Annotated in this window: 48 protein-coding genes, 1 tRNA gene and 1 other RNA gene (1 of these 50 running past the window's edge); 25 read left to right on the top strand and 25 right to left on the bottom strand. The window is 63.0% G+C overall.

The window, feature by feature from the left end; all coding sequences use genetic code 11:
- From U0004_RS24510 to U0004_RS24500, 3 genes are all read right to left on the bottom strand, one after another.
- Window positions 1-2289, bottom strand: partial view of a TonB-dependent siderophore receptor gene (locus U0004_RS24510; RefSeq protein ID WP_070257980.1) — the 5' portion only. 108 nt of this gene lie to the left of the window's left edge; the window shows 2289 of its 2397 coding nt (coding positions 1-2289); the start codon lies at window positions 2287-2289; the stop codon falls past the left edge of the window.
- Window positions 2290-2380: 91 nt separating this feature from the next.
- A complete protein-coding gene (locus tag U0004_RS24505) occupies window positions 2381-3469 on the bottom strand; it encodes a FecR family protein (RefSeq protein ID WP_070257994.1) in 1089 nt (362 codons plus the stop codon).
- An 8-nt stretch (window positions 3470-3477) separates the two neighbouring features.
- Window positions 3478-3963, bottom strand: a complete 486-nt coding sequence (locus U0004_RS24500) for a sigma-70 family RNA polymerase sigma factor (protein ID WP_174718109.1) — start codon at window positions 3961-3963, stop codon at window positions 3478-3480.
- A 168-nt stretch (window positions 3964-4131) separates the two neighbouring features.
- Between U0004_RS24500 and U0004_RS24495 the strand changes: the two genes are divergently transcribed.
- On the top strand, window positions 4132-5775 hold the full coding sequence (locus U0004_RS24495) for an alpha-D-glucose phosphate-specific phosphoglucomutase (RefSeq protein ID WP_070257978.1): 1644 nt from the start codon (window positions 4132-4134) through the stop codon (window positions 5773-5775).
- 51 nt (window positions 5776-5826) lie between these two features.
- Here U0004_RS24495 and U0004_RS24490 read toward each other — a convergent pair whose 3' ends face one another.
- From U0004_RS24490 to groES, 5 genes are all read right to left on the bottom strand, one after another.
- Window positions 5827-7401, bottom strand: coding sequence for a POT-type proton-dependent oligopeptide transporter (locus U0004_RS24490; RefSeq protein WP_034786545.1), 1575 nt, complete (start codon window positions 7399-7401; stop codon window positions 5827-5829).
- A gap of 81 nt (window positions 7402-7482) precedes the next feature.
- The gene (locus U0004_RS24485) at window positions 7483-8040 is read right to left on the bottom strand and encodes a GNAT family N-acetyltransferase (RefSeq protein WP_070257977.1); all 558 of its coding nucleotides are present in this window, start codon (window positions 8038-8040) and stop codon (window positions 7483-7485) included.
- 85 nt (window positions 8041-8125) lie between these two features.
- Window positions 8126-8602 carry a hypothetical protein gene (locus tag U0004_RS24480; protein ID WP_034786768.1) on the bottom strand — a complete coding sequence of 159 codons (477 nt, stop codon included), beginning with the start codon at window positions 8600-8602 and terminating at the stop codon, window positions 8126-8128.
- Between the two features lie 246 nt (window positions 8603-8848).
- Window positions 8849-10498: a chaperonin GroEL gene (gene groL / locus U0004_RS24475; RefSeq protein WP_034786546.1), complete on the bottom strand. Its 1650-nt coding sequence runs from the start codon at window positions 10496-10498 to the stop codon at window positions 8849-8851.
- A 50-nt stretch (window positions 10499-10548) separates the two neighbouring features.
- Window positions 10549-10839, bottom strand: a complete 291-nt coding sequence (gene groES / locus U0004_RS24470) for a co-chaperone GroES (RefSeq protein ID WP_010400979.1) — start codon at window positions 10837-10839, stop codon at window positions 10549-10551.
- Window positions 10840-11365: 526 nt separating this feature from the next.
- Between groES and U0004_RS24465 the strand changes: the two genes are divergently transcribed.
- The 5 genes from U0004_RS24465 (at window position 11366) to U0004_RS24445 (ending at window position 13754) form a co-directional block, all read left to right on the top strand.
- Complete coding sequence (locus U0004_RS24465; RefSeq protein WP_070257976.1) at window positions 11366-12112, top strand: hypothetical protein; 747 nt, start codon at window positions 11366-11368, stop codon at window positions 12110-12112.
- 156 nt (window positions 12113-12268) lie between these two features.
- Window positions 12269-12532 carry a DUF904 domain-containing protein gene (locus U0004_RS24460; RefSeq protein WP_070257975.1) on the top strand — a complete coding sequence of 88 codons (264 nt, stop codon included), beginning with the start codon at window positions 12269-12271 and terminating at the stop codon, window positions 12530-12532.
- Window positions 12532-12843, top strand: coding sequence for a cell division protein ZapA (locus U0004_RS24455; protein WP_034747344.1), 312 nt, complete (start codon window positions 12532-12534; stop codon window positions 12841-12843). The genes U0004_RS24460 and U0004_RS24455 overlap by 1 nt, the downstream gene beginning before the upstream one ends.
- 189 nt (window positions 12844-13032) lie before the next feature.
- Window positions 13033-13210, top strand: a non-coding RNA gene (gene ssrS / locus U0004_RS24450) — 6S RNA.
- 79 nt (window positions 13211-13289) lie between these two features.
- The gene (locus U0004_RS24445; protein ID WP_070257974.1) at window positions 13290-13754 is read left to right on the top strand and encodes an EVE domain-containing protein; all 465 of its coding nucleotides are present in this window, start codon (window positions 13290-13292) and stop codon (window positions 13752-13754) included.
- On the opposite strand, the gene U0004_RS24440 is transcribed toward U0004_RS24445, so the two are convergent.
- The 3 genes from U0004_RS24440 to U0004_RS24430 form a co-directional block, all read right to left on the bottom strand.
- Window positions 13751-15232, bottom strand: a complete 1482-nt coding sequence (locus tag U0004_RS24440) for a GGDEF domain-containing protein (protein WP_070257973.1) — start codon at window positions 15230-15232, stop codon at window positions 13751-13753. The two genes, U0004_RS24445 and U0004_RS24440, sit on opposite strands and share 4 nt — an antisense overlap.
- 192 nt (window positions 15233-15424) lie before the next feature.
- Window positions 15425-16255 (bottom strand): prolipoprotein diacylglyceryl transferase, encoded by an 831-nt coding sequence (gene lgt / locus U0004_RS24435; protein WP_034786551.1) that lies wholly within the window; start codon window positions 16253-16255, stop codon window positions 15425-15427.
- A gap of 80 nt (window positions 16256-16335) precedes the next feature.
- Window positions 16336-17247 (bottom strand): LysR family transcriptional regulator, encoded by a 912-nt coding sequence (locus U0004_RS24430; RefSeq protein ID WP_070257972.1) that lies wholly within the window; start codon window positions 17245-17247, stop codon window positions 16336-16338.
- 182 nt (window positions 17248-17429) lie between these two features.
- Here U0004_RS24430 and ilvD point away from each other — a divergent pair, with 182 nt between their 5' ends.
- Together ilvD and U0004_RS24420 are read left to right on the top strand one after the other, a co-directional pair.
- Window positions 17430-19295: a dihydroxy-acid dehydratase gene (gene ilvD / locus U0004_RS24425; protein ID WP_070257971.1), complete on the top strand. Its 1866-nt coding sequence runs from the start codon at window positions 17430-17432 to the stop codon at window positions 19293-19295.
- 344 nt (window positions 19296-19639) lie between these two features.
- Complete coding sequence (locus U0004_RS24420) at window positions 19640-19951, top strand: c-type cytochrome (protein WP_034786554.1); 312 nt, start codon at window positions 19640-19642, stop codon at window positions 19949-19951.
- A 21-nt stretch (window positions 19952-19972) separates the two neighbouring features.
- Here U0004_RS24420 and U0004_RS24415 read toward each other — a convergent pair whose 3' ends face one another.
- Window positions 19973-20986, bottom strand: a complete 1014-nt coding sequence (locus U0004_RS24415; RefSeq protein ID WP_070257970.1) for an NAD-dependent epimerase/dehydratase family protein — start codon at window positions 20984-20986, stop codon at window positions 19973-19975.
- Window positions 20987-21077: 91 nt separating this feature from the next.
- Here U0004_RS24415 and U0004_RS24410 point away from each other — a divergent pair, with 91 nt between their 5' ends.
- Complete coding sequence (locus tag U0004_RS24410; RefSeq protein WP_070257969.1) at window positions 21078-21980, top strand: LysR family transcriptional regulator; 903 nt, start codon at window positions 21078-21080, stop codon at window positions 21978-21980.
- 91 nt (window positions 21981-22071) lie between these two features.
- On the opposite strand, the gene U0004_RS24405 is transcribed toward U0004_RS24410, so the two are convergent.
- The 5 genes from U0004_RS24405 to folD all read right to left on the bottom strand — a co-directional run bounded on the left by U0004_RS24405 (window position 22072) and on the right by folD (window position 27251).
- Window positions 22072-23214: a branched-chain amino acid ABC transporter substrate-binding protein gene (locus tag U0004_RS24405; RefSeq protein ID WP_070257968.1), complete on the bottom strand. Its 1143-nt coding sequence runs from the start codon at window positions 23212-23214 to the stop codon at window positions 22072-22074.
- A 269-nt stretch (window positions 23215-23483) separates the two neighbouring features.
- A complete protein-coding gene (locus U0004_RS24400) occupies window positions 23484-23861 on the bottom strand; it encodes a hypothetical protein (RefSeq protein WP_070257967.1) in 378 nt (125 codons plus the stop codon).
- A complete protein-coding gene (locus U0004_RS24395; protein WP_034786773.1) occupies window positions 23858-24283 on the bottom strand; it encodes a DNA polymerase III subunit chi in 426 nt (141 codons plus the stop codon). The genes U0004_RS24400 and U0004_RS24395 overlap by 4 nt, the downstream gene beginning before the upstream one ends.
- A gap of 5 nt (window positions 24284-24288) precedes the next feature.
- Entirely contained in the window at window positions 24289-26358 is a 2070-nt protein-coding gene (locus U0004_RS24390; RefSeq protein WP_070257966.1) for a M3 family metallopeptidase, read from the bottom strand.
- 47 nt (window positions 26359-26405) lie between these two features.
- Window positions 26406-27251, bottom strand: a complete 846-nt coding sequence (gene folD / locus U0004_RS24385) for a bifunctional methylenetetrahydrofolate dehydrogenase/methenyltetrahydrofolate cyclohydrolase FolD (RefSeq protein WP_070257965.1) — start codon at window positions 27249-27251, stop codon at window positions 26406-26408.
- Between the two features lie 540 nt (window positions 27252-27791).
- Here folD and aceE point away from each other — a divergent pair.
- The 4 genes from aceE to U0004_RS24365 all read left to right on the top strand — a co-directional run bounded on the left by aceE (window position 27792) and on the right by U0004_RS24365 (window position 35473).
- Window positions 27792-30488, top strand: coding sequence for a pyruvate dehydrogenase (acetyl-transferring), homodimeric type (gene aceE / locus U0004_RS24380; RefSeq protein ID WP_034786560.1), 2697 nt, complete (start codon window positions 27792-27794; stop codon window positions 30486-30488).
- A 94-nt stretch (window positions 30489-30582) separates the two neighbouring features.
- Window positions 30583-32253 carry a dihydrolipoyllysine-residue acetyltransferase gene (gene aceF, locus U0004_RS24375; protein ID WP_070257964.1) on the top strand — a complete coding sequence of 557 codons (1671 nt, stop codon included), beginning with the start codon at window positions 30583-30585 and terminating at the stop codon, window positions 32251-32253.
- 10 nt (window positions 32254-32263) lie between these two features.
- A complete protein-coding gene (gene lpdA / locus U0004_RS24370) occupies window positions 32264-34048 on the top strand; it encodes a dihydrolipoyl dehydrogenase (protein WP_070281363.1) in 1785 nt (594 codons plus the stop codon).
- Between the two features lie 255 nt (window positions 34049-34303).
- Window positions 34304-35473 (top strand): hypothetical protein, encoded by a 1170-nt coding sequence (locus tag U0004_RS24365; protein ID WP_070256703.1) that lies wholly within the window; start codon window positions 34304-34306, stop codon window positions 35471-35473.
- 23 nt (window positions 35474-35496) lie between these two features.
- On the opposite strand, the gene U0004_RS24360 is transcribed toward U0004_RS24365, so the two are convergent.
- Window positions 35497-36213 carry a TetR/AcrR family transcriptional regulator gene (locus U0004_RS24360; protein WP_034786564.1) on the bottom strand — a complete coding sequence of 239 codons (717 nt, stop codon included), beginning with the start codon at window positions 36211-36213 and terminating at the stop codon, window positions 35497-35499.
- Window positions 36214-36357: 144 nt separating this feature from the next.
- Here U0004_RS24360 and U0004_RS24355 point away from each other — a divergent pair, with 144 nt between their 5' ends.
- The 3 genes from U0004_RS24355 to U0004_RS24345 are packed head-to-tail and all read left to right on the top strand — an operon-like array spanning window position 36358 to window position 40675.
- On the top strand, window positions 36358-37551 hold the full coding sequence (locus tag U0004_RS24355; protein ID WP_034786565.1) for an HlyD family secretion protein: 1194 nt from the start codon (window positions 36358-36360) through the stop codon (window positions 37549-37551).
- A 6-nt stretch (window positions 37552-37557) separates the two neighbouring features.
- Window positions 37558-39156, top strand: a complete 1599-nt coding sequence (locus U0004_RS24350; RefSeq protein WP_034786566.1) for a DHA2 family efflux MFS transporter permease subunit — start codon at window positions 37558-37560, stop codon at window positions 39154-39156.
- Between the two features lie 40 nt (window positions 39157-39196).
- Window positions 39197-40675 (top strand): efflux transporter outer membrane subunit, encoded by a 1479-nt coding sequence (locus U0004_RS24345; protein ID WP_080753676.1) that lies wholly within the window; start codon window positions 39197-39199, stop codon window positions 40673-40675.
- A 9-nt stretch (window positions 40676-40684) separates the two neighbouring features.
- Here the strand turns inward: U0004_RS24345 and U0004_RS24340 are convergent, their stop codons facing one another.
- Window positions 40685-41602, bottom strand: a complete 918-nt coding sequence (locus tag U0004_RS24340; protein WP_034786568.1) for a LysR family transcriptional regulator — start codon at window positions 41600-41602, stop codon at window positions 40685-40687.
- A gap of 111 nt (window positions 41603-41713) precedes the next feature.
- Here U0004_RS24340 and U0004_RS24335 point away from each other — a divergent pair, with 111 nt between their 5' ends.
- From U0004_RS24335 to U0004_RS24315, 5 genes are all read left to right on the top strand, one after another.
- Window positions 41714-42313: a short chain dehydrogenase gene (locus U0004_RS24335; RefSeq protein ID WP_070256701.1), complete on the top strand. Its 600-nt coding sequence runs from the start codon at window positions 41714-41716 to the stop codon at window positions 42311-42313.
- A 111-nt stretch (window positions 42314-42424) separates the two neighbouring features.
- Window positions 42425-44158 carry a dipeptidyl-peptidase 3 family protein gene (locus tag U0004_RS24330; protein WP_070256699.1) on the top strand — a complete coding sequence of 578 codons (1734 nt, stop codon included), beginning with the start codon at window positions 42425-42427 and terminating at the stop codon, window positions 44156-44158.
- Between the two features lie 150 nt (window positions 44159-44308).
- Complete coding sequence (locus U0004_RS24325; protein ID WP_070256696.1) at window positions 44309-45001, top strand: hypothetical protein; 693 nt, start codon at window positions 44309-44311, stop codon at window positions 44999-45001.
- Between the two features lie 104 nt (window positions 45002-45105).
- On the top strand, window positions 45106-45837 hold the full coding sequence (locus U0004_RS24320; RefSeq protein ID WP_070256694.1) for a BON domain-containing protein: 732 nt from the start codon (window positions 45106-45108) through the stop codon (window positions 45835-45837).
- 157 nt (window positions 45838-45994) lie between these two features.
- A complete protein-coding gene (locus tag U0004_RS24315; protein ID WP_070256692.1) occupies window positions 45995-47287 on the top strand; it encodes an MFS transporter in 1293 nt (430 codons plus the stop codon).
- A 157-nt stretch (window positions 47288-47444) separates the two neighbouring features.
- Here the strand turns inward: U0004_RS24315 and U0004_RS24310 are convergent, their stop codons facing one another.
- Complete coding sequence (locus U0004_RS24310) at window positions 47445-49601, bottom strand: S9 family peptidase (RefSeq protein ID WP_070256691.1); 2157 nt, start codon at window positions 49599-49601, stop codon at window positions 47445-47447.
- Between the two features lie 173 nt (window positions 49602-49774).
- On the opposite strand from U0004_RS24310, the gene U0004_RS24305 reads away from it, so the two are divergent.
- Both U0004_RS24305 and U0004_RS24300 read left to right on the top strand, forming a co-directional pair.
- Window positions 49775-50821, top strand: coding sequence for a lysozyme inhibitor LprI family protein (locus U0004_RS24305; protein WP_081345638.1), 1047 nt, complete (start codon window positions 49775-49777; stop codon window positions 50819-50821).
- A gap of 3 nt (window positions 50822-50824) precedes the next feature.
- Entirely contained in the window at window positions 50825-51328 is a 504-nt protein-coding gene (locus tag U0004_RS24300) for a hypothetical protein (protein ID WP_070256687.1), read from the top strand.
- On the opposite strand, the gene U0004_RS24295 is transcribed toward U0004_RS24300, so the two are convergent.
- The gene (locus U0004_RS24295; RefSeq protein ID WP_070256685.1) at window positions 51329-51745 is read right to left on the bottom strand and encodes a hypothetical protein; all 417 of its coding nucleotides are present in this window, start codon (window positions 51743-51745) and stop codon (window positions 51329-51331) included.
- A 235-nt stretch (window positions 51746-51980) separates the two neighbouring features.
- On the opposite strand from U0004_RS24295, the gene U0004_RS24290 reads away from it, so the two are divergent.
- The gene (locus U0004_RS24290) at window positions 51981-52820 is read left to right on the top strand and encodes a lysozyme family protein (protein WP_139144154.1); all 840 of its coding nucleotides are present in this window, start codon (window positions 51981-51983) and stop codon (window positions 52818-52820) included.
- A gap of 42 nt (window positions 52821-52862) precedes the next feature.
- Entirely contained in the window at window positions 52863-54179 is a 1317-nt protein-coding gene (locus U0004_RS24285; RefSeq protein ID WP_070256681.1) for a caspase family protein, read from the top strand.
- Between the two features lie 73 nt (window positions 54180-54252).
- Here the strand turns inward: U0004_RS24285 and U0004_RS24280 are convergent.
- From U0004_RS24280 to U0004_RS24265, 4 genes are all read right to left on the bottom strand, one after another.
- Window positions 54253-54328: transfer RNA gene (locus tag U0004_RS24280), tRNA-Lys, on the bottom strand.
- 68 nt (window positions 54329-54396) lie between these two features.
- Complete coding sequence (locus tag U0004_RS24275) at window positions 54397-56151, bottom strand: GspE/PulE family protein (RefSeq protein WP_070256680.1); 1755 nt, start codon at window positions 56149-56151, stop codon at window positions 54397-54399.
- Between the two features lie 47 nt (window positions 56152-56198).
- On the bottom strand, window positions 56199-56987 hold the full coding sequence (locus tag U0004_RS24270) for a spermine/spermidine synthase domain-containing protein (protein WP_070256679.1): 789 nt from the start codon (window positions 56985-56987) through the stop codon (window positions 56199-56201).
- A 131-nt stretch (window positions 56988-57118) separates the two neighbouring features.
- Window positions 57119-57631 (bottom strand): glycine zipper 2TM domain-containing protein, encoded by a 513-nt coding sequence (locus tag U0004_RS24265; RefSeq protein ID WP_034785134.1) that lies wholly within the window; start codon window positions 57629-57631, stop codon window positions 57119-57121.
- Between the last annotated feature and the right edge of the window lie 40 nt (window positions 57632-57671).

Here is a 57671-nt window from a genome sequence, read left to right as displayed (position 1 = left end):
CACCGTCAGCGACAGCTCCAGTGTGGGACTGAGGCGGTAGCCAGCCTGCAAGCCCACTGTGGTGACGGGTCCCTGCTCGAATTTCACGGGCCCGTTCAGGCGGTACATGCTGCTGACGCTGCGCAAGCCGCCGCCCACGCTGACTTTATCGAGCGCGCCGGCGAGCCGGTAATTAGTCCACAGATTGACATTGTGGCGCGGCGCGATGAAGGAATACAGCTGCGCCTTCTGGTCGTCGCTGCCTTCGAGGGTGCGCGTGCTGGTGTAGGAATAGCCGCCCGTGATGTTCCAGCCGGGCAGGGGACTGCCGCTCAGCTCGGCTTCCATGCCCTGGCTGCGCATCTTGCCGGCGCCGATGGAGAACAGCGGGTTGGCCGGGTCGGGCATGACGCGGTTTTCGTCTTCCATGCGGAACAGGGCCGCATGCGCGTTGACGTTCTTGTCGAACAGCTCCGCCTTCAGCCCCAGCTCGAACTGCTGGCCCGTGCGCGGTTTCAGCGTCTGGCCGGCAGCGTCCGTGGTGCTCTGGGGCGTGAAGATGCGCGTGTAGCTGCCGTAGGCCGACACCTGCTTGTCGAGCTCGTAGACCAGGCCCGCATACGGTGTGAACTTGGCCTTGATGGTGTTGCTGACATCGGTGAACTGGTTGAAATACGCGTTGCGGTTGACGGTATGGTTGTCCCAGTGCGTCACGCGCCCGCCCAAGTTGACGGCCAGGCGCTCGGTCGCTTGCAGGCGGGTGCGCGCGTACAGGCCGAACTGTTTGGTGCGGTTGTCATTGCCGTTGGAAAAGGTATAGCTGGGCCGCGCGATATTGTTATCGGGATGAAAGATGTTGATCGGCGCATTGTCTCCGCCGCCATACTGGAAATTCTTGTGCACCTGGCGGTAGTCGGCGCCCACGATCAGGTCGTGGCTGCGGCCAAACGCCTGGAACGGCGTGGCCAGGTAGGCGTCCAGGCCCTGTGTCTTCCAGTGGCTGCGGTAGTTCCAGCTGACCAGGCAGCTGTCGCCCGTGACGGGATCGGCGGAACAGTCGGACCAGCCGAAATTGCGCGACGGTTCGTCCTGCTCGCGGTACAGGGCGGTCGCCTTGAACTGGCCGCCGTTCGCCAGTTTATGATCGAGTTCGGCAAAGTATTCGGTGACCTTTTCCGTGATGTGGTTCCAGGCCGGGTCGAGGTAGGTGGAGCGGGGCACGTCGAGCAGGCGCCCGTCTTCATACGCGGGCAGGCCGAAGGCGGGACGGCCCTTGTATTGCTGGTGGGTGACGCCGCCCGTCAGTACGGTGCCCGGCGCCACGTCGATGGCAACGGTGCCGTACAGCAGCGGTTTTTCCGCATACACATGGTCGACGAAGGAGCGCCGGTGTTCATACGCGGCCACCAGGCGGCCGCGCACCTTGCCATCCGCGCTCAGGGGGCCCGTGACGTCCGCTTCCGCGTAGTAGCGGTCCCAGGAACCTGCGCTGAGCACGCCGCTGGCGGCAAAGGTGTCGCGCGCGCGCTTGCGCACCAGGTTGATGGTGCCGCCCGGGTCGCCCGCGCCCTGGAACAGGCCGGCGGGGCCGCGCAGCACTTCCACGCGGTCATAGATGGCCAGCCCGAAGCCGGCCGACAGGTCGTTGCCCGTGCTGGCCGGCGTCATCACGCCATCGACCTGCACCGAGTCAAGCGCATAGCCGCGCGAATAAAAGTTGCCGTGGTTGCCGCCCGTGCTGCTGGCCTCGACGGTGATGCCCGTCACGCCGCGCATGGCGTCATCCAGGCTCAGCAAATTCTGGTCATTCAACTGCTGGCGCGTCAGCACGGAGACGGATTGGGGAATTTCGCGCAGGCTTTGCTGGCCCTTGCCGATGCTCACCGCTTGCGCCGCGTATGACTTGGTCAGCTCGCTGTCGATCACTGCCTCCTGGCGGGCGCTGACGGTAATTTCCGCCAGGGTCGCCACCTTGCCCGTGGCGGCGGGCGCGGAGCGGATGATGACGCTGCTGCCATCGATGGCAGCCGTCAGGCCGCTGCCGGCCAGCAGACGCTCCAGGCTGTTGGCCACGCTGAGGGTGCCGCTGACGGCGGGCGCCGTCTTGCCGGCCACGAGTTCGGGCGCGAACAGCAGTTGCAGATTGGCTTGCCGCGCCAGCTCATTCAGTGCCTGGCCCAGCGGCTGGGCGGCGATGGCCAGTGTGACGGCGGGCGCCGTTTGCGCCTGTGCCAGGGAAATGGTGCCCAGGGCCAGCATGGCGGCCAGGGCGAGGGGGGCGGGTGTCAGATTGAGGCGGGGGGACCACATGTTGCATTTCTCCAGGTTAATTTATTGTCGATTAACTTGGTAGACGCGGCAGCGGGCAAAACCCTCACCTGCGAATGCGACTTATTTGCATTTATTTTTCAGGCAGTCGCATCGCAGGGGCCTGCGCCGGCATTTTTGCTGCCATGCGGATCTCGCTGGCGCCGCCGCTGCGCACGATCTGCACGGACAACAGCTGCGGCAGGGCGGCGGCGAAGCGGTCGAGCTGGGTCAGGCTGAAGCTGCCGCCGATGCGCAGCTGCGCCACGGCGGGATCGCGCACGACGAAGCCCGTGTCGCCATAGCGCTCGAATTCGGCCAGTGCCGCGCCCAGCGGCACATTGTCGAAGGTGACCCTGCCGTTGCGCCATGGCGCAACGCTGCCTGGGGCCAGGCTGGCGATGGCGGACAGGCGGCCGCCGGCGTCGGCGCTGACGCCCTGGCCGGCCCGCAGGTCGGCCAGGTCTTGTCCTGCGCCCGCCACGCGCACGTAACCTTGCTGTACGGCCACGCGCAGCTGGCCGTCGTGTTCGAGCGTATTGCGCACGGAAAACTGCGTGCCCACCACCGTCACTGTCAAGGGACCGCTCAGCACGTCGAAGGGCTGGCCCTGTCTGCTTTGCACCTGGAACAGCGCTTCGCCGTGCGCCAGGCGCACTTCACGGCGCTGGCGGTACAGGGTAACGTGCAGCTGCGTGGCCGTATCGAGTTCTACCTTGCTGCCATCGGGCAGCGAGACGGCCAGGCGCTGGCCGCGCATGGTGGCATACGACTGGCTGAACACGGCTTGCTGTTGCCACCACTGGTAGCCGCCCGCGCCCACGCTGAGCAGCAACATGGCGGCGGCCGCATACGGCAGCGCGCGCAGCCAGTGGCGGCGGGGGCGGGAGGATGACGCTGCGTGGGGCACTACCCAGCGCGCGGCGACCTGCGCGGGAATCTTGCGCGCCACGCGGTGCGTGTCCCGCAGCTGCGCGTACGCTTGCGCGTGCAGCGCGTCGGCTGCCAGCCAGGCGGAAAATTCGGCCTGTTGCTGTGCATCGAGGTTGCCGCGCCGGCCAAACCAGCTTGCCGCGGCCAGCGCCACGCCGTCCTGCGTGGCGGCAAAGTCGGCGTACTCGCGCAAGTCCGCCTCGTCCTGCGCGGACGGGCCGAAATCATGGCGGGGCGGGTGGGCGGTCATGGGCGCCATTATGTGGCTTCCCGCAAAGAATGCAACTGCGCCTGGCAACTGAGCATGCCCCGCGCGATATGTTTTTCCACCATGCTCACGGAAATGCCCATGCGCGCGGCGATCTGCGCGTGCGGCAATTCCTCGAAGACGTGCAACACGAAAGCGTCGCGGCAGCGGGGCGGCAAGGCGTCGATGGCGGCCACGCAGGCTTGCCAGTCCTGGCTGCTTTCGAGCGCCTGGTCCGGCTGCAAGTGGCGCGGCGCGGCCGGATGCGCGGCCTCGGGCAGGGCGTCGAGCTCCTCATGCTGGCGCAGGGCGGCGCGGCGGTGATTGTCGATCAGCAGATTGCGCGCCGTGCGGTACAGCAGCGCGCGCGGTTCGCGCACGGCCGCTTCGCCCAGCACGCGCGCATAGCTTTCCTGCACCAGGTCGGCAGCAGCTTCGCGGTTGCGCAAGCTGCGCCAGCAAAAGTTCAACAGTTCTTGGTAATAGCGTGCAACCACGGCGTCCGATGTATGAGTCCGCAGCCAGGAGTGCCGCATATGAGAATGATTCTCATTATATGGCATGCCGGAGTGTAGCGCTAAGCGGCTTGGCGCACCGTGGCAGGCGTACAACGCTTTGCCGCTTGCCTGGCATGCGTTACCATCGGAAGTTAATAAGGAGGCAAGATGGCTATTCAAATCATCAACACGGCGCCGGTAGCCGGCCAGCGGCCCGGCACTTCGGGCCTGCGCAAGAAGGTGGCTGTGTTCAGCCAGCCGCAGTATCTGGAAAACTTCGTGCAGAGCGTTTTTGACACGCTGGGCGACTGCCGCGGCCAGACCCTGGTGCTGGGCGGCGACGGGCGCTTTTACAACCGCGCGGCCATCCAGACGGTGCTGCGCATGGCGGCCGCGCACGGCTACGCGCGCGTGCTGCTGGGACAGGGCGGCATCCTGTCGACGCCGGCCGTCAGCTGCGTCATCCGCAAGCATGGCGCCAGCGGCGGCATCATCCTGTCGGCCAGCCATAATCCGGGCGGCCCCGATGGCGATTTCGGCATCAAGTACAACATCGCCAATGGCGGCCCGGCGCCCGAAAAGGTCACCGAGGCCATCTACGCCTGCACGCAAGGCATCGCCGAATACCGCATCAGCGACGCAGCCGACATCGATCTCGACAAACCGGGTTCGGTGCGCATCGAGCAGATGACGGTCGAAGTGATCGATCCGGTTCAAGATTACGCGGAACTGATGCAGCAGCTGTTCGACTTCGACGCCATCCGCGCCCTGTTCGCGGGCGGCTTGCGCATCTGCTTTGACGGCATGCACGCCGTCTCCGGCCCGTATGCGACGGCCATCCTGGAAGGCATGCTGGGCGCGCCGAAGGGCAGCGTCATCAACGGCGTGCCCCTGGAAGACTTTGGCGGCGGCCATCCGGACCCGAATCCCGTCAACGCGCAGGAATTGATTGCCATCATGGCGGCCGGAGATGGTGACAATGAGGCCCCCGACTTCGGCGCCGCCTCGGATGGCGACGGCGACCGCAACATGATCGTTGGCCGGCGCTTCGACGTGACGCCGTCGGACAGCCTGGCGATTTTGGCCGCGAACGCCACCGTGGCGCCCGGCTACCGCGCGGGCTTGAAGGGCATCGCCCGCTCCATGCCCACATCGGGCGCGGCCGACCGGGTCGCCGCCGCACTGGGCATTCCGTGCCACGAGACGCCGACAGGCTGGAAGTTCTTCGGTACCCTGCTCGACGCGGGCCTGGCCACCCTGTGCGGCGAGGAAAGCTACGGCACCGGCTCGAACCACGTGCGCGAAAAGGATGGCCTGTGGGCCGTGCTGTTCTGGCTCAACCTGCTGGCAGAGAAGAAACAATCGGTGGAAGAGATCGTGCGCGCGCACTGGGCCGTCTATGGCCGCAACTATTACTCGCGCCACGATTACGAAGACATCGACAGCGCCGGCGCGCAGCAGTTGATGCAGGCCGTGCGCGGCCAGCTGGCCGCCTTGCCGGGCCAGGTACTCGATGGCTACACGGTGGCGCTGGCCGACGATTTCAGCTACACGGACCCGGTCGACGGCTCCTTGGCGACGCAACAGGGCATCCGCATCGTCATGACGGACGGCGCGCGCATCGTGCTGCGCTTGTCCGGCACGGGTACCGAAGGCGCCACCCTGCGCCTGTACCTGGAGCGCTATGAAGCCGATGTCGCGCAGCACGGCATTCCGACCCAGGAAGCGCTGGCGGGACTGATCGCCGTGGCCGAGCAACTGGCGCAGATCCGCGCGCACACGGGGCGCGATGGGCCGACCGTGACGACGTAAAAAAAGGGCGCCCAAGGGCGCCCTTCTTCATTGCTGCAGGTCAAACCGGCATCATGCTTTTGCCGGGATGGCCGCCTGGCGGTAGTTATCGACCATCTTGTAGCGCTTCGCATACAGGCCGAAGGCCAGCATGGCGACGGCGGCAAAGGCGGCGAAGAAGAACATCTGGAAGGCCGTCACGCTGATGCCGCTTTCGGCGATCTTGCCGATCACGCCTTCGTTCATGACGCTGCGGTTGACGATCAGCACCCACAGGTTGCCCACCGTGGTCGACAGATTCCAGAAGCTCATGATGGCGCCCTTCATCGAGACGGGTGCCTGGCTGTAGGCAAACTCCAGGCCAGTGGCCGAGACCAGCACTTCGCCGAACGTCAGCAAGGCATACGGCAGGATCTGCCACATGATGGAGACGGCATTGCCGCTGTCGAGGGCCAGCTGCAGCAAGCCGATGACGATCCACGCCAGCGAGGAAAAGCCGATACCGGCCGTCATGCGGCGCAGGGCCGTCGCTTCCAGGCCGAAGCGGTTGAGCATCGGGTACAGCACCAGGTTGTTGAACGGGATCAGCAGCATCACCAGCATCGGGTTCAACGCCTGCATCTGCGCCGGCAGGAACCAGCTTGGTTTTTCCATGGTGTTCGCTTGCACGATCCAGGTCGAAGCCTTCTGGTCGAACAGCGAGAAGAAGGGCGTGACGAGGGCGAAGATGACGAGGATGCGCAGCACGGCGCGCACGCCTTCGACGGCTTCGTCGGGGTGGATGCCGCGCGCGCGTTCCAGCTGCATGGCCGTGCCGATGCTGCCGAAGGCCAGCAGCAATACCAGCGCCGTACACGCGGAAATCACGAAGCCCCATTCGGGAATGCTGTAGAACGCATACAGGGCGCCGATCACGCCGACGTAGGCCACATACAGGCCGGGACGCGAACCGCCGTCGACGCGCGCCAGCAGGGCCGTGCGGGCCACGCGGGTGAACGAATCGGGGTTCGGCGGTGCCGGCGGCACGTGCACGTATTTCTTGGCGCCCATCCAGAAGACGATGGTGGCGGCCAGCATCATCAGGCCGGGGATGCCGAATGCGATCGATGGACCGTAGTCGCGCAGGAACATCGGCATCAGCAGCGAAGCGAAGAAGGAGCCGAAGTTGATGATCCAGTAGAACAGGTCGAACACCAGCTTGGCCTTGTGCTTGTTGGTCTGGTCGAACTGGTCGCCGACAAACGAGGCCACGAGCGGCTTGATGCCGCCGGAACCGAAGGCGATCAGGAACAGGCCGAAATAGAAGCCGTTGACGCTGTTTTCAAACAGGGCCAGACAGGCATGGCCGGCGCAATACACGAGGCTGAGCCAGAAGATGGTGTTGTATTTGCCGAAGAAGCGGTCGGCCAGCCAGCCGCCCAGCAGCGGGAAGAAATACACGCCGATGACGAAGGTGTGGAAGACGTGCTTGGCTTCGCCCGTGCGCTGGTCGATCGGGATCATCAGCAGCAGGGTGCTGATGAGGAATGGCGTCAGGATGTTGCGCATGCCATAAAAGCTGAAGCGTTCGCAGCCTTCGTTGGCGATGATGTACGGTATTTGCCGGGGCATCTTGCCCGTGGCGGTTTGTGTCTCGGCCGATGACATTGGCTCTCCCCAAGTTTTTTTTGTAAGCCGCGATGCTAAGGCCTGCCGCGTTTGCTTGCAACAGAAAAAACGGCCTGTCCGCTATTTCGCAGGGATTTGTAAGGTATTGATTTTCATAAAGACATTACTTTCGGCACTTGCACGCGCCGGGCGGGGCAGCAACAGCTGCATTTGCAGCATGCCATCCGATGCGGGACAGTCCTGCAGGGTAAAACCGCAAGCCAGGTACAGGGTCAGCGCCGCGTGGTTGTCCTGTGCCACGGCCAGGCGCACGCGGCCCAGCTCGGGAATGGCGCAGGCATGGGCGATGGCGGCCTGCACCAGTTGCCGTCCCGCGCCGCGCCCGCGCGCCTGCGGCGCCACGTACAAGCCCCACAGGCTGGCCTTGTCATGCACGACGGCGATCGGTTCGCGGCGCAGGCCGGCCATGGCGATCAATTGTTCCTTGGCGAAAGCGCCAAATATTATTTGGTGGGAGGTGGCGTGCAGGCGCTCGGCTATCTGTGCCAGCGGCAAGCCGCTTTCCGCCGCATGCGTGGTGCAGAAGGCAGCGGGCAGTTCGGCGATGCCGGCCAGGCGCAGCGCGCGGTAGGCGCTGGCGTCGTCTGGCGTGAGGGGGCGGACGGTGATGGCGGGCATGTGGGCGAGTATCGGGCTTCGATGCCAGAAAGTAAAGCTTGCGCTGCAACGCCGGTGTCCCTGGCCATCGCGTTGGCTTGGGGGGTTACTGCGTGGCGATGCGCTGCATGGGCGCATTGTCCTTGCGCCATTGTTCCAGGCTGATCAGGTCGCCGCTGACGATGTCGTCGACGAGGATGCGCTTGCCATCGGGCGTGACGACGAAACTCTCCCACCGGTGCGCCGCATCGGGCGTGCTTTCGAAAAAGCTCAGCTGGTAGCAAGCGACGCCATCGACGAGACGCGTCTCGGGCGACGTTTCCATCACGGCGCCGTGCGCGCGGCCGCCGGACGCCTTTTCGATATGCGCCGACCATGCCTTGATTTCCGGCAAAGCCATCAGCGCATCGACGGCGCGCGCGTTCTGCTCCGGCACCGCCGTCTGGCTGCTCGCGGTCGGGGCATTGTCTGCCTGCGGCGCGGACTGCTGATGCAGGTAGAAAGCACCGAGCCCGGCGGCCAGCAAGCCGGCCAGGATGCCGGCGATGATGGTGGTTTTGGAAGAAGAGGCGCGTGGCGGCATGATGGTGAGCGTGAGAAAGAGGGACGATGGCGGCCATGCTAAAGCAAAACGCACAGCCCGGCAATCGCCGGGCTTGCCAAACGGGCTTGCTAACGGGCTTGCCAAATGAACAGGCGAAAAAAAGCCACCTTCCGTAGAAGGTGGCTTTCGGGGCCGCCGGGAGGCGCTGGCAGCTTTTGGTCTGCCAGCCCCGTCCCTGCGTATGCGGCCAGTCGCGCCGTCGCCTGCGCGACTGGCCGACGGACATTACATCATGCCGTCCATGCCGCCCATGCCGCCCATGCCACCCATGCCGCCGCCCATGCCGCCGCCTGCTTTGTCGTCAGCGATTTCGCAGACCATGCAGTCGGTCGTCAGCATCAGCGAAGCGATCGAAGCGGCGTTTTGCAGCGCCGAACGGGTCACTTTGGCTGGGTCCAGGACACCCATTTCCACCATGTCGCCATACGTGCCGTTGGCAGCGTTGTAGCCGTAGTTGCCCGAGCCAGCCAGTACGGCTGCCACGACGACCGAAGCTTCTTCGCCAGCGTTTTGCACGATCATGCGCAGTGGCTCTTCCATTGCGCGCAGGACGATCTTGATACCAGCGTCTTGATCAGGATTGTCGCCCTTGACCGTGATGTTGGCGCGTGCGCGCAGCAGGGCTACGCCGCCGCCTGGCACGATGCCTTCTTCCACGGCAGCGCGGGTCGCGTGCAGTGCATCTTCAACGCGGGCTTTTTTCTCTTTCATTTCGACTTCGGTGGCTGCGCCAACCTTGATCACGGCAACGCCGCCAGCCAGTTTGGCGACGCGCTCTTGCAGTTTTTCACGGTCGTAGTCCGAGGTCGCTTCTTCGATCTGTACGCGCACTTGTTTCACGCGTGCTTCGATCGAAGCTGCTTCGCCGGCGCCATCGATAACGATGGTGTTTTCCTTGCCCACTTCGATGCGTTTCGCTTGGCCCAGTTCGGCCAGGGTCACTTTTTCCAGGGTCAGGCCGACTTCTTCAGCGATCACTTGGCCGCCGGTCAGGACAGCGATGTCTTCCAGCATGGCTTTACGGCGGTCGCCGAAGCCAGGTGCTTTCACTGCGCAAGTTTTCAGGATGCCGCGGATGTTGTTCACAACCAGGGTGGCCAGCGCTTCGCCTTCGATGTCTTCTGCGATGATCAGCAGTGGACGGCCAGCTTTTGCGACTTGTTCCAGTACCGGCAGCAGGTCGCGGATGTTCGAGATTTTCTTGTCGCACAGCAGGACGAATGGGCTGTCCAGCACGGCAACTTGTTTCTCCGGGTTGTTGATGAAGTATGGCGACAGGTAGCCGCGGTCGAACTGCATGCCTTCAACGATGTCCAGCTCGTCGTTCAGCGACTTGCCGTCTTCAACGGTGATGACGCCTTCCTTGCCGACTTTTTCCATCGCTTCAGCGATACGCTCGCCGATCGAGTAGTCCGAGTTTGCCGAGATCGCGCCAACCTGGGCGATTTCCTTGGTCGTGGTGCAAGGACGGGCGATTTTCGCCAGTTCTTCGACGGTGGCAGCAACTGCCTTGTCGATACCGCGCTTCAGGTCCATCGGGTTCATGCCGGCGGCAACGAACTTCATGCCTTCGCGCACGATGGCTTGTGCCAGCACGGTTGCGGTGGTGGTGCCGTCGCCGGCGTTGTCGCTGGTGCGGGAAGCAACTTCCTTGACCATTTGCGCGCCCATGTTCATGAGCTTGTCTTTGAGTTCAACTTCTTTCGCTACCGAGACACCATCCTTGGTGACGGTAGGGGCGCCGAACGAGCGCTCCAGGACCACGTTGCGGCCTTTCGGGCCCAGCGTTACTTTGACTGCGTTGGCGAGGATGTTGACGCCTTCGACCATCTTGGCGCGCGCTGCGTCGCCGAATACTACTTCTTTAGCTGCCATGTTCAATTCTCCTGAGTTTCGGGATGTATCTGTCTACAACGTGGAAACAATTACTTGACGACGATCGCCATGATGTCTTCTTCGCGCATGACCAGCAGCTCATCGCCGTCAACTTTGACGGTTTGGCCGGCGTACTTGCCGAACAGGACGCGGTCGCCCACTTTGACATCCAGAGGACGCACTTTGCCGTCGTCGAGAATCTTGCCATTGCCTACGGCAAGGACTTCGCCTTGATCCGGTTTTTCAGCAGCTGCATCAGGAATGATGAGGCCGGACGCAGTCTTGGTTTCCTGGTCGAGGCGTTTGACGATGACGCGATCGTTCAATGGGCGCAGATTCATACAAAACTCCTTAAAGTTCAATGGATAGGTGTTGCTAAATGAATACATGCCTGGCGCAGCGCCAGACCTGCTTTCAGTGACCGCCGTTGAAAGCAGCCCGCAACGGTCAAGCAAACCCCATGGCATCGGGTGCGTGCCAGCGCTGGGCAGTGGTGGCATCGCGGCGTCGCCCGCCGCGTAGCGTTCCCTGCTGTTGTCCGGCATACACCATCATGTCCTGAGGATTGCTACGAAAGAGTTTGTTAGCACTCTCTACTAACGAGTGCTAATTATAGGGACGCTAAGGGTCAACTTCAAGGGCTTATTCAAGGGGAACATATAGATAGATGCTGAGCAGAGCCTGCATCTACACAGGGTTTGCGCCAGCACAAGCCTCGTTCCCGGGCGTCAGCAACAGGCGCGACTCTAGCATGCCGTTCGGAGAGGGGGCGTTCCTGTACGCACAGGAAACAGAGTTTGACTATGAAATTTGATAAGATGATTGCAATTGCATATCAATATCACCACTCGCACCAGAAAGCACGCCATGCCATTCCCGATTTCCCATCCCGCCCTGCGCCTGTTGGGAGCTACTCTCGTCGGTCTCGCCTGCCTGGGCAATGCTGCGGCGCAAACGCCCACCATCGTCGACGAGATCACTGTGGCGGCCCTGACGCCGCTGGAAAAGGAAATGTTGCTCAATGACTTGTTCAACGATCTGAACAAGGATGACGACGACCAGGAAGCCCATGTGTGGGACAACGGCGGCGACAGCGGCGTGCTGGTGAAGGTCACATATAACTTCAGCAACTCCAGCATGACGGAACACAGTTTGAAGGCGCACGTGTGCCGCGACCTGAAATTCGTCGTCACCGCGGGCGACAAGTCGCAGGACCTGAGCCGCCGCACCTGTTCGCAGAACAGCGGACGCTGGGATGTGCAGGGCAAGGACCCGGCGCCCGTCGTGTATCCGCCATTCCTGTCCGACGTCACCATCGCCAAGCTGAATGCGAAGGAACAGAAAGCGCTGCTGACGGCCGCCGTGCGCACCTTGAAAGATGAAGAGGATGGCAAGACGCGCCAGTGGAGCAACAAGGGCCTGGGCAATGCGGTGCCGCTGGCAGTGCGCCTGACGCCCTCGGGGACGGACGCCAAGCCTGGCAGCTACCACCGTACTTGCCGCGACTTGACGATGGTGCTTGACGGCAAGGGCGGACAACAGACGCTGACGCGCCGCTCTTGCGAAAACCGCTATGGCGGACTCGATATCGAACCCGATTACGTCGACGAGTAAAACGCTGCCATCGCGGCGCCGGCGGATGCGCGCACTTGGCGAAAAGCGCCGGAAAAAGCGTGTATTGTCCGCCAACTGCCCTGCATTGATGTAAATATGTGTGACAGCGGCGTGATTCGATTGACGCCCATGGAGCGTCCGCCCTATAGTGGCGGGATGATTTCCGAATTCAACGAATTATCCGACAAAATAGGCCTGCTGGCCGAAATGACCCATGCGCTGCGCCGTGAAAACGCGCAACTGCGCAAGGACAATGCCGCGCTGGCCGCCGACAACGCCCTGTATGTGCAGCGCATGCGCGAGGCGCAGGAGCGGGTGGAAGCGTTGCTGGAAAAAATTCCCGAACTGGTGCAAGCCGGCCTGGAGCAAGCCGCTTCGGAAGCGGGCGCCTATAGTGCCGAGAACGAGAAGGAAGCGTAATGCCGCGTGTCGATGTCAATATCATGGGCCAGTCCTACAGCATGGTGTGCCGCGACGGCGAAGAGCGCGCGCTGCGCGAAGCGGCGATCTATCTCGATAGCAAAATGAAAGCCATCCGCGACGCGGGCAAGGTCAAGGGCAACGACCGCATCGCCGTGCTGGCCGCCCTGGGCGTGGCCGCGGAATTCCTCTCCGTGAAGTCGCCGCAAGGTCCGCTGTCGGAATTGACGATACTGGAAGTGAAGCAGAAAATCTCGGCCATGCACACGGTGTTGGATAGTGCATTGACGCCCCAGGAAAACCTTTTTTAAACACTGAACCAAACCTACTGCGTGTCGCGCCTTGCGGCCTGCGATGCTCGCTGTGCTCAAGCACAGCTGCGCTTCTTGGCCACAATTCATCGCCGCTCGCTACGGTTTTGTTCAGTGTTATTAATTGGATTTTAAGCGGACACAGTACGATTTGTCTTTGCGATGCGCGATCAAAGGAGTAAACTTGGGTCTACCCTGCGGTGTTCGCGATTGCCATATATTCCTTGAACCATTTATGCGCATCGGTTGCGAATTTTGTTTGATGGGAGTGAGCGTCGCTCGTTCGACGAACCCGAAATTGAACTAACGTGACCACCTTGAACCGTTTGGTTCGGGATGCCGGCATAGCGGCACAGGCGGGGCCCAATTTGCAGTACCAAGAAAACGGTTGCAGCATCGATGCGCAACCGTTTTTTTACGCCTGTTGCTTTTGATAGGGAGTGAATATGAAACAATATTGGCTGATGAAATCCGAACCCGATGAAGTGAGCATCGACGACCTCATGGCGGCGCCCAAACACACCATGCCGTGGTTTGGCGTGCGCAACTACCAGGCGCGCAACTTCATGCGCGATGGCATGCAACCGGGCGATGGCGTGCTGTTCTATCACTCGAGCTGCCCGCAGCCGGGCGTGGCGGGCGTGGCCGAAGTGGCCAGCACGGCGTATCCGGATCACAGCCAGTTTGAAGAAGGCGGAAAGTATTTCGATGCCAAGGCCACGCCAGAGCAGCCGCGCTGGATCAGCGTCGACGTGCGCGGCCTGAAGAAGACGGCGCTGCTGCCCCTGTCCGAGATGCGCCAGATGCCGGAGCTGGAAGACATGCTGCTGCTCAAGAAAGGCAGCCGGCTGTCGATCACGCCCGTGACGCCGGCGCAATGGAAAGTCATTACCGGCAAGCTGACAGGCTAGCCTTCGACCCGGTTGCGGCCATTCTGCTTGGCCCGGTACAGGGCCTGGTCGGCGGCGGCGAGCAATTGTTCCGGCGTCTGTCCTGCGTCATTGAGCGCGAGGCCGATGCTGGCCGTCACCAGGCCGCCGCGCGACGGCGCGTGGACGATGGCGGCTGAGGCAATCGCTTCCTGCATCTTGTGCGCCACGGCCAGCGCACCCGCACCATCGGTGGCGGGCAGGATGGCGGCAAACTCCTCTCCGCCGAAGCGGGCCGCCAGGTCGCTGGCGCGCGGCAACGCGGAATGCAGGGCCGCCGCGATCTGCACCAGACACGCGTCGCCATACGGGTGGCCGAAGGTATCGTTGAGGCTTTTGAAGAAGTCGATATCGATGATCAGCAGCGCCAGCGCTTGATTGTTGCGCGCGGCGCGCTGCCACTCCAGCTGCAGGGTCTGGTCGAAGCAGCGCCGGTTGGCGATGCCCGTCAAGCCATCCGTCAGCGACAGCTTTTCCAGTTTGTCGTGGGCTTCGCGCAACGCCCGTTCGCTTTGCATGTAGCGGCTTTGCAGGGTGGCCGAGCGCAGCGCGTGGACCGTCAGCGCGACAAACAGGGCGCTGGCCGCCAGGTAGAAATGTTCGCGCAGCACGACGAATCCCAGTCCCAGCAGGGCTGCCGTGAAGAAGATGGGGCTGAAGTTGTCAATCAGCAAGGTCAACGGGCGCGGCGGCCGTGCTTCTTCCTCGCCCGGCTGCACGCGCATGGCCAGCACCGCCAGCAGCAGGAAAGGCAGGCTGGGCAGTACCTCGCTGGGACCGGCTTCGGCCAGCGCATGCAGGGTCAGGTAATTATAGGCACCCGCGCAGGCGGCGTAGCACCACAGGAACACGCTGAGCAGCAGGTAGAAACGCCCTTGTGCGCCATCGCGGCGGTGCGCCAGCAGGCGCAGCGAGGCGCAACAGGCCAGGACGAGGTTTTCCACGTTGTACGTCGTCACCAGCAGGCTGGCGGGTATCGGCGCGATCGAGCGCTGGTCGAAGGGCGAGACGGAAAAGATGGCCGTATAGGTCAGGTAAGCTGCCAGCAGCACTTGCACGGCGTCCAACCATTGCAGGGTGCGCGAAGGGTGGCGGTCGCTGACGGAGGAAATGGCCAGCAGCAAGGGTGCGCCATACATGAAATAGGCAAAATCGGAGAAATACGTCGTGTCGGACGCCACATGGCCGCTCAGGTCTTGCCAGGCGGACAACGCCATGCCCGTGCTCCAGAACAGCATGGCGGCCGCAAACAGGCCCCAGCCCGTGCGCACGACGCCGGGTGTGCTCAGGCTGGCGTTGCGGCAGCAGGCGGCCAGCGCCAGCAGTGGCGCCATCACGCCGAACAGGTAGCTTACGGCGGGACCGCGCGTCCCGGCCCAAGCCGTCAAGGCCAGTTGCGCCAGCACGTAGCCGCCCGCCAGCGCCAGCCAGAATGTCGTGGTCTTCCTCGCATACTGCATGGATGGGACTCCCCGCTCGAATTGCCAACACAGCATGATTGCATGCCCTGCTCTTGCTGCAGGGTAAAGCGATCATTGCGCTATCGCAAGCGAAGATTCATTCCGCAAGGAAATTATGCTGCTTTGAGGGAAAGGTTGCCGGAGGAGGGTGATGGCGCGCCTGCCTGGCGCGCCATCGGGGGAACGGCCGTTTTACGTGTTGGCCGGGCGGGCCTTGGTGGGCGGCGTGCCCATTACCTGGCTTTTATACGCCCACACCAGCAGCGCGATGGCGCCGACGATCATCGGCAGGGACAGCATCTGGCCCGAGGTGATCGGCACGCCCAGCCACACGACTTCCCAGTCCGGCGTGCGGAAGTATTCCGTGAAGAAGCGCGCGCAGCCGTACAGCAGGGTAAACATGGCGCCCACGGCCATGCGCGGACGCTGCTTGCGCGCATACAGCCACAGGATGATGAACACCAGGATGCCGTCGACCAGCATCTGGTAGAGCGGTGACGGGTGCACGGGATACGGAATGCCTGGCCATTGCATGGCCCACGGCAGGGTTTCCGGGGCGATGCGGCCCGGCAGTTCTGCATTGATGAAGTTGCCCAGACGGCCGGCCGCGTAGCCGAGCGGCACCAGCGGCGCGATGAAGTCGAGCACATCGAACAGGTTGCGGCCCGCCTTGCGGCTCCACAGGTACATGGCCAGGATGACGCCGAGGAAGCCGCCATGGAAGGACATGCCGCCATGCCAGACCATGAAGATCTCGAGCGGATTGTGCATGAAGTATTCGGGGCGGTAGAACAGCACTTCGCCCAGGCGCCCGCCGATCACCACGCCCAGCATGCCGTAGAACAGCATGTCATCGAGGTCTTCCTTCTTCCAGCCCAGCACGGCGATATGCGGCTGCTTGATGCGCACGCGGCCCAGGATAATGAACAGGGCAAAGGCCAGCACATACATCAGGCCGTACCAGTGCACGGCGAGCGGGCCGATCTGGATGGCTATCGGGTCGGGCATCGGGTGTATCAGCATGGGGGTTTCTTTCTTTGTTTAAAGCCAAGGTTGCGTAGTATGGGGGCGCTTGCGGTTCTTTGCCTTAGCGGCCACTTAATTTATCGTGCCGGGTGGCTTATCTGCTTGCGCAACAGCGCCAGAAAGCCTTGCAGCACGGCGGACGGATTGTCGCGGCGCCAGGCCAGGCCCGTTTCCACCAGCGGCGTGGCGTCCTGCAGCGGCCTGTATTCTACGCCCGGGCGCATCAGATTCGATACCGATTGTGGCACAAGCGCGATGCCCATGCCAGCCGAGACGAGGCTGACGATGGTTTGCATCTGGATCGCTTCCTGGCCGATCTGCGGCGTGATGCCGGCCGCGCGGAACACGCCGAGGATGGCGTCGTGCAGGGCGGGCGAGATCGCGCGCGGGAAAATGATCAAGGGCAGGGACGGCACGTCGCGCAGGCGCACCGCGCCCGGCGTATTTAAAATGGCGAGGCCGGACGGCGCGGCCAGCACCAGCGGCTCGGCCAGCACGGGCAGGTAGTCGAGCGTCCCTTTGGCCTTTTCGGGCAGCGGCGGGATCAACAGGCCCGCATCCGTACGCCCGGCCAGCAATTCGTCCAGCTGCAGGTCGGAAGTGGCCTCCTGCAACTGGATCTGTACTTGCGGATAAGCCGTCTGATACGCGCGCAGCAGCGGCGGCAGCACGCTGTAGTCGGCCGAGGAAACAAACGCCAGGCTCAATCGCCCCGCCTCGCCCTGCGCGGCCCGTTGCACCAGCGCGGGCAAATCGAACGCCTGCGCCAGCAGCCGGCGCGCCTCGGGCAGCAGGGCCGTGCCGGCCGGCGTCAGCTGCACTTCGCGGCGCGTGCGCACGAACAGGGGCGCGCCCAGCAATTCTTCCAGGGCCATGATGGTTTGCGACAGGGGCGGTTGCGTCATGTGCAGGCGCGCGGCGGCGCGGCCGAAGTGCAATTCCTCGGCGACGGTGACGAAATAGCGCAGCTGGCGCAGTTCAAGGTTCATATGCGTTTCCATGGGGAATAAGTTCTGTGATATATAAAGCGACTCACAGACACGTGCATCATATATTTGACAGTGGGGCGCGCGCAAGGCAATCTGGCGTACCCCCACTGCATGCAGGGTTTTACTGCGAATTTTTTTGTAAGCCCGCACAGTCAGGCACCAACACTTTTGGAAGGTCCATCATGCCGCAATACCGCTCCCGCACCACCACCCACGGCCGCAACATGGCTGGCGCCCGCGCCCTGTGGCGCGCCACCGGCATGAAGGATGGCGACTTCGACAAGCCGATCATCGCCGTGGTCAACTCGTTTACCCAGTTCGTGCCCGGCCACGTGCACCTGAAAGACCTGGGCCAGATGGTGGCGCGCGAAATCGAGGCGGCCGGCGGCGTAGCCAAGGAATTCAACACCATCGCCGTCGATGACGGCATCGCCATGGGCCACGGCGGCATGCTGTATTCGCTGCCTTCGCGCGACCTGATCGCCGACTCCGTCGAATACATGGTCAACGCCCACTGCGCCGACGCCATGGTCTGCATCTCGAACTGCGACAAGATCACGCCGGGCATGCTGATGGCCGCCATGCGCATCAATATCCCCGTCGTCTTCATTTCCGGCGGCCCGATGGAAGCGGGCAAGGTTGTCAAGGTGGTCAACGGCACGCAGAAGATCATCAAGCTGGACCTGGTCGACGCCATGATCAAGGCCGGTGACAGCACGGTGTCCGACGCCGACGTGGCGGAGATCGAACGCTCGGCCTGTCCTACCTGCGGTTCCTGCTCCGGCATGTTTACGGCCAACTCGATGAACTGCCTGACCGAGGCGCTGGGCCTGGCCCTGCCCGGCAACGGCACCATCCTGGCCACGCACTCGGACCGCCAGCAGCTGTTCCTGCGCGCGGGCCGCCTGATCGTCGAACTGGCCAAGCGCCATTACGAGCAGGACGATTACTCGGTGCTGCCACGCTCGATCGCCACCAAGTCCGCATTTGAAAACGCCATGGCGCTCGACGTTTCCATGGGCGGCTCGACGAATACCGTGCTGCACCTGCTGGCCGCCGCGCACGAAGCGGAAGTGGAATTCACGATGGCCGACATCGACCGCATCTCGCTCAAGGTACCGTGCCTGTGCAAGGTCGCGCCGATGACGGACAAATACCATATCGAAGACGTGCACCGCGCGGGCGGCATCGTGGGCATCCTGGGCGAACTGGCACGCGCCGGCTTGCTGAACACGACCCTGCCGACCATCCACGCGCCAACTCTGGCCGACGCCATCGCGCAAAACGACATCATGTGCACGGACAATCCGGCCGTGCATGAATTGTTCCGCGCCGCCCCGGGAGGCGTGCCGACGCAGACGGCGTTCTCGCAATCGGAGCGTTTTGCGGCAGTCGACACGGACCGCAGCACGGGCTGCATCCGCGACAAGGCGCATGCGTACTCGCAGGATGGCGGCCTGGCCGTCTTGTACGGCAATCTGGCGGAAAAGGGCTGCATCGTCAAGACGGCAGGCGTCGATGAAAGCATCCTGAAATTCTCGGGCAAGGCGCGCGTGTTCGAAAGCCAGGATGCCGCTGTTGAAGCGATTTTGGCCGATACCGTGCATGAAGGCGACGTCGTCATCATCCGCTACGAAGGCCCGAAAGGCGGCCCCGGCATGCAGGAAATGCTGTACCCGACTTCGTACATCAAATCCAAAGGTCTGGGCAAGGCGTGCGCGCTGTTCACGGACGGGCGCTTCTCGGGCGGTTCCTCGGGCCTGGTGATCGGCCACGCCTCGCCGGAAGCGGCCGAAGGCGGCGCCATCGGCCTGGTGGAAGAGGGCGACTTCATCGACATCGACATCCCCGAGCGCACCATTAATTTGCGCGTGACGGACGTTGAACTGGCCGCGCGCCGCGCCGCCATGGAAGCGAAGGGCGACGCGGCCTGGCTGCCCGTCAACCGCGAGCGCTATGTGTCGCAGGCGCTGCAGGCGTATGCGGCGCTGACGACGTCGGCTGACCGGGGCGCCGTGCGCGATCTCTCCCAACTGAAGAAGCGCTGACCACACCAGGCAAAACCTACTGCGCGTCGCGATTTGCGGCCTGCGATGCTCACTGTGCATTCGCACAGCTGCGCTTCTCAGCCACAACTCGCTGCCGCTCGCTACGGTTTGCCAGGTGTTGGATACTGTTGTGCAGGTAAGACAGCCGGCCCCGATTTGCTGCGCGGGGCCGGCTGTCGTTACATCGCCTTACAAACAACATGGTCATGGACGCGCAGATGGGGCAGAATATGCATGCCTCCTGACTACATTGCGTTACTACATTGAAACGCTTGATCTGGGCTCGTGGTGCATCTGCGGAAACACAGTAAAATGCCGCAGGAAGTAACTTTGGAGAAAAGACAATGAAACGTTTTATGTTGGTGAGTGTATTGGCCGTATCGGCTTTGGCATCGCAAGCAGCGTTGGCCAATCCGGACCTGGCGAAAGCAAAAAACTGCATGGCTTGCCACGCGGTGAGCACGAAACTGGTGGGCCCTGCGTTCAAGGACGTGGCTGCCAAGTATGCCGGTCAGAAAGACGCGGAAGCCAAGCTCGTGGCGAAAGTCATGAAGGGCGGTTCCGGCACCTGGGGCGCGATCCCGATGCCAGCGAACCCGCAAGTGAGCGATGCGGAAGCCCACACCCTGGTCAAATGGGTACTCGCACAGAAATAATCTGTGCCGCAGTACCTGCAATCAGCGCGCCGGCAATCCCGGCGCGTTTTTTTTGCCCGCTGCCTTCTGCAGATTACCCATGCCTTCCAATGTAGCCCGCACCGCCTCGTCGAGCGGCGTATGCGGCTCCTGGCCCAGCACGGCCAGCAGCCGCGCATTGTCCATGGCCAAGGGCGTGTGCCACAGATAGCGCATCTCGCGCATTTCGCGCAGGGTCGCCACGAACGGCGACGCCAGCGCCACCAGCCACCACGGAAAACGCCGGATGGCGGGCGCAGTTCCTGTCGCCTGTTCCACCACGCGGGCAATCGCGCCCGTCATTTGCCGGCCGTCGTGGTCCCAGTGGCCGGCCATGTGAAAGCGAGAGAACGCGGGCAACGTGGCGCGCATGGCCAGCAATTGCAGCATTGTGCGTGCCACGTCGGGCAGGTAGGACCATTGGTGGCCCACGCCGTGCGTACCGGGATACAGCACGCTGCGCACGGGATGGCCCGGTTTCACCAGCCCCTGCGAAAACCAGTTGTTGCCGGCGCGGGGGCCGAAGAAGTCGCCCGCGCGCACGATGATGACCCTGGCGCCCTGCGTGCTGGCCCATTCCAGCCGCGCTTCCAGTGCCACGCGGATGGCGCCCTTGCGCGTGAGCGGGCGTTGCGGCGCATCTTCCGCAAGTAAGTCTCCCGATGCGGGAAAGGCGTCGGGACCGAAGTTGTACACGGTGCCCGGCAGCACGATGGTGGCGCCTTCGGCAATCGCCGCTGAAATCGTGTTGTCGAGCATGGGCAGTACCAGCCGGCCCCAGTGGCGGTAGCCGGGCGGGTTGACGGCGTGCACGATGACGGCGCAGCCTTTCGCGGCCGCCAGCACGTCCGCGCGCGACAGCGCATCGCCGCGCAGCCACTCGATGTTATCGCCGCGTGGCGATGGCGTTTCTCCCCGCGTCAGGGCGCGCACCTGCCAGCCTGCTGCCTGCAGTTGGCGGACCATCTCGCCGCCGATGCCGCCCGTCGCGCCCAGCACCAATACCGTTTTGTCCATATTGTCCTCCGTGTGGTTGATGGAGCCAGTATCTGCCGCGCAAGGCTAATTGGGAATTGACGAGCATCGACCATGGGCTATACATTTATGTATGACTACCTCGATCGCCTGGGAATACTACCGTTCGCTGCTGGCCGTGCTGAAGCACGGTTCCCTGTCCGGCGCCGCACGCGCGCTGGGCATCACGCAGCCCACCGTCGGCCGGCATATCGCCGCGCTCGAGCAGGCGCTGGGCGCAACCCTGTTCACGCGCTCCCAGCTGGGCTTGCTGCCCACGGAAGTGGCCCTCGCGCTGCGGCCCCATGCGGAAACCATGGAACATACTGCCGCCCTGATGCAGCGCGCCGCCAGCAGCCAGGGGCAGGGCGTGGCCGGCGTCGTGCGCATCGCGGCCAGCGAAGTGGTGGGCGTGGAAGTGCTGCCGCCCATCCTGGCCCGCCTGCGTGCGCGCCATCCGGGCTTGACCATTGAATTGGTATTGAGTAACAAGGTGCAGGATTTGTTGCGACGGGAAGCGGACATCGCCGTGCGCATGCTGCGGCCTCGCCAGGAACAGCTGGTGGCGCGCAAGGTGGGCGATATCGAACTGGGCCTGCATGCCCACGTGGATTACCTAGCGCGGCATGGCACGCCGCTGGTACTGGCCGATCTGGCGCAGCATGCCGTCATCGGCTACGACGAGGCGAGCGCCTTCGTGCGCAACGCGGGCGCGGCTTTCAACGGATTTGCGCGGGAAAATTTTGCCTGGCGCAGCGACAGCGACCTGGCGCAACTGGCCCTGATACGCGCGGGCGCCGGCGTCGGCGTGTGCCAGGCGGGTCTGGCGGCGCGCGATCCGGCCCTGCGGCGCGTGTTGCCGCAAGCGTTTGCGCTACCGATGGAAACCTGGATCACCATGCATGAAGACTTGCGCGGCAGCCTGCGCTGCCGCGCCACCTTCGACGCGCTGGCCGAAGGGTTACTGGCTTACGTGGCCGGACAGCAAGAACCGTAGCGAGCGGATGTGAGTTGTGGCTGAGAAGCGGAGCTGTGCGAATGCACAGTGAGCATCGCAGGCCGCAAATCGCGCCGCGCAGTAGGTTCTATTATTTGACCACTTCCATCTTGGTCTTCTTGCCATCGCGGTAAGTGAACAAGGTCAGCGCGCCATCCTTGATGTCGCCGTTGGCGTCGAACGAGATCGGGCCCGTCACGCCCTGGTAGTGCACCTTGGCCAGGAAAGGCAGGTAGACGGATGGTTTCGACGATTTCGCGTCGGCCATGGCGGTGGCCATGGTCATCACGGCATCGTAGACGTATGGCGCGTACAGCTGCACTTCCATATTGTATTTCTGCTTGTAGCGGGCGCGGAAGTCGTCCATGCCTTTTTGCTGCGCGCCCGTCACGCCGCCCGCTTCCGCGCAAGTGACCATGTCTTCGCCCACGGCGTCGCCTGCCAGCTTGCCCAGCGGCTCCGTGCACAAGCCATCGCCGCCCATGAACTTGGCCTTGATGCCCAGCGCCTTCATCTGGCGCAGCATGGGGCCGCCCACGGAGTCCATGCCGCCAAAGAAGATCAGGTCGGGATTTTTCGACTTGATGCTGGTCAGGATGGCATTGAAGTCCGTCGCGTTGGCATTCGTAAATTCCTTGCCGACGATTTGCACGCCTGGGGCCGCCTTCTTGGCGCCCTTGACGAATTGTTCCGCCACGCCCTGGCCGTATGCCGTGCGGTCATCGATGACGGCGATTTTCTTCGCCTGCAGCTTGCCTACGGCATACGCGCCCAAAGTTCCGCCCAGCTTGTTGTCATTGGCGACGACGCGGAAGGCCGTGTTGAATTTCTGCTGGGTATACGTCGGGTTGGTGGCCGCCGGTGAAATCTGTGGAATGCCGGCATTGAAGTAAATGCGCGAGGCGGGAATCGTCGTGCCCGAATTCAGGTGGCCGACCACGCCGTTGACCTTGGCGTCGACCAGCTTTTGCGCCACGGCCGTGCCCTGCTTGGGATCGGCTGCGTCATCTTCGGGGACCAGCACGAATTTCACGGCTTTGCCGTCGATCTTGAAGCCTTTGGCGTTCAAATCCTCGATCGCCATCTTGGCCGCGTTCTCGTTATCCTTGCCCAGGTGGGAGCTGGCGCCAGAGACCGGGGCGACGTGGCCGATCTTGATGATTTCCTGTGCGCCCGCATGGCCGGCAAAGGCAAGGGCGACGGCGAGAGGAAGGACTTTGGTCTTGAGCAGCATAAACATTCTCCAATGGATAAAGATACGGCGGCGTCTCGTGAAAACCGCTTCGACAGGCGGTACGTGTGAAGAAAGGTACAACAAAAAACAGGCGGCGCAAAGCCGCATTTCGGGCTTTTTACATTTTGTCGCAACAATCACCAAAGTGAGGCGCGATGCACCGATTTCGCAGGCGCGAGCGCACCAAAGAATGGCGTTGCAAGAAGGAATAGGGTAGATGGGTAGGTCGGGTTAGCGCGCAGCGCGTAACCCGACGATGCGCAGCAAGTTTAGGGTTGCAGCGCCTGTGCGGGAGGGTGCAAGTGTCCCAGCTCATGGCTCACGGCATGCGCGACGATCTGCTCCAGCGACTGCTGCAAGTCTTCGCGCAGGGCGCCGCGCATGCCGATCAGGGCGTTTTGCAGGGCCGTCTGCAGGACGTGGGCGATGCGCTCTTCCAGCAGATGGTCGATCTTGCCCTGCACCTGGTGCAGGATGCGTTGCGTCAGCCGCTGTTCGATGGCGTCCCAGTCGGGTTGCGCCACCGTTGGCGGCAACGCCGGCGCTGCCTCGACAACAGGCTCGACTGGCATGGCGGGCGCCGCCTCCGGCCCCAGCAGCACCTCCGTCAGCAGGGGGATGCCCTGGTCGAATGACGGTTGATTCATGTCTTTCCTGCCACGAAGTGGGTCGGCTGCACGTTTTGCTGGCGGTAGTGCAGGAAGCGCTGGCGGCCCGCCTGCGCATCCTGCTCATCCATGGAAACGATCTCGAAGACGCGCTGGAATTGCGCGTAATTGGCGGGCGGCAATTGCGACAGGTTGACGAGGATGTCGTGGTGCGGCAGTTCGGCCGCTTCGTCATCGGTCAGGATGATGGGCGTCTGCGCCGCCAGCGGATCGCCGGCCAGCACGTGGGGCAGGAAATCCGTGGCGGAAATGGTCCACATGGCGCTGTTCAAGGCGTCGAGCTGGGCGCTGTCGGCCGCCAGCACGACGACCTTGTTGCCGGCCATATACGCCTTGCGGGCCAGGCGGCAGGCGTAGGCCAGCTTGTCCGGCACATTGCTGTGAAAATCGACGCGGCTCATGGCGATCAAGCGGCCATGCCGCTGTGGCGCAGCAGGGCGTCGATGGACGGCTCGCGGCCACGGAAGGCCGTGAACGATTCCAGCGCGGGGCGCGAGCCGCCGACGGACAGGATTTCTTGCAGGTAGCGCTTGCCTGCCGCCGTGGTGGCGGCCGGTCCCAGCGCCCTGGCTTCTTCAAACGCTGCATAGGCGTCGGCGGACAGCACCTCGGCCCATTTGTAGCTGTAGTAGCCAGCCGCATAGCCGCCGGAGAAGATATGTCCAAAGGCATTCTGGAAGCGGTTGAACGGGGGCGGGATGAGCAGCGAAAACTTGGCGCGCACGCCGTCGATCAGTTGCTGCACGCTTTGGCCCGTGCTGGCATCGTAGTCATAGTGCAAATGCATGTCGAGCAAGGAAAACTCCACCTGGCGCAGGGTTTGCAAGCCGGACTGGAAATTCTTGGCGGCCAGCATCTTGTCGTACAGCGCGCGCGGCAGCGGCGCGCCCGTGACGGCATGCGCCGTCATGTGCTCGAGCACGTCCCATTCCCAGCAGAAGTTTTCCATGAATTGCGACGGCAGTTCCACAGCATCCCATTCGACGCCGGCAATGCCCGACACGCCCAGCTCGTCGACCACCGTCAACATGTGGTGCAGGCCGTGGCCGAATTCGTGGAACAGGGTGATCACTTCATCGTGCGTGAACAGGGCTGGCTGTATCTTGCCGTCGACCACGGCCGGTTCCGTGAAATTGCAGGTGAGATAAGCGATCGGCGTTTGCACGTGTTGCGCGTCGGCGCGTCGTCCGCGCGCGTCGTCCATCCAGGCGCCGCCGCTTTTCCCCGCGCGCGCATACAGGTCCAGGTAGAACTGGCCGACCAGCTGGCCGTCGCGCTCGATGCGGTAGAAACGCACGTCCTGGTGCCACACGGGCGCCGTATCGGGCTTGATCTCGACGGCGAACAGGTTCTGGATCTGGCGGAACAGGCCGTCGATCACCTTGTGTTCAGGGAAGTACTGTTTGACTTCCTGGGCCGAGAATGCGTAGCGGCGTTCCTGCAGTTTTTCGGAAGCGTAAGGCACGTCCCACGCTTGCAGTTCCGCAATGCCTAGCTCTTCCTTCGCGAATTGTTTTAGTTCTGTCAAGTCTTTCTCGGCGAACGGGCGCGCGCGTTTCGCCAGGTCTTCCAGGAACGCGATCACTTGCGCGGGCGAGGTGGCCATCTTGGAGACCAGCGACACTTCGGCGAAATTGGCGTAGCCGAGCAGTTTTGCCTCTTCGTCGCGCAATTGCAACAGAGTGACGATGTTGTGCGTATTGTCCCAGTCCTCTTTTTTGCTGAAGACGTCACCTTGGTCCGAGGCCTTGGTGGCGTTGGCGCGATAGATGGTTTCGCGCAGCGCGCGGTTGTCGGCAAATTGCAGGATCGGGTAGTAAGAGGGAAAGTGCAGCGAGAATTCATAGCCCGCTTTGCCAGCCTTTTCGGCGGCGGCGCGCGCGGCCGCCTTCACGTCGTCGGGCAAGCCGGCCAGTTCAGCTTCGCTCTCGACCAGCAGCTTGTAGTCATTGGTGGCGTCGAGCACGTTTTCGGAAAAGCGCGTCGAGACGGCCGCATGTTCTTCCTGGATGGCGCCAAAGCGCTCTTTCTTGTCCTCGGGCAACTCGGCGCCACCGAGGCGGAAATCGCGCACGGCATTGTCGACGATGCGGCGGCGCGCTGGCGACAGGCTGGCGAAATCGGCGCGCGCCTGCAATTGCTTGTATTTGCCGAAGAGGATTTCGTTCTGGCCCAGCTCGGTCCAGAATTCCGTCACCTTGGGCTGGTTCGCATTGTAGGCGGCGCGCAGCTCGGGCGTATCGATCACGCTGTTGAGGTGGTTGACGATGCTCCAGGCGCGGCCCAGGGTTTCGGCGATCTGGTCCTGGGGCGCAACGAAGTTCTCCCAGCTTACTTCTTCCATGGGCGCTTCCAGCTGCGCCACCGTGGCGCGCGCCTGGGCCAGCAAGGTATCGATGGCAGGCGTGACATGCTCGTGCGTGATCGCGTCGAAGCGTGGCAGGCCGGAAAAATCAAGCAGGGGATTGGTATTCATCGTCGGTTCCATATATTAAAAGGGGCGGTCAGGCCGCCCCGGTGTTTTTACACGCGCTCTGCCGCCTCGACGGTATTCATCAATAACATCGTGATGGTCATCGGCCCCACGCCACCCGGCACGGGCGTGATGTGCGACGCGACGTCTTTCACGCCGGCAAAATCCACGTCGCCGCACAGCTTGCCGTTATCGTCGCGGTTCATGCCCACGTCGATCACGATGGCGCCCGGACGGACCATGTCGGCCGTCAGGGTGTTGCGGCGGCCGACGGCGGCGACGACGACGTCCGCCTGGCGCGTGTACAGGCCCAAGTCCGGTGTCGCACTATGGCAGATGGTGACGGTAGCGTTCGCTTGCAAGAGCAGCAGGGCCATCGGCTTGCCGACGGTGTTGCTGCGGCCGATGACGACGGCGTGCTTGCCGCGCAAGTCCACGCCCGTGCTTTCGATCAGTTTCATGCAGCCATACGGCGTGCAAGGGCGGAAGCCGGGCAAGCCCGTCATCAGTTCGCCGGCGCTCAAGACGGAATAGCCATCCACGTCTTTCGTCGTGGCGATCGCTTCGATGACCTTGTGCGGGTTGATGTGCTTGGGCAAGGGCATCTGCACGAGGATGCCGTGGATGGCGGGATCCGCGTTCAGGCTGGCGATGCGTGCCAGCAAGTCCGCTTCAGGCAGGTCCGCTTCATATTTTTCCAGCACCGAGTGGAAACCCACGTCGCCGCACGCCTTGACCTTGTTGCGGACATACACCTGGCTGGCCGGGTCTTCGCCGACGAGGATCACGGCCAGACCGGGCTGGGTGCCCTTGGCCGTGAGGGCGGCGGCGCGCGTGGCGATCTCGCTGCGCAGTTTTTGGGAGAGGGCGATTCCGTCGATCAGTTGTGCTGGCATGGTAGGGAGGCTGAGAGCTGGTAGGAGGGAAAAGTCAGATTATAAAGCCGGGCGGCGCAAAGGGGCGGTTTTGGCTATGCAAAGGCGTAACAACAGCGGGCCAGAGACGCGAGCCTGAGAAAATGCCGATGGCGGCGTTGTAGCTCCTTGCCGTACATGCGTACTGTCTGCGTCGCCGCGCCTTGCCCTCGACATTTTTCAGGCCTGCTTGGCCCGGTATGCCTGTGCGGACGACTGGGGTGTTAATTCGGTTTGCTGATGTGCTCGTAGAGCAGGGGCGGCCAGGGCATGCAAGTTTTCCGGTTTCGGCGCTATTTGCTACTCTGATCACCCTAATTTCCGGACAGAATTTGCGGCAGTGCAGCATAAATTTCATAGGGTGATTTCATGATGTGAAATGCTATATCGTAATTTGAAAAATAGTAAATACGCTGTTAGAATCCCCACACTAAACCGACTTAATAGTAAATAATCAGCGAAATACCGTCCGACAGCGATCCGGAAAATCGGGGTGGGGCGTTCACAAAGGAGACTCAACAGATGTCAGCTCAACTGAACCAGGTAACGACACAGATCGGCACCGACCCGGATATGCAGGAAACCAAGGAGTGGCTGGACGCGCTCGAAGCCGTTCTGGAAAATGAAGGTCCGGAGCGCGCGCATTACCTGATGGAGCGCATGGTTGACCTGGCTCGCCGCCGCGGCGCCCAGATTCCGTTCTCCAGCACCACCGCCTACGTCAATACCATCCCCACCAAGCAAGAAGCACACTGTCCCGGCAACCTGGAATACGAAGAGCGCCTGCGCTCGTGGATGCGCTGGAACGCCATGGCCATGGTCGTCAAGGCCAACCGCGCCGACGGCGACCTGGGCGGCCACTTGTCCTCGTTCGCTTCGCTGGCGAACATGCTCGGCATCGGTTTCAACCATTTCTGGCACGCGCCAACGGCCGACCACGGCGGCGACCTGCTGTACATCCAGGGCCACTCCTCGCCCGGCGTCTACGCGCGCGCCTTCCTCGAAGGACGTTTGACGGAAGAGCAAATGCTGAACTTCCGCAAGGAAGTCGACGGCAAGGGCCTGTCTTCGTACCCGCATCCAAAGCTGATGCCTGACTTCTGGCAGTTCCCGACCGTGTCGATGGGCCTGGGCCCGCACATGGCGATCTACCAAGCGCGCTTCCTGAAATACCTGCACGCACGCGGCATCGCCAAGACCGACAACCGCAAGGTCTGGGCCTTCTGCGGCGACGGCGAGATGGACGAGCCGGAATCGCTGGGCGCGATCGGCCTGGCCGCGCGCGACATGCTCGACAACCTGGTCATCGTGGTCAACTGCAACCTGCAGCGCCTGGACGGCCCTGTGCGCGGCAATACCAAGATCATCCAGGAGCTGGAAGGCGAATTCCGCGGCGCCGGCTGGAACGTCGTCAAGGTCATCTGGGGCCCGGGCTGGGACGCCCTGCTGGCACAGGACAAGGAAGGCATCCTGCAGCGCGTGATGATGGAAACCGTCGACGGCGAATACCAGAACTACAAGGCGAAAGATGGCGCCTACGTGCGCAAGCACTTCTTCGGCAAGCATCCGAAGCTGCTGGAAATGGTTGCCAACATGACGGACGACGACATCTGGCGCCTGACCCGTGGCGGTCACGATCCGCACAAGATCTACGCGGCATTCAAGATCGCCCAGGAACACAAGGGCCAGCCAACCGTCCTGCTGGTGAAAACCATCAAGGGCTACGGCATGGGCAAGTCCGGCGAAGCGCGCAACACGGCGCACCAGACGAAAAAACTGGACGACGAAGCCATCCGCGAAATGCGCGACCGCTTCTCGCTGCCTATCCCTGACGACAAGCTGGCCGACATCCCGTTCTTCAAGCCGGCCGACGACGCGCCGGAAATGGTCTACCTGCACGAGCGCCGCAAGGCCCTGGGCGGCTACCTGCCGCAGCGCCGCCAGAAGTCGGAAGAAACCCTGCCGGTGCCTGGCCTGGACGCCTTCAAGAACGTGCTGGAAGCGACGCCGGAAGGCCGCGAAATCTCGACCACGCAAGCGTTCGTGCGCGTCATTTCGACCCTGCTGAAAGACCCGAACCTGGGGCAGCGCGTGGTGCCTATCCTGGTCGATGAATCGCGTACCTTCGGCATGGAAGGCCTGTTCCGCCAGATCGGCATCTACAACCCGAAAGGCCAGTTGTACGAGCCGGTCGACAAAGACCAGGTCATGTACTACCGCGAAGACAAGGCTGGCCAGATCCTGCAAGAAGGCATCAACGAAGCGGGCGGCATGAGCTCGTGGATTGCCGCGGCGACGTCGTATTCGACCAACGACCGCATCATGATCCCGTTCTACACCTTCTACTCGATGTTCGGCTTCCAGCGCATCGGCGACCAGGTGTGGGCTTCGGCCGACATGCGCGCCCGTGGCTTCCTGATGGGCGGCACGGCTGGCCGTACGACCCTGAACGGCGAAGGCTTGCAGCACGAAGATGGCCACAGCCATATCTTCGCCGCGACCATCCCGACCTGCATGCCGTACGATCCGACCTTCAGCCATGAAGTCGCCGTCATCATCCAGGACGGCCTGCGCCGCATGATCGCCAACCAGGAAGATGTGTTCTACTACATCACGATCATGAACGAAAACTACGCCCAGCCAGGCATCAAGCCAGGCCAGGAAGAAGGCATCCTGAAAGGCATGTACAAGCTGCAGGAAGGCCAGGCTGACGCCAAGCTGCGCGTACAGCTGATCGGTTGCGGCACCATCCTGCGCGAATCGATCTTCGCCGCCGAATTGCTGCAAAACGACTGGGGCGTGGCTGCGGACGTGTGGTCGGCGCCGTCGCTGACCCTGGTGGCCCGCGATGGCCAGGATGCGGAACGCTGGAACATGGTCAACCCGTCGAAAGAGCAGCGCGTGCCGTACGTGACGTCGCTGATGCAGGACACGGACGGCCCGATCGTCGCCACGACCGACTACATGCGCGCGTTTGCAGAACAGATCCGCGCCTTCATGCCGAAGGGCCGCACTTATAAAGTGCTGGGCACCGATGGCTTTGGCCGCTCGGACAGCCGCGCCAAGCTGCGCGAGTTCTTCGAAGTGAACCGTTATTATGTCACCGTGGCCGCGCTCAAATCGCTGGCAGACGAAGGCAAGATCGACGTGTCGGTGGTGGAGCAGGCGATCGCCAAGTACGGCATCGACGCGAACAAACCGAATCCGGTGACCCAGTAATCGTTGTGCGGACCCGATGATGCCAGGGCGGTGCGAAAGTGCCGCCCTGGCGTGTGTGCGGGTCCATCTGACAAATAAAATAACGGAGCAAGCTATGAGCATTGTGGAAGTCAAAGTCCCGGATATCGGCGATTTCAAGGAAGTCGAGATCATTGAACTGATGGTCAAGCCAGGCGATACGGTCAAGGTTGACCAGTCCCTGATCACGGTCGAATCGGACAAGGCCAGCATGGAAATTCCATCGAGCCACGCCGGTGTCGTCAAGGAATTGAAAGTCAACGTGGGCGACAAGATCGCCGAAGGTTCGCTGGTCCTGCTGCTGGAAGTGGCGGATGATGCGTCCGCTACGGCCGCGCCTGCCGCTGCACCGGCACCCGCCGCTGCAGCACCTGCACCTGCCGCTGAAGCCGCCCCCGCCGCCGCTGCACCTGCCGCCCCTGCCGGCGCGCCTGCGCTGGTGGAAGTGACCGTGCCCGATATCGGCGACTTCAAGGAAGTCGAAGTCATCGAATTGATGGTCAAGGTCGGCGACAGCATCAAGGTCGACCAGTCGCTGCTGACGGTCGAATCGGACAAGGCCAGCATGGAAATCCCATCGAGCCATGCCGGTATCGTCAAGGAATTGAAAGTCAAGGTTGGCGACAAGGTTGCCAAGGGTTCGCTGGTACTGGTCGTGGAAACGACGGGCGGCGCTGCTCCTGCCGCTGCTGCACCTGCACCTGCCGCGCAAGCTGCCGCCGCACCAGCGGCCGCCGTCGCTTCGGCGCTGGCGCCTGCCGCAGCACCTGCTGCCGCACCAGCTCCCGCCGCCGCGCCTGCCGCAAATGGCAAGCTGGCGCACGCGTCGCCATCGATCCGCAAGTTCGCGCGCGAACTGGGCGTGGACCTGGCCCGCGTGGGCGGTTCCGGTCCGAAAGGCCGCATCACCCAGGAAGACGTGCAGAACTTCGTCAAGGGCGTGATGTCGGGCGCCGTCGCCGCGCCAAATGCGCCGGCCGCCAAAGCCGGTTCGGGCGTGGGTCTGGACCTGCTGCCATGGCCGTCGCTGGACTTCAGCAAGTTCGGCACGACCGAATTGCTGCCGCTGTCGCGCATCAAGAAAATCTCGGGTCCGAACCTGCACCGCAACTGGGTCATGATCCCGCACGTCACGCAGTTCGACGAAGCGGACGTGACGGACCTGGAAGCGTTCCGCGTCGACACCAACGCCGCCAATGCGAAGAACAAGGATGCAGCCAAGCTGACCATGCTGGCATTCGTCATCAAGGCGTCCGTCGCCGCGCTGAAGAAATTCCCCGCGTTTAACGCTTCGCTCGACGCCAAGGGCGAAAACCTGATCCTCAAGCAGTACTACAACATCGGCTTCGCGGCCGACACGCCGAATGGCCTGGTGGTACCGGTGATCAAGGGCGCGGACCAGAAGTCGGTTTCGCAGATCGCCCGCGAAATGACGGAACTGTCGCTGCAAGCGCGCGAAGGCAAGCTGAAACCGGCCGACATGCAGGGCGCCAGCTTCACGATTTCGTCCCTGGGCGGCATCGGCGGCACGCACTTCACGCCTATCGTCAATGCGCCGGAAGTGGCGATCCTGGGCCTGTCGAAAGCCTCGATCAAGCCGGTATGGGATGGCAAGGCCTTCCAGCCACGCCTGATGATGGGCACCTCGCTGTCCTACGACCACCGCGTGGTCGATGGCGCGATGGGCGCGCGATTCTCCGTGTACCTCGGCGAAGTCCTGGCCGACATGCGCAAAATTCTGCTGTAAGGAGCGATTGATGAGCACAGTAGAGGTAAAAGTACCGAATATCGGCGACTTCAAGGAAGTCGAAGTCATCGAACTGATGGTCAAGGTCGGCGACACCATCAAGGTGGACCAGTCCCTGATCACGGTCGAATCGGACAAGGCCAGCATGGAGATTCCATCGACCCACGCGGGTGTCGTCAAGGAAGTCAAGGTCAAGGTCGGCGACAAGATCGCCGAAGGCAGCGCGCTGCTGGTGGTGGAAGCAGCTGAAGGTGCGGCTGCTGCCGCTCCTGCGGCGGCTCCTGCACCTGCGGCAGCAGCTCCGGCGGCTGCCCCGGCGGCAGCACCGGCAGCCGTTGCCGCCATCCCGGCCGGCAATTACAGCGGCCAGGTCGACATCGATGTCGACATGATGGTATTGGGCGGCGGTCCCGGCGGCTATTCGGCGGCGTTCCGCGCGGCCGACCTGGGCATGAGCACCGTCATCGTCGAGCGCTACGCCACCCTGGGCGGCGTGTGCCTGAACGTGGGCTGCATCCCGTCCAAGGCGCTGCTGCACGTCGCTTCCGTCATCGATGAAACGGCGCACATGTCGAACACGGGCGTGACGTTTGCCAAGCCGACCATCGATATCGACCAGGTCCGCGCTTACAAGGAAGGCGTGATCAAGAACATGACGGGCGGCCTTGCCGGCATGGCCAAGGCGCGCAAGACGCAAGTCGTCACGGGCGTGGGCCAGTTCCTCTCCGCGAACCATATCGAAGTGACGGCAGGCGACGGTTCGAAAAAAGTCGTGCAGTTCAAGCAAGCCATCATCGCGGCCGGTTCGTCCGTGGTGAAGCTGCCATTCGTGCCGGAAGACCCGCGCATCGTCGATTCGACGGGCGCGCTGGAATTGCGCCAGATCCCGAAACGCATGCTGGTCATCGGCGGCGGCATCATCGGCCTGGAAATGGCGACCGTGTATTCCACCTTCGGCGCGCGCATCGACGTGGTTGAAATGATGGATGGCCTGATGCAGGGCGCGGACCGCGACGCCGTCAAGGTGTGGCAGAAGTTCAATGAGAAGCGCTTCGACAACATCATGACCAAGACCAAGACGGTGGCCGTCGAGGCGCTGCCGGAAGGCATCAAGGTCACGTTCGAAGCAGCCGAAGCGGGTGCCACGGCACCGGCGCCGCAAGTCTACGACCTGGTGCTCGTCGCCGTGGGCCGCAGCCCGAACGGCAAGAAGATTGCCGCCGACAAGGCCGGCGTGCAGGTGACGGACCGCGGTTTCATCAACGTCGACAGCCAGATGCGCACCAACGTGCCGAACATCTTCGCCATCGGCGACCTGGTGGGCCAGCCGATGCTGGCGCACAAGGCCGTGCATGAAGGCCACGTGGCAGCGGAAGCCGCTGCCGGCCAGAAGTCGCACTTCGACGTCAAGGTGATCCCGTCGGTCGCCTACACGGATCCGGAAGTGGCATGGGCCGGCATCACGGAAGACGAAGCGAAAGCCAAGGGCATCAAGGTCGAGAAGGGCCACTTCCCTTGGGCCGCTTCCGGCCGCGCCGTGGCCAATGGCCGTGCCGAAGGCTTCACCAAGCTGCTGTTCGACGCGGAAACGCACCGCATCATCGGCGGCACCATCGTCGGCACGCATGCGGGCGACATGATCGGTGAAATCGCGCTGGCCATCGAAATGGGTTGCGACGGCACCGATATCGGCAAGACCATCCACCCGCATCCAACCCTGGGCGAGTCGATCGGGATGGCTGCGGAAGTGTACGAAGGCGTGTGCACGGACTTGCCGCCGCCGCGCAAGCGCTGATAAAGAGTTAACTTTCAGTATGAAAAACCGGGACATGTTCCCGGTTTTTTTATTTCCCTTGACCTGCGGCATAGTAAAACGTGGCGCAGCGGTGTCTTGTGAAAATTGGTGAGTATTGCCGTGTGGAAAAAGTGGCAGAATGGAGGTCTGTAACCATGTTTTGCTTTTGCTTCAACGGAAGCGTGTGATTTTTCCAGGAATGTTGCCAGCGTGGGATACGGTCAAATTCCGCTGTACTGAGAGAGTTTTGCAACGATGAAAAAATTTACCGCCCTTCATATTGCCGATGTCCGTTTGCGCCGGGCCGATGAGCAAGAGCAAGCCGTGATGCTGCATGCCTTGTACCAGGATGTGGCTGCTATCCTGGCGGCAGGCAAGAAGATCGATGCGATTTTCTTCACGGGCCAGCTGGTGGCGCTGGACGCCTGTGCCGATACGACGCCCGTGTATGTCTACGAATACTTCCTGCGCCCCTTGCTGCAGGCGGCCAGCTTGCCCGGCGCGCGTTTCTACCTGGTGCCGGGCAGCCGCGTGCAGGGTGTCGCGGCTGCGGCGCTGGGCAATGCCGGCTTCAGCTTTTTCTCCGCCGACGAGCACGCCAGCGCCGAGCAGCGCGCGTACTACAAGAATATCCACGCCGTGTTCCATGGCCACCAGCATACGGGCGATGCCAGTTCGCTGATGAAGTCGCTGGGCATCCTGTTCAAGAGCAATCCCGGCAGCCTGTACAGTGCGCAGGGCCAGATGGCGGCGTTTGCCGTGCTCGAGTTTGGCACGGGCGCGGCCGATGGCGGCGCGGCTGGCACGCAGTGGACGGTGTCCCTGCGCGAGTTCGATGACGTGAGCAAGAACTTCGCCCTGTCGGTGCTGTACACGCCGAATGGCCAGGAAACGGGGCAGATGGATGCCGAGTATGTGTTTGCCACCTTGCTGCCGCAACTGGCAGGCGAGCGCGCCTATCTCGATGGCTTGCTGGGCAAGGCAGGCGTGCCGCAGCGCGTGGACGCCGGCGTGGCTGCCGATGCGCGCGAATTCCTGATCGAACTGGCGTTCGTGATGTTCGAAGCCAAGACCGTCTTCCTCAGCGAGGCGGAACTGGAGCGTTTTGCCAGCGACTATTGTGGCGTGAAGGGCTGGAGCATGGCGGCCGGGGATTGGCTGGCGCCGCTGTATGCGCATGGCTTGCTGTTGCGGACCGATGGCCAGGTGGCGTTTTCCTTCGATTACTTCCGCACGTATTTCCTGGCGCAGCGCTTTGAAACCTCGTTCGACCTGATGCGCTATGGCCCGGATCGCTACGATGGAAGTGAGTCTTCACTCAGTGTGGATGGCGCGTCGGCGGCCCAGCCTTTCCTGCGGGCGCTGGGCTTGAGCGATGCACGCGCCGAAGCGGCGCTGCCGGAAGATTGCAGCCGCCCTGGCTGAATTCCCCGGCCAGCCATCCCGCATCAGTCCGCCAGCGGCTGGCGCAGGGTGCCACGCAGGAACAGGTCGAGACTGACCGCCACCTTGGCGCGCAATTGCGCCACATCCGGTTGTGCCTGTGGCGGAAACAGCAGGCGCGACATCTGGTCGCCCAGCAGGCAATTGAGCAGGTGCAGCGACAGCATGGCGGCCGTCAGCTCCGCGCGAAACAGGGGCGCGATGTCGGGGCGGCTGAAAAACCTGGTCAGCATCTCGCGCGTCTGTCCCGGCCCCACCTTGTAAAACGTTTCCGCCAGTTCCGGGTGCGTGGCCGCTTCCGCCACCACCATGCGATTGAGGCGGATGGCCGCCGGCATGGTGACGAGTTGCACGAACAGCAGGCCGAACTCGCCCAGGATGGTGGGCAGGGGGCGCATATCCGTTTCCAGCGCCGGCATGGTCGAGAAGTAGGCGGCGCGGCGCAATTCCACCACGGCATTGAACAAGCCGGACTTGCCGCCAAACTTCACATAAATCGTGCGCACGGCCACATGGGCTTCGCGGGCGATCATTTCCAGGCTGACCTTTCCATACCCCTTTTCCAGAAACAGGCAGCCTGCCGTGTGCAGCAGGTTTTCCATGCGCGCTTCCATGTCGGCCGCGCGCGGCCGGCCGGCTGGCTTGCCGCAGCAGGAAAGCTCCTGGGCGTCGTCGGATTCTTTATCGGTAGGCAAGGTATCGCTGAGGCCGGGATCGGACATGGTCTGGGTCTCTTTATAAGGTGGAAGGTAAGTGATGGCTCACACTGTAGTGCAAATTAAAATGAAATGCAATCGTTTCATTTCTTGACTTTGGCTTTTCTTTGCCCAATAATGAACATACATCATTTCATTTCCGGAGCAAGTATGTCCAACCAGCCAGGCCAGGCAGAGCACAAGGTGCTGAGTGCCGTCCCACCCGCGGCCCCTGCCGCACCTTCCGCGCCCGCCGCTTCCGCCAGCTCCGCACCACCTAACAACCGCGTGAAAATCATCGCCGGCCTGATCGTCCTGGTCGCCCTGGGCGCTGGCGCCCGCATGTGGTACCGCAGCCACTATTTCGTGGAAACGGAAAACGCCTACGTAGCCGGCCACGTGCATCCCGTCTCGGCGCGCATTTCCGGCGTCGTCACCAAGGTCTTCATCGACGACAATCAAATGGTGAAAGAGGGCGACGTGATCGCCGAACTCGACCCGTTCGACCAGCGCGTGAAAACCGAGCAGATCGCCGCGCAGATCGCCAGTGCCGAACAGCAAGTGCTGCAGGCCGATGCGCAGATCGCGCAAGTGCAGGCGCAAGCCAGCGGCGCCCAGGCGCAAGTGGCGCAAGCGGATGCACAATTGCTGCGCGCAAAACAGGATGCGGACCGTTATGGCCAGCTGTACACGAGCCAGATGAAAGCCGTATCGAAAGCGGAACTCGACGCGGCCAACGCGGCCCGCTCGAGCGCCGTGGCCGACCTGGCCGCCCGCCGCGACAGCGCTTCGGCCGCCAAGGCGCAGATTGGCGCGGCGCAAGCTGCGCGCGACGTGGCCAAGGCACAAGTGGCCGTGCTGCGCGTGCAATTGAAGGACGCCGAACAACAGCTGCAATACAACCGCATCCTGGCCCCCGTCGCCGGCCGCATCGGCAAGCGCAACGTGGAAACGGGCATGCGCGTGCAGCCGGGCCAGCAACTGACGGCCATCGTGCAGGACAACGTCTGGGTCACCGCCAACTTCAAGGAAACACAGCTGGCTGACCTGCACCGAGGCCAGAGCGTGCACGTGACCATCGACGCCATGCCGGGCAAGAAACTGGTGGGTACCGTGGACAGCTTCGCGCCTGCCTCGGGCGCGCAATTCGCCCTGCTGCCGGCCGATAACGCCACCGGCAACTTCACCAAGATCGTCCAGCGCGTGCCCGTGAAAATCGTCTTCCAGCCGGAAGACATCAAGGCCATGAATGGCCGCCTGGTGCCGGGCATGTCGGTGATCGCCGAAGTGGAAGTGAATCAGCCTGAAACGCAGCCGGCTGCGCGCCACGCCGCCGCTCCCGCTGCCCAGACTGCCACCCGCTAAGCTTCCATGAGCAGCCCCTCCACCACGCTGGCGAAGCCGCCAGCGTTTCCCGTGATCGACGAGAAAGTCTCCGGGCGCACCTGGCTGGCGGTCGCCGCCGGCATGCTGGGCGCCTTCATGGCGGTGCTCGACATCCAGATCACCAACTCCTCGCTCAAGGATATCCTTGGCTCGCTGTCGGCCACCCAGGAAGAGGGCTCGTGGATTTCCACGGCCTACCTGGTGGCGGAAATCATCGTCATTCCCCTCACCGCGCTGCTGGCGCGCGTGTTCGGACTGCGTACCTACATGATCGGCACCACCGCTTTCTTCCTGCTGTTCTCCACCCTGTGCGGGGCGGCCTGGAACCTGGAAAGCATGATCGTCTTCCGCATGCTGCAGGGGTTCACCGGCGGCGCCCTGATTCCGATGGCGTTTACCCTGGTGATGCTCAAGCTGCCGCCATCGAAGCGCGCCGTCGGCATGGCCATCTTTGGCTTGACGGCGACCCTGGCGCCGGCCATGGGACCGACCCTGGGCGGATACCTCTCCGAGCTGTATGGCTGGCCATCGATCTTCTACATCAACTGGGTGCCCGGCGTGCTGCTGATCGTCGGCATGATCTATGGCCTGGACAAGGAGCCGCTGCAACTGAAGCTGTTCTGGAAGGCCGACTGGCTGGGCATCTTCTTCATGGCCCTGGGCCTCGGTTGCCTGACCATCTTCCTGGAAGAGGGCAATTCGAAGGACTGGTTCGACTCGGGTTTCATCATCGCCTTTGCCGCGCTGGCCCTGACGGGCATCCTGGGCTGGGTCGTCACCAGCGCCACGCGCGCCGAACCGTTCGTCAACCTGGCGCTGTACGGCCAGCGCAATTTCCTGGTCGCCACCGTGCTGTCGGCCGTGACGGGCATGGGCCTGTATGGCTCGGCCTTTTTGCTGCCGCTGTTCCTGGGCCAGATCGCCGGCTACTCGCCGATGCAGATCGGTGAAGTCATCATGTGGGTGGGCTTGCCGCAGCTGTTCATCATGCCCTTCGTCGCCAAGCTGTCGTCGACGGTGGATAACCGCATCCTGTGTTCGATCGGCCTGCTGCTGTTTGGCGGCTCGTGCATGATGAATGCCTACATGGACGCTTCCACCGGCTACGACCAGCTGCTGTGGTCGCAGGTGGTGCGCGCGCTGGGCCAGCCCTTCGTCATGCTGACCCTGTCGAACTTCGCCATGAAGGGCATCGCACCGAAGGACATGGCATCCGCTTCGAGCCTGTTCAACATGACGCGCAACCTCGGCGGCTCGATCGGCATCGCCTTGCTGGCCACGGCCCTGAGCACCCGCGAGCACTTCCATTCGCAGCGCCTGGGTGAAGCGATCAATGCCTATTCCAGCGCCACGCAGCTGCGCATCGACCAGCTGACGTCCTCGTTCATGGCCAAGGGCTATGACGCCGTCACGGCCGGCAACCAGGCCTTGCAGGCGATCGATGGCATCGTGCGCCGCGAAGCGTATGTGATGGCCTATAACGACGGCTTCTTCCTGATCGGCGCCATCCTGCTGGCCTGCATCGTGCCCCTGTGGCTGGCCGACAAACTCAAAGCCCCCGGTGGCGGTGGCGGCGGTCATTGACCGCGTACGCAAACACCTCAAGAACAAGAAGGTACACATCATGAACACAGTTATGACCAAAATCGCCGCAGCCGCCTCGCTGGCCGTGCTGCTTGCCGCCTGCGGCACCGTGGGCCAGGATTTCAAGGCGCCCGCCAATCTGGCCGGCATCGACACGGCCACGTTCCGCCATGGCGCGGGTAGCGCGGACGCCGCGCAATTGCCGGCCGAATGGTGGAACGTGTTCGGCGACGATACCCTGAACCGGCTGGAACAAGCCGCGCTGCGCGACAACCCGAGCGTGAAAGCGGCCGGCGAGCGATTGCTGCAGGCGCTGGCGCAAAGCGGCACGGCGCGTGCGAACCAGGGGCCGAGCGTGAACGTCAGCACGGGCATCTCGAACTCGCGCACCTCGGCCAACACCTCGCAGGGCCTGGCCCTGGGCAACCGCTCCATCAGCGGCAACAATTTTTCAGTGGGTGGCACGCTGTCGTACGAAGTCGACTTGCTGGGGCGTGTCAAGCGCATGGTCGAAGCGGCCGATTCGCAGGCGCTGGCGGCGCAGGCGGACCGCGACGGCGTGCTGCTGATGCTGTCGGCGCAAGTGGCCAGCAACTACTGGCAGCTGCGCGGCCTCGATGCGGAAATGGCGATACTGAATGGTGCGCTCGATACGCGCCGCGAATCGGCGCAGCTGGTCGAGGCGCGCTTCAACGCGGGCCTGACGAATGAGCTGGACCTGGCGCGCGCGAAAGTCGAACTGTCGAACGCGCAGGCCGACCTGCATGAAGTCAAGCGCCAGCGCAACCAGCTGGAAAACAGCCTGGCCACCCTGACGGGCAAGCCGCCGTCGGCGCTGCAATTGCCGGTCGCCGCCGATCCGTCGATCTTGCCGCTGCCGCCAGGTATCCCTGTCGGCCTGCCAGCCAGCCTGCTGGCGCACCGCCCGGACCTTGTTTCCAGCGTGGCGGGCCTGCGCGCGGCGAATGCGCAAGTAGGCGTGGCCGAAGGCGCGTTTTATCCGACGCTGCAATTGACGGGCAATTTCGGCTATGCCTCCGAAAAGCTGCGCGACCTGGCGCAGGGCGGTTCGCGCCAGTTCAGCTTTGGTCCGCTGGCCCTGTCCCTGCCGATCTTCGACGGTGGCCGCAACCAGGCCAACCTGGAGTTGAGCAAGGCGCGCTATGCGGAAGCCGTGGCGAACCATGAAACCAAGCTGTTGACGGCCTTGCGCGAAGTGGAAGATGCGCTGTCCGACGTGGAGCAGCGCCAGTTGCAGGGCGACGCCCAGGCCCTGTCGCAGGCAGCGGCGGCGCGCGCCTACCTGGTGGCGCGCACGCGCTACGAGCGTGGCATCTCGACCTACCTGGACGTGACGGACGCGCAGCGCAGTTCGCTGGCAGCGGACCGCGCCGCCGCGCAGATCAAGACCCAGCGCCTGCTGGCGACCGTCGCCGTGGCGAGGTCTTTAGGTGCCGGCTGGCAGCCGGACGGCGAACTGGCCAAGCTGGCGTCGGCGCCCGCCGCAAAGGTGAACTAAGCTTCCCGGTTACGTGAGCGTGGCCGGCGGCGGTGTCGCCGCCGGCCCGTAGCGTTCCAGCAGAAAATCAATGAAGGTCGTCAGTTTCGGCGTGGGCTGGCGGTCGCGCGCATACACGAGGTGCATGGGGCGCGGCGCCGGCACGTAGTCGGCCAGCAGCGGCACCAGCCTGCCGGCGGCGATATCGCCGGCCATCAGGATTTCCGCCTGCATGACGATGCCGAAGCCGTGCAGGGCCGCTACGCGCAGCGCCTGCCCATTGTTCGAGCGGAAGCGGCTCTCGCGCACGGGGCTGCCATCGTCGTCGCCGCTCCTGGCCAGGCGCCAGCGTACATGGCGCGTCCATTGCATGAAGTCCAGGCATTCGTGGCGCGCCAGGTCGGCCGGCGTGCGCGGCGTGCCGTGTCTGGCCAGGTAGGCGGGCGCGGCGCAGATCACCATGGCATACGGCCGCAGCGCGCGCGCCACCATGGCGGAATCTTCCAGCTTGCCGATGCGGATGGCCGCATCGAATCCTTCCTCCACCAGATCCACCGTCCTGTCGTTCAGGTTCAATTCCAGGCTCACTTCCGGATAGGCATCGAGGTAGTCGGCCAGCAGCGGCGCGATGCACTCGCTGCCGAACGACACGGGCGCCGTGATCTTCAGCTTGCCGCGCGGCGCCGTGCGCATGGCTTCCGCGCCACGTTCGGCCGCATGGATGCTGGCCAAAATCTGGCGGCACTGCTCCACATACTGCTGGCCGATTTCCGTCAGGCTTTGCCGCCGCGTGGTGCGCGCCAGCAGCCGCGTGCCCAGCCGCTCTTCCAGATATTTGATGTGCTTGCCCACCATCACGGGCGAGATCCGGAACGCCTCGGCGGCGGCCGTGAAACTGCCCGCATCGACGACGGCGACAAAAATTTCCATGCTGCGCAATTTATCCATGGCGCCTTGATTGCAAACTGTAGGTTAGTAATCTTGTAAATTCTAGCGCATTTATTCCTTTTTGTAAGCGGCGCATACTGGCTCCATCGTTCAACCAGACTAGGAAGCATCATGAAAATCGTTATCATCGGCGCCAGCGGCACCATCGGCACAGCCGTCGCCGCCCAACTGGCGCAACGCCATGAAATCATCGAAGTGGGCAGCCGCAGCGGCACGCACCAGGCCGACATGGGCGACATCGCACAGGTACGCGCCCTGTTCAAGCGCATCGGCAAGGTCGATGCCGTCGTCGTCACGGCCGGCAAGCTGCATTTCGGCCCGCTGGCCGAATTCACGCCCGAGCAATTCCGGCTGGGCCTGGACAGCAAGCTGATGGGCCAGGTCAACGTGGCGCTGGTGGCGCAGGAATACCTGAACGACGGCGGCTCGATCACCCTCACGAGTGGCATCGTGGCCGAGCAGCCGATCCGCTTCGGCACGGCCGCCACCATGACCAACGCGGCCGTGGAAGGTTTCGTGCGGGGCGCCGCCATCGAGTTGCCGCGCGGCGTGCGCATCAATGTCGTCAGCCCCACGGTGCTGGCCGAATCGCTGGAAGCGTATGGCCCCTTCTTCTACGGCTTCGAACCGGTCGCCGCCAGCCGCGTGGCGCTCGCTTACAGCCGCAGCGTGGAAGGGGCGCAGACGGGGCAGGTGTACAAGGTCTGGTAAGCCGCTTGCCATGCCATGGGGCAGGTGGGACAATCGCAGGCTGAACAAGGAAGCGGCCGCGCCGTGATGGTGCGGGGCGCTTGCTTGCTGTGAACCACACACCGAGGCCCCATGAAAAACATCCTGATTCCCCTGCTGATGGCCGCCGCCGTCGGCAGCGCCTGCGCCGCAACGCAAGCGGCCGCACCCGCAACCCCGGCCACCGCCGCGCAACTGACGGCCATGAGCGCGCGTTATGCGCCCGTCGCGCTGACGGCCGATGTTGCGCACCTGTCCGCAGGCGACCGCGAGGCCATCGCCAAGCTGGTTGAAGCGGCCAAGCTGGTTGACGTGCTGCAGCTGCGCCAGCGCTGGTCCGGCAATGAAGCGCTGTGGGCAGCCCTGAAGAAAGACAAGTCGGCCCTGGGCCAGGCCCGTTTGAACTATTTCTGGATCAACAAGGGCCCATGGTCGGTGCTCGATGCCCATGCCTCCTTCATGCCTGCCAGCTATGCTGGCATCGCCATTCCCGCGCACAAGCCGGAAGCGGGCAATTTCTATCCGCAGGGCGCCACCAAGGCCAGCCTGGAAACGTGGATGAACGGCTTGACGGCGGACGACAAGCAGCAGGCGCAATGGTTCTTCACGACGATTCGCGCGGGCAAGGACGGCAAATACCACACAGTAAAATATTCGGATGAATACAAGGTGGAACTGAAGCAGTTGGCCAAGCTGCTCGACGAAGCGGCCGCCGCCACGGACAACGCATCCCTGAAGAAATTCCTCACCCTGCGCGCCAAGGCTTTCCTCGACAACGACTATCTGCCGTCCGACTTCGCCTGGATGGACCTCGATTCACCCGTCGACATCACCATCGGCCCGTACGAGACGTATAACGACGAATTGTTCGGCTACAAAGCCGCGTTCGAAGCCTACGTGAACATCCGCGACCAGGCGGAAACGCAAAAGCTGAACTTCTTCGCCAGGCACATGCAGGAACTGGAAGACAACCTGCCGCTCGACGCCCGGTACCGCAATCCGAAAGTGGGCGCGCTGGCGCCGATGGTGGTGGTCAACCAGGTGTACGGCGCCGGCGACGGCAACATGGCCGTGCAGACGGCCGCCTACAACTTGCCGAACGACGAGCGCATCATCAGCGCGCGCGGCTCCAAGCGCGTGATGTTGAAGAATGTGCAGGAAGCCAAGTTCAAGGCCACCCTGACGCCGATCTCGAAACTGGTGCTCACGCCCGAGGCGCAGCAGGACGTGGACTTCAATTCCTTCTTCACGCACATCCTCGCGCATGAAATCATGCACGGCCTGGGCCCGCATGCGACCACGGTGGACGGCAAGCCATCGACGCCGCGCCAGGACTTGAAGGAAGCCTATTCCACCATCGAGGAAGCCAAGGCGGACATTACCGGCCTGTTCGCGCTGCGCTACATGATGGACAAGGGGCAACTGAACGACACCCTGGGCCAGGGCGAGGCGGCCGAGCGCAAGCTGTACAACACTTTCCTTGCCTCCGGTTTCCGCACCCTGCATTTCGGCTTGACGGATTCGCATGCGCGCGGCATGGCCATCCAGATGAATTACATCCTCGACAAGGGCGGCTTTGTATCGCTGGGCGACGGCAAGTTCGGCGTCGATTTTGGCAAGATCAAACAGGCCGTGATCGACCTGGACCGTGAATTCTTGACCATCGAGGCGACGGGCGACTATGCGCGCGCGAAAGACCTGATGACCAAGTACGTGGTGATCCGCCCCGAAGTGCAGGTGGCGCTCGACAAGATGAAGGCCGTGCCCAACGATATCCGCCCGGAATTCGTCACGGCCCGCGCGCTGGACAAGGCGGCGAAGAAATAAGCTGACCTTGATTATTATCAGTGTGAAAAGCCGGTGCCTCTGCGCCGGTTTTTTTTCGTCTTTATTTATGAAAAGTTGCCAGTTTTTCCTTGTGGAAATATTTTCACCGCTTACTCTGCAGCGGTATATCCTCTTTTCCCCGCCGACCCCATGCCAAATCCGCTCTTGCTGATGAGCTTGCTCACCGTTTTGTCTCCTGTGTCCGCCGTGGCTGCCGCCAAGCTCACCGATCTGGAAACCCGCTGGCTGCAGGCGGGCCAAGCCGTCATCGCGTTTGCGCGTGCGCAAGGCTTGCCCATCGATATCATCGTGCAGCCGCAGGATGCCCCCGGCGCCGTGCCGCTGGCGCTGGGCTACGCAGCAGGGCGCTGCAAGCTGGTGCTCTCCTTGCGCGGCAATGCGCAGGCGGACAGTGTCCTGCAAGGCGTGCTACCCATGCGCCACGGCCTGATGATGGAAGCGATGACGGCGCATGAGATCGGCCACTGCCAGCGCTATGCGCAGGGCGACTGGCATGCCTTGCCACGCGGCTTTGTCGAGCCGCGCAGCATGCAGCGGAGCAAGTTGACACCGCTGGCGCAGGAGCTGCGCGAGACGCGCCGCGAAGAGGGCTATGCGGATCTGGTAGCCCTGGCGTGGATGCATGGACGCCACCCCGGGCAGTATCAGGATGTGCTGGCCTGGATGCGCGGCGTGCGCGCGGCTGGCGATGGCGCAGGCGGTTCGCACGCCACGCAAGCCTGGCTGGCGCTGGCCGCTGGCGCGGGTGTATTTGATGAGTCCGTTTCACCATTTGAACAGGCGCAAGTATTGTGGCGGAAGGGCTTGAGCGGCGACAAATAAGCGATGATTTTTATGCGAATGGACTGTCAGCGTGTGCTGTCGCACGGAGCTTTGCGCGCGGCAGGGGTCTAATCTGGGCATCAACTAACCAGAGAGGAACCATCATGAACAAAATGATCGCACTCATGCTGGCCGCCAGTGCCAGCGCCCTGCTTGCCGCCACGCCCGCGTATGCGCAGGATGCCTCGTACAAGAGTTTGACGGACAAGGCATCGGCCGACTACAAGCAGGCCAAGGCCGCCTGCGACGCCCACAGCGGCAACGCGAAAAAAGTCTGCGTGGAGGAAGCCAAGGTGGCGCGCGCCAAGGCCGATTCGGACGCCGTGGCGCAATACCGCAACACGCCGCGCGAACTGGGCAAGGCCCGCAAGGATGTCGCCAATGCCGAGTATGACCTGGCCAAGGCCAAGTGCGGCGACCGCACGGGGGCCGATAAAACCACGTGCATGACCGATGCCAAGGCGGCGAAAACGGCCGCGCTGGCCGATGCCAACACGGGCGCCAGGGCCGGCACCAACGTGGCGCAAAATCCGCCTGCCACGATGAAGGAAAACTGCGACGCCATGGATGCGACGGCCAAGGCCGCTTGCGTGACGCGCAATGCGGCCGGCAGCACCAAGACGGCCGTGGCCGACTCTGTCATCACGACGAAAATCAAGGCTGACCTCGTCAAGGACAACGACTTGAAAGCACTCGATGTACACGTGGAAACGGTCAACGGTGTCGTCATGCTCAGCGGCTTCGTGCCTTCGCAGGCGCAAGTGAAAAAAGCCGCCGACCTGGCCCGTGGCGTGGAAGGCGTGACGGATGTGAAGAATGGCTTGAAGGTGAAGTAAGCCGCATTCTGTCGATGCGTTAAAGCCGGGACTGGAGCCGCACGCAGCAGTGTGGCTCCAGTTTTTTTTGATTGTATAAATTACGATCATAATATAACATGAGAAAAATCCAGTCGGCTGATGCTGACCGGCATTCACTTTTTCTCATGAGGACGGCATGCTTTCCCTATCTTTTTCGCAATGGCTGGAGCGGCGCGGCGTGCACTTTGCCTGGGTCATCGTCGCCATTACTTTCCTCACCGCCTTGACGTCGTCGGCCGCGCTGGGTTTGCCGGGCGCGCTGATGCAGCCCTTGAGCCGCGAGTTCGGCTGGGATGCCGAGCAGATTTCCTCGGCCCTGGCCGTGCGCTTCGTGCTGTTCGGCCTGATGGGGCCGTTTGCCGCCATCCTGATGGAGCGTTTCGGCTTGCGCAATGTCATCTGCGTGGCTCTGGGCCTGATCGCAGCGGGCATGCTGCTGGCCACGCGCATGACGCAGTTCTGGCACCTGGTCGCCCTGTGGGGCATCCTGCTGGGTCTCGGTTCGGGCATGACGGCGCTGGTCTTGAGCGCCGTGGTGGCGAACCGCTGGTTCGAGACGCACCGTGGCCTGGTGGTGGGCGTGCTGACGGCCAGTTCGGCCACGGGCCAGCTGCTGTTCCTGCCCGTGGGCGCCTGGCTGATAGAACACTACGGCTGGCGCACGGCCGTCATGCCCGTGTTTGCCGCCTGCGCCACCGTCGCCGTGCTGGCCTTCCTGTGCATGCGCAACCGCCCGCAGGACGTGGCCTTGCGTCCCTACGGCGCCGACCCGGCCACGCCCCTGGTGGCGGCGCCGGCGGCGACAATGACGTTTGCCACGCCGTTCATGATCCTGCGCAGCGTGGCGGCGAACCGCACCTTCTGGATATTGTTCGGCACGTTTTTCATCTGCGGCCTCAGCACGAATGGCTTGATCCAGACGCATTTCATTTCCCTGTGCGGCGACTCGGGCCTGTCAGCCGTGCCGGCCGCGTCCGTGCTGGCCATGATGGGCGCGTTCGACCTGTTTGGCACCATCTTGTCCGGCTGGCTGTCGGACCGCTATGACAACCGCAAGCTGCTGTTCTGGTATTACGGCTTGCGTGGCTTGTCGCTGTTCTGGCTGCCGTATTCGGAATTCACCTTGTACGGCCTGTCCCTGTTCGCCATGTTCTACGGCCTGGACTGGATCGCCACCGTGCCGCCGACGGTGAAACTGGTGGGGGCCACGTTTGGCCGGGAGCGGGCGGGCATGGTCTTCGGCTGGATCTTCGCCGGCCACCAGCTGGGCGCCGCCGTGGCCGCCTACGGCGCGGGCCGCATCCGCACCCTGATGCTGACCTACAATCCTGCCCTGTTCGCGGCCGGCGCCGCCTGCCTCGTCGCCGCGCTGCTGGTGCTGGCGATCCAGCGGCAGAAGGCGGCCGTGGCCTCCGCCCAGCCCGCATGAAAAAAGCCAGGCCCGCATGAGCGGAGCCTGGCTTTTTCATTTTTTCAAGATTTCAAGAACGCCTCAGAACACGTTCAGGGCAAGGCGCATTGCCGAAGGCAGTACGAATAGTACGACTAGGCAATGCAACGCCGCCATGGACTGTTCTGTGGTGTTCTTATTTTAAGTATTTGGCCAGCCAGCCCTCGACTTCGCTATAGAAGAAGCGGCTGTTCTCGCCCTTCAAAATCCAGTGGTTTTCGTCCGGGAAGACCAGCAGTTTCGCCGGCACGTTCAGGCGCTGTTGCACGGCAAAGTTCATCAATGCATTGTTGGCCGGCACGCGGTAATCGAGCTCGCCCACGGTGATCAGGATGGGGGTCGTGAAACCCGTGCCTTTTTCGTGGTTGCCCGCTTGCATGACGGGGCTTTGCTCGCGCCACACGGGCAGGTTCGACCACACGGGGCCGCCTGCATTGGTTTCACGGCCGAAGCCGCCATCGCTGGTACCCCATTGCATGATCAGGTCCATTTCGCCCGCATGCGAGACAATGGCCTTGTAGCGCGTGGTGGTCGCTTGCAGCCAGTTGGCCAGGTGGCCGCCATAGCTGGCGCCGCCGGCAGCCAGTTTCGTGCTGTCGATAAATGGATATTTCTTGATGGCTTCATCGACGCCCTGGTTGACTTCATCGCCAGGGCCCTTCAGCGGATCGAACTGGATAGCCCGCGAGAATTCCTCGCCATAGCCGGTGGAACCCTTGTAGTCCGTCAGCAGCACGACATAGCCGGGCTTGGCCAGCAAATGATAGTTCCAGCGCAGCACGAACTGGTCGCGCCACATGCTGGCCGCGCCGCCGTGGATGACGGTAAACAGCGGGTATTTCTTGTTCGGGTCAAAGTTGGCCGGCTTGACGAGCATATTGTGGATCTGGCGGCCGTCGGCCGTGGTGAACCAGAAGTGCTCGGGCGCCTGCCAGTCGATTTTACTTGCCTTGTCCGTGTTGAAGGTCGTCAGGCGCTTCGGCTGCTTGCCGTTGAAGGCGTAGATTTCCGGTGGATTGATGGCGGATTCCCACACGCCCACCAGGGCCTTGCCGCCGCTGCTCAGCGAGTTGATGGTACCCGTCGGCAAGGATGGTTCCTCGCGCACGTCGCCACCCCTGGCGTCGATCGAGTACAGCTTTTCCAGGCCAGCATGTTCATAGCTGAAGATGACGCGCTTGCCGCCTTCGGGCAGCACAAAGCGCGAAATCGAGCGGTCCAGCTTGGCCGTCAGGATGGTCGGCGCAGGATTGCTCATCGGCCAGGCGAAGCTGGCCAGGCGTTTCACGTCATACACTTTGCCCGGCGTTTGCGCGTCGCTGAGCGCGAACAGCGTCTTGCCGTCGGCCGCGAATTTCAGGGAGCCATAGCTGTGCTTGTCCTGCGTCAAACGCTGCGCTTCACCGCCCGCCACGGGCAGCAAGTACAGTTGCGAGACGACGGCTTCGCGCTGGGCCGCATCGCGGTTGGTGGCCGCATTGAAGACGACGGCCTTGCCGTCCGGCGTCCAGACGGCATCCAGCGATTGCCCCTCGTCGCCCTGGCCGCCGCCAAAGCCCGGCAGGGTGACCAGTTGTGTGCCCGACAGGATGTCGCGCGGGGTTGCTGCGGCGTCGGCGTCGACGATGAACAGCCGCACCTGCTTGTCGGTCAACCATTTGTCGAAATAGCGGGGCGCCGTCGTTTCATACGAACGGGCGCTGTATTTGCGCTCCTTGCGCTCTTTCGCGCTTTGCTTGACGTCGGCTTCCGTCTTGTTGCCTGGATAGATATCGCTGATGAACAGCAATTGCTTGCCATCCGGGCTCCATTTCGGCATGCGCGCGCCCAGGGTGAGCGAGGTCAGGCGCTGCGCTTCGCCGCCAGCAGCCACGTCGAGGCGGTAAATCTGTCCCGCGTCATCGCCGTCGCGCTTGGCAACGAAGACCAGCTGGCGGCTGTCCGGCGACCAGGCCACGGCGCTTTCGCCGCCCTTGGACGAGGTCAGGCGGCGCGCAGGGCTGTCGTCAAGCAGCGACTTGATCCACAGGTCCGACGATTGGTCTTGGCTAGAGTAGGCGCTGTCGACCACGGAAAACACGGCCCACTTGCCGTCCGGGCTGGCGACGGGCGCGCCCACCCGTTTCATCAGCCACACGTCTTCATGCGTGATGGCGTGCCTGGCATCGGTTTGCGTGGCGGCAACTGGGGTGGTGGCCTTGGTATCGGCGGCGTGGACGGTCGTTGCCAGCGAGGCGCAGGCCGCTGCGATCAGCAGGGAGCCGAGGGAACGGCGAAGACGGGGTGAGGTCATGGGCGTGGTCCGGTAATGAAAAAAGTACAGCGGGCAACATTATTGCCCATCGTTTCCTGCACTGCCAAGGTTGTGTACCGTTACTTACCACGTGGGACGGCCGCGTATCGGGCGGGCGCGCCATGGCTGATCAGTTAAACTTGTTCTTTTACTGATGCTACCTGTGGCCGGCCATGAAAATTAGTCTACCCTTATTGAAAACGATATTGCTGGGCGCGAGCTGCCTGCTGGCTGCCCCGGTTTTTGCCGCGGCGCCCGCACCGTACCCGAATACCAGCGCCATGGGCGTGGGTCACGCGGAAAGCACGGCCTGGTATGCGGGTTGCCTGAAGGTCAAGGATGCGGCGCCGCCGCCTGCCGACTTGCCGGCGCCGTCCGCCGTGGCATCCCTGCAGCAGTGCCAGGCAACAGACCTGTATTACGATACCAAGAGTATGTCCTCACCCAAGCCGGCGGACTGGCGTCCTGCGCGCCATTGCGCCATGGCCACGCAGAACAGCGCTGTCCTGATGATGCTGTACCAGAATGGGCAGGGCGTGCAGAAAGACCCGTTGCTGGCGCTGAAGTACGCGTGCAGCATCGATGCGGCGCCAGCCGAGATGCAAGGGCGCATCGAACACTTGCAGAAGATCAATGCCAGCGGACGCGGCATGATCGATTTGTGCGACGACATCACCAGCGGCTACATGATGGGCGTGTGCAGCGCCATCGATGCGCGCCAGAAACAACGCGTGCGCACGCAGGCGACAGGTAAAGTCAGCGCAAGCATGCCTGCCGCGGCGCAAGCGTCGCTGCAAAAACTGCAGGCGGCGGCAAGCAAGTTTGCCGATGCGCGCGCGGACTATGAAACGGATTTGAGCGGCACGGCCCGCGCCGCCCTGAGCATCGCCGCCCGCACGGCCGAGCTTGATCTGCTGGCGCACGATTTGCGCGAGTACGAAGCGGGCAAGCTGCCAACCAGCATGTCCAGGGAACAGGCGGCGGCGCTCGACAAGGAACTCAACGCCATCTACGGCAAGCTCATGAAGAAGCCGGCGCAAACCCATGCGGGCGCCGTGGGCAAGGATGGCATCCGCGCCACCCAGCGCCTGTGGCTGGCATACCGCGATGCGTGGATGAACTTTGGCGCCGTGCGTTATCCATTCGTGACGAGCGACAGTTGGGCCGGCCTGCTGACGTCGCGGCGCAATGTGCAACTGCACGACTTGCTGGAGAATTGAAGCATGCGTGAAGCCTATTATCACGAAGATGATTTTTGCATGATCGAACTGCTGCCGCTGGATAATTTGCAGCACTGTCTGACGCAGATGGGCGAGCAGCAGGCATTTGCCGACGCGCACCGCAGCGGCGCCGGCTGGACGCAGATGTACGTGCCCGAGGCGCCGCCATCGCCGCTGCGCGCGCTGGGCCTCACGGCGGACCAGTTGCGCCTGGCGCTGGCCGATGCCTTGCCGCCGTACGACGCCGTGTATACGGGCTACAGCAGCTACCGGGTGGAATGCAAGAATGTGCTGGCCTTTGGCGGCGAGACGACGGAGACCCTGTTTGCTGGCCTGGACGGCGACGGCATCGTGTGCGACCTGTGGTGCAGCGACGCCATGCCTGAACTCATGCTGCTGCCCTTGAAAGAGCAGCTCCTACTGGCCGACTGGGGCGCAGGGTTGGCGTGTCCGCTGTCCGATGGGGAATTGTTTGCCCGGTATCTGCAGGAATACGAACTGGGCTGATTACTCGCAGGCGATGGCGTTCGGCTGCGCCACCTTCACCACCGACGCCAGGCGCGCCATGTCGTTGCCATCGCCTTGCTCCACATACGGTTGATAGGTGTCGATGACGATGCGCGCACGCGCTTGCCAGCCGCAATTGTCGGCCTGGCGCGCGGGCACGCGCAGCAGCCGGCGCGCCTCGCCATCGTTGGAAAAACAGAACCACGCATCGTGCGTGGCGGCAGGGCGGGGCAGGCGGCCCCACTGCGCCTTGTCGGGCGCGAAGCAGACGCGGTTGCCGATGATCTGCAGGCTCATCTCGTCCGTGCGCGCGCTGTACTGGCCGTCGAGCACGATGGGCGTTTGCGCCTGCGCCTGGGCAAGCAGGGGCAGTGCGCACAGCAGGAGATGGGGGGACAGCAGGGCGGCAAGTTTCACGGTGTATCTTTCCGGATCGGCATGGGATGCACCAGTATAGCTGCCATGCGCTGTTACGCTTCAGCAAAAAAGCATGGCCTGACAAAGCAAGCACAAGTGCAATAAACTGTGTATTTTCAAATAATAAATATCTGTATATTGAAGTGCATCAATGGCGCGCTGCGCGCCATCCCGCATAGTTTTGCCTGCAAGTGGCGTGTCGCCATGTTTGCCGGACACTAGAGGAGAGCATGCGATGCATTCCAGACGAGAGTTTGTTGGCGCGGCGGTCGCGCTGGGAGCCTTGGGCCTGCTCGCTGGCGGCAAGGTGCTGGCGCAGTCGGATGCATTCGATACTTTGCTGCGGCAAGCCATCAACGATCCGTCGCTGCTTGATGCGACGCGCACTAGTCGCGAAGGCTTCGGCGAGCAGTACGAATCGCGGGCCATTGCGCCGCGTACTCCCTTGTCTTCGCGGGCAATCTCGGAAGCCGCCATCACGCTCATTACCACCTTCGAAGTGACCGACCGCGCGCGCTACGAGGCGAAGTTCCAGCAGCCGATCTGGCCCGCCGGCGAGTCGGGCGTCACGATAGGCATTGGCTATGATTTGGGATACGTCACGGCCGACTGGCTCAACGAAGACTGGGAAGCCCGGCTCGCTGACGGCGAACTGGCAACATTACGCAAGGTCTGTGGTTTGAGGGCGGAAGAGGCCCGCGATGCCTTGGCGCAGGTACGCGACGTAGCGGTTCCGTGGGACATCGCCGATCAGCAGTTTCGTACGCGCCTGTTGCCGCGCTACGTGGCGCTGACGCTGGCGCGCCTTCCCAACACGGACAAGCTGTCCGATGACAGCCTGGGTGCGCTCGTGTCGCTGGTCTACAACCGCGGTGCCAGCTTCCACAAGGATGGCCCGCGCTATCGCGAGATGCGCATGATCCGCCAGCACATGGTCAACGAAGCCTACGATGCCATCCCCGCCGAGTTGCGGTCCATGGCGCGGCTGTGGACAGGCGTGCCGAATATGCGCGGCCTCGTGCTGCGGCGCGAGCTTGAGGCCGCGCTGTTCGAGCGTGGCCTGAAAAGCGCTTAGGTCCGCCCCGGCATCCACCCTGGCCAACCGAGGAGTTATATCGTGCATCCGCTCAAACGCATCCTAGCCCTGCTCTGCATCCCCGTGTCCGTGCTGCTGGCCTTCCCCTGCCAGGCACAATCTGGCCCGCCCAAGCGTGTCGCCTTATTGATCGGCAACTGGGATTACGATCAGAACGGAAAATTCGATCCCACTCCATCGGGCGATTACATTGCCGACCTCAAAAATCCCTGCAGCGATTCGGATCTGGTCAAGAGCCAGCTGGCCAAATTCGGGTTCGAGATCCATGACTATTGCAATGTGGACCAGGCGACCTTCAACGCCCGTGTCGCCGACTTTGCCAGCAGCCTGTCGGATTTGCCCAGGGGATCGATTGTCTTCCTCTTTTATTCCGGCCATGGCATGCAGTACCACGGTCACGCGTTCACGGTGCCGGTGCTGTTTCGGATGGATCATGCCGCATTCAAGAATGACGGCGACCTGGAGCAATTCAAACTGCTGCAAAAGAACGCCAACAACGTCGCCGAGATGCTGCAGAAATTGCCGGATGATAAGAATGTGGCACTCGTCGTGGCATTGGACAAATGCCGCGACGTGCCGGTCGACGAAAAGGTCACCTATAGCGAGGCCGTGTCGATCCGCACCGGGCCGAACACGCTGATCCAGTACGCCACCACCGCCGGCGACCGCACGCCCGACAATGACGGCAAGGGCCATAGCGCCTATGCGCTGGTGTTGGCCGACGAACTGTCGAAAGGCGGCGACATAGGCGATATCATGGCCGCCGTCGGCATCCGCGTCTGGCGCCTGTACGACAGCGGCAAGCGCGACACTTATGCCGAAACCAACGTTGGCCCTGCCTTCTCCGCCCTGAAGTTCAATCCGCTCAAGGCCGGCATGTCAGCCGCGCCGCGCAACGTGGCGGCGACCGTCAGCCGCAAGCGCCTGATGGTGCGCGATCGCTACGATGGCGTCACGCTCGACATCTTCTGGTGTGAAGGCGATGGCGAGCAGGCGCGCTATGCCTTTGCCACGTCGCTGGCGCGCGACATTGCCATGCGGGCCAGCGAGTTGGGCGTGGGGCGCGTGATGGTCAAGCCCCTGTCGCAAGACATGAACAATAACAATGGCTACAACGTGCATCGCAATATCATGCGCTACGACCAGGCGTATCCGCTCGAGCGGGAAATGCTCTTCAAGATCGCCAGTGCCTATCCGGTCGGTAACTTCCTTCCGCAGCGCGGCGTCGGCGTGAATGGACAGGCGACCCAAAACTATGTGTCGGCATTCGTGTGCGGGCGGCTGGCCGACGGGCGGGCCGATGTGGCTGCATTGGAGCATGCCAGCGGCAAGCGCTAAGCTGGGCAGGCGGCAAGCGCAAAAAAGGGCTACGCGCCGAAGCGGGTAGCCCTGATCTGTACTGCTGTATTCGTGGTAGGCCGTGCGGGATTCGAACCTGCGACCAACGGATTAAAAGTCCGCTGCTCTACCAGCTGAGCTAACGACCCGAAAGAGGCCGCATTATATATCAGTTGAAAAAGAATGCAAAGCATTCCTGTGAGAAAGTGCTGGCCCGCTAATGCAGGGCTGCCGTGAGCTTCAGCACTTCGTCGATGCTGGTCGTGCCATCGATGATCTTGCGCGCGCCGGCGATGCGCAGCGGTGTCATGCCGTCGAGGATGCTCTGGCGGCGCAGGGCATGCAGGTCGGCGCCTGCCTTGACCAGCTGGCCGAACGTTTCCGTCACGCCCAGCAGTTCATAGATGCCGGCGCGTCCCAGATAGCCGCTGTGCCGGCACAGGGCGCAGCCGACGGGGCGGTATGCGGCGGCTGGCCGCTCCAGCTGGCCGCCTGTCAGGCGCTGCCACGCCGCGGCACCGGGAGCCGTGTCCAGCTGCTTGCAGCCCGGGCACAGGCAGCGCAACAGGCGCTGCGCCAGCACGCCGGCCAGGCACGCTTCCAGCAGATAGGCGGGCAAGCCCAGTTCCAGCAGGCGCATCACGGCCGAGGGTGCGTCGTTGGTGTGCAGGGTCGAGAGTACCAGATGCCCCGTCAGCGCCGCCTGGATGGCCATCTCGGCTGTGGCCAGGTCGCGGATTTCGCCCACCATGATGATGTCGGGGTCTTGCCGCATCAGCGCCCGCACGCCATCGGCAAACGACAGTTCGATGCCGGCCTGGGTTTGTACCTGCATCTGGTTGAAGGCCGGTTCGACCATTTCGATGGGGTCTTCCACCGTGCATACATTGACTTCGCTGCCGGCCAGCGCCTTCAAGGTGCTGTACAGCGTGCTGGTCTTGCCCGAACCGGTGGGTCCCGTCACCAGCACGATGCCGTGCGTGCGCGCCGTCAACTGGCGCCAGCGTTCGGCGTCCGTCGGCGGAAAGCCCAGCTCGGCCAGGCTCTTGACGGCCACTTCCGGGTCGAAGATGCGCATGACGAGCTTTTCGCCGAAGGCCGTGGGCAAGGTCGACAGGCGCAGCTCGATTTCCTGGCCCTGTACATTGCGCGTCTTGATGCGCCCATCCTGGGGGCGGCGCTTCTCCACCACGTCCATACGCCCCAGCAACTTGATGCGCGCCGTCATGGCCAGCAATACCACGGGCGGCAACTGGTAGGCCTGGTGCAGGCGGCCGTCGATGCGCAGGCGCACGAGCCCCGCGTCGCGCTTCGGTTCCAGATGAATGTCGGAAGCGCGCTGGGCAAACGCGTATTGCCACAGCCAGTCGACGATGCGCACCACGTGCTGGTCGTTGGCGTCGAGGCTGGTCTTGTTGCGCCCCAGTTCCACCAGTTGTTCGAAATTGTGGCGCAGCGCCAGGTCTTGCGTGGAGGCTTGCCGGGCCACTTTGACGGAACTGGCCAGGCTGAAAAATTGCGCGATGGCGTCGGCGATGTGCAGCGGGTTGGCGATGACCAGGCTCAGCTTGCGCGGCGCCAGGTTTCCCAACTGTGCCTGCCAAGCGAGCGCATATGGCTGGGCCGTGGCGATGACGATGCGCTCAGGCGTGCTTTCCACGGGCAGGATGTTGAAGCGGGCCGCATAGCCGGCCGTCATGACGTCGGCCACCTGGCTGAAATCGATGTGCAGGGGATCGATGCGCACATACGGCAGGCTGGAGCGTTGCGCCAGCCAGGCGCACAGGGTATCGAGCGTGAGTGCGCCGTGGGCGATGCTGCACAGCGGATGCAGGGCGGGTGCCGGCAGCAGGGCGGCCTGGGCGTCGATGGCGGCCGCTTGTGCCGCATCGAGCAAGCCGTCTTCCTGCAGCCAGGCCAGCAGCTGGGGCAGTTGCAGCGGCGTATCGGGAGAAGGAGGGGATGCGGGCATGGCCGGCGCCTTTCCGGGCTGCCGGCCATGCCTGGACTTGCCGGCGGTTACAGGGTGCTGACGATGCCCTTGACCCAGGACTTGGCGGGCAGCTTGGTCTCGGCGACGATCTGCTTGGCGCGTTCGAGCAGGGCGGCTTGCGCTTCCGTATCGAGTGCCACTTTCGTCTTGAAAGCGATCGCCACCACGTTCCCATCATGGACTTCCGGCAGGCAGATCACCTGTTCAAACGCAAACTTCATCGCCTTGATGTTCTTTGCGTAGCTGGGATGGTCGCCGAACAGGTTGACCGTCATGATGCCGTGCGGCGCCAGGCAGGCGCAGCAGGCGGAATAGAACTCGGCGCTGTCGAGCACGGGGCCGCGCGCCGTGGCGTCGTACAGGTCCACCTGCAGGGCGTCCAGGGTGCCGTGGTTGGCGTCGTCGTTGACGTAGTCGAGCGCATCCATCTCGCGCACGTGCAGGCGCTCGTCGTTGGGCGGCAGCTTGAACATCGAGGCGCAGATGGTGATGACGGACGGATTCAGTTCGATGGCCTCGATCTGCGCCTGTGGGAACTGGCGGTAGCAGAACTTGGTCAGCGCAGCCGTGCCCAGGCCCAGCTGGGCGAGGCGCTGCGGCTGTTCGATCCACAGCATCCACGCCATCATCTGCTGCGCGTACTCGAGCTCCGGCCAGTCCGGCTTGCGGATGCGCATGGCGCCCTGCACCCATTCCGTGCCGAAATGCAGATAGCGCACGCCATCCATTTCCGACAGGGTGACAGGGGCATAGCGGGGCTTGCGCGCAGGGCGCGAGGATTCGACTTGTTCGATGGATTTTCGTTTGATAAGCATAAGGCGGCCTGAAAGTGTGCCGCATTATAGCCCGCGCCGGGGGGGGCATAAAAAATGCCGGCCCCATGAGAACGACTGGGACCGGCATTTTAAATTGCTGTGCAACGACGCCTAGCAGCTTATGTCAGGCATTACTGTTGAGCAGGCTCGATGGAGACGCGCAGACGGATGCGTTCGCCCGGATCGTAGGACATGATGCTCGTGTAGTTGCGGCCGCGGTAGTCGTAGGTGACCTGGTAGCCATTGTTGCGCGATTCCCAGTGGTCGACCTGACGGCATTGCTTGACGGCTTGTTCCTGCATGCCGCCCTGGTAATTGTTCTGGTTGTCGACACGGTCGCCGACGACGGCGCCGGCAATCGCGCCAGCGGCTGCCGCAGCTGTGCGGCCATTGCCGCCACCGACCTGGCTGCCGAGCAGGGCGCCGGCGATACCGCCGACGATGGAGCCGCCAGCGCTGCGCTGTTGCGGCGGTGCCTGGACTTGCACGTATTCCGTGCGGCATTCCTGGCGTGGGCGGTTGATCTGTTCCACCTGCGGCACGACGCGCACGACCTTGCCGAAATCTTCAAAGTCGGCGGCCTGGGCGAGTGGCAATGCACCGATACAAAGGGCTGACATCATCAATTTGGCTTGCAAGTTCATTTGTAACCTCGTTATGTAGAGAATCTTTCAGGGTATTTTT

The organism is Janthinobacterium lividum (assembly GCF_034424625.1).
GTDB lineage: Bacteria > Pseudomonadota > Gammaproteobacteria > Burkholderiales > Burkholderiaceae_D > Janthinobacterium > Janthinobacterium lividum.
Note: the sequence above shows the minus strand (reverse complement) of the source record. Positions and strands in the feature narration are given on the sequence as shown.

Excerpts from the sequence above, each read along its gene's own strand:
- U0004_RS24505 (WP_070257994.1), bottom strand. The coding sequence starts at position 3,469 with ATGACCGCCCACCCGCCCCGCCATGATTTCGGCCCGTCCGCGCAGGAC.
- U0004_RS24495 (WP_070257978.1), top strand. The coding sequence starts at position 4,132 with ATGGCTATTCAAATCATCAACACGGCGCCGGTAGCCGGCCAGCGGCCC.
- U0004_RS24490 (WP_034786545.1), bottom strand. The coding sequence starts at position 7,401 with ATGTCATCGGCCGAGACACAAACCGCCACGGGCAAGATGCCCCGGCAA.
- U0004_RS24485 (WP_070257977.1), bottom strand. The coding sequence starts at position 8,040 with ATGCCCGCCATCACCGTCCGCCCCCTCACGCCAGACGACGCCAGCGCC.
- U0004_RS24480 (WP_034786768.1), bottom strand. The coding sequence starts at position 8,602 with ATGCCGCCACGCGCCTCTTCTTCCAAAACCACCATCATCGCCGGCATC.
- groL (WP_034786546.1), bottom strand. The coding sequence starts at position 10,498 with ATGGCAGCTAAAGAAGTAGTATTCGGCGACGCAGCGCGCGCCAAGATG.
- groES (WP_010400979.1), bottom strand. The coding sequence starts at position 10,839 with ATGAATCTGCGCCCATTGAACGATCGCGTCATCGTCAAACGCCTCGAC.
- U0004_RS24465 (WP_070257976.1), top strand. The coding sequence starts at position 11,366 with ATGCCATTCCCGATTTCCCATCCCGCCCTGCGCCTGTTGGGAGCTACT.
- U0004_RS24460 (WP_070257975.1), top strand. The coding sequence starts at position 12,269 with ATGATTTCCGAATTCAACGAATTATCCGACAAAATAGGCCTGCTGGCC.
- U0004_RS24455 (WP_034747344.1), top strand. The coding sequence starts at position 12,532 with ATGCCGCGTGTCGATGTCAATATCATGGGCCAGTCCTACAGCATGGTG.
- U0004_RS24445 (WP_070257974.1), top strand. The coding sequence starts at position 13,290 with ATGAAACAATATTGGCTGATGAAATCCGAACCCGATGAAGTGAGCATC.
- U0004_RS24440 (WP_070257973.1), bottom strand. The coding sequence starts at position 15,232 with ATGCAGTATGCGAGGAAGACCACGACATTCTGGCTGGCGCTGGCGGGC.
- lgt (WP_034786551.1), bottom strand. The coding sequence starts at position 16,255 with ATGCTGATACACCCGATGCCCGACCCGATAGCCATCCAGATCGGCCCG.
- U0004_RS24430 (WP_070257972.1), bottom strand. The coding sequence starts at position 17,247 with ATGAACCTTGAACTGCGCCAGCTGCGCTATTTCGTCACCGTCGCCGAG.
- ilvD (WP_070257971.1), top strand. The coding sequence starts at position 17,430 with ATGCCGCAATACCGCTCCCGCACCACCACCCACGGCCGCAACATGGCT.
- U0004_RS24420 (WP_034786554.1), top strand. The coding sequence starts at position 19,640 with ATGAAACGTTTTATGTTGGTGAGTGTATTGGCCGTATCGGCTTTGGCA.
- U0004_RS24415 (WP_070257970.1), bottom strand. The coding sequence starts at position 20,986 with ATGGACAAAACGGTATTGGTGCTGGGCGCGACGGGCGGCATCGGCGGC.
- U0004_RS24410 (WP_070257969.1), top strand. The coding sequence starts at position 21,078 with ATGACTACCTCGATCGCCTGGGAATACTACCGTTCGCTGCTGGCCGTG.
- U0004_RS24405 (WP_070257968.1), bottom strand. The coding sequence starts at position 23,214 with ATGCTGCTCAAGACCAAAGTCCTTCCTCTCGCCGTCGCCCTTGCCTTT.
- U0004_RS24400 (WP_070257967.1), bottom strand. The coding sequence starts at position 23,861 with ATGAATCAACCGTCATTCGACCAGGGCATCCCCCTGCTGACGGAGGTG.
- U0004_RS24395 (WP_034786773.1), bottom strand. The coding sequence starts at position 24,283 with ATGAGCCGCGTCGATTTTCACAGCAATGTGCCGGACAAGCTGGCCTAC.
- U0004_RS24390 (WP_070257966.1), bottom strand. The coding sequence starts at position 26,358 with ATGAATACCAATCCCCTGCTTGATTTTTCCGGCCTGCCACGCTTCGAC.
- folD (WP_070257965.1), bottom strand. The coding sequence starts at position 27,251 with ATGCCAGCACAACTGATCGACGGAATCGCCCTCTCCCAAAAACTGCGC.
- aceE (WP_034786560.1), top strand. The coding sequence starts at position 27,792 with ATGTCAGCTCAACTGAACCAGGTAACGACACAGATCGGCACCGACCCG.
- aceF (WP_070257964.1), top strand. The coding sequence starts at position 30,583 with ATGAGCATTGTGGAAGTCAAAGTCCCGGATATCGGCGATTTCAAGGAA.
- lpdA (WP_070281363.1), top strand. The coding sequence starts at position 32,264 with ATGAGCACAGTAGAGGTAAAAGTACCGAATATCGGCGACTTCAAGGAA.
- U0004_RS24365 (WP_070256703.1), top strand. The coding sequence starts at position 34,304 with ATGAAAAAATTTACCGCCCTTCATATTGCCGATGTCCGTTTGCGCCGG.
- U0004_RS24360 (WP_034786564.1), bottom strand. The coding sequence starts at position 36,213 with ATGTCCGATCCCGGCCTCAGCGATACCTTGCCTACCGATAAAGAATCC.
- U0004_RS24355 (WP_034786565.1), top strand. The coding sequence starts at position 36,358 with ATGTCCAACCAGCCAGGCCAGGCAGAGCACAAGGTGCTGAGTGCCGTC.
- U0004_RS24350 (WP_034786566.1), top strand. The coding sequence starts at position 37,558 with ATGAGCAGCCCCTCCACCACGCTGGCGAAGCCGCCAGCGTTTCCCGTG.
- U0004_RS24345 (WP_080753676.1), top strand. The coding sequence starts at position 39,197 with ATGAACACAGTTATGACCAAAATCGCCGCAGCCGCCTCGCTGGCCGTG.
- U0004_RS24340 (WP_034786568.1), bottom strand. The coding sequence starts at position 41,602 with ATGGATAAATTGCGCAGCATGGAAATTTTTGTCGCCGTCGTCGATGCG.
- U0004_RS24335 (WP_070256701.1), top strand. The coding sequence starts at position 41,714 with ATGAAAATCGTTATCATCGGCGCCAGCGGCACCATCGGCACAGCCGTC.
- U0004_RS24330 (WP_070256699.1), top strand. The coding sequence starts at position 42,425 with ATGAAAAACATCCTGATTCCCCTGCTGATGGCCGCCGCCGTCGGCAGC.
- U0004_RS24325 (WP_070256696.1), top strand. The coding sequence starts at position 44,309 with ATGCCAAATCCGCTCTTGCTGATGAGCTTGCTCACCGTTTTGTCTCCT.
- U0004_RS24320 (WP_070256694.1), top strand. The coding sequence starts at position 45,106 with ATGAACAAAATGATCGCACTCATGCTGGCCGCCAGTGCCAGCGCCCTG.
- U0004_RS24315 (WP_070256692.1), top strand. The coding sequence starts at position 45,995 with ATGCTTTCCCTATCTTTTTCGCAATGGCTGGAGCGGCGCGGCGTGCAC.
- U0004_RS24310 (WP_070256691.1), bottom strand. The coding sequence starts at position 49,601 with ATGACCTCACCCCGTCTTCGCCGTTCCCTCGGCTCCCTGCTGATCGCA.
- U0004_RS24305 (WP_081345638.1), top strand. The coding sequence starts at position 49,775 with ATGAAAATTAGTCTACCCTTATTGAAAACGATATTGCTGGGCGCGAGC.
- U0004_RS24300 (WP_070256687.1), top strand. The coding sequence starts at position 50,825 with ATGCGTGAAGCCTATTATCACGAAGATGATTTTTGCATGATCGAACTG.
- U0004_RS24290 (WP_139144154.1), top strand. The coding sequence starts at position 51,981 with ATGCATTCCAGACGAGAGTTTGTTGGCGCGGCGGTCGCGCTGGGAGCC.
- U0004_RS24275 (WP_070256680.1), bottom strand. The coding sequence starts at position 56,151 with ATGCCCGCATCCCCTCCTTCTCCCGATACGCCGCTGCAACTGCCCCAG.
- U0004_RS24270 (WP_070256679.1), bottom strand. The coding sequence starts at position 56,987 with ATGCTTATCAAACGAAAATCCATCGAACAAGTCGAATCCTCGCGCCCT.
- U0004_RS24265 (WP_034785134.1), bottom strand. The coding sequence starts at position 57,631 with ATGAACTTGCAAGCCAAATTGATGATGTCAGCCCTTTGTATCGGTGCA.